The following is a 57,671-nucleotide window of genomic DNA, read 5'->3' on the forward strand; positions in this document are numbered from 1 at the left end:
TCTTATTCCTTGTCCAGGAAAATATATGTGCCAAGTGGAACAAGCCTGTACACAACTGGAATCAGACATTGGCGCAATTATCAATTATATTTAGCGAACGTTTGAAACTTAATCTTTAATCACCGTGACACACTTTATGTAATACTACCTCCCAGCGGGATCACAACAAGAATAAAACCTTTGCCCAGCGCAGGTTTTATTCATTTAGTCAAATGATTAGTCAAGTTCCCCCTTCAATCTCTTTTTTTTACTTTCCTTTACTAAGATTAACATACGTTTACAGTTATCGTATTTGAGTAGTTGAATTCCGATTCTCATAAAGAGAAAGTGTCCTTCATTGTATCAGGAAATATTCAAGTCATTACAATTCTGGGATCAAGTTGAAAACTTGGGGATAGTGTAAATTTTAAGTATAGCGTTTATAGTGCATTAAGAACACCCTTCATTACAGTTAACATTACTTAGCCTATGCTTAGCACCCGCTATGTATCTATAGAAGCAGTGCAGGAGAGGTGGACTTGATGCGGGGATGAGGTCCGGATGTATAGCCCCGATGAAATTGCATCAGAAGACGGATGTAGCTCAGAACCGGCCATAGCAGCGCAGCTTCCCTATCAGGCTGTAGTTAAGGAAAGAGATATACTATTGAAAGGATGTAGGTATAGAAAGTTTATTGATCAAAATATCTCCGGGGGCAAGATCACTTTATTCCAGTTGAATAACAGCTGGATATGCGTGTGTATAGCTAAGTTTGGGAAGCAATATCTTCCGCTTGGGGTAAGTACGTGTATGAGCATATTTGGGTACCTGTGGTGCTGCTACCGCAATAATATCAGCGGCCACATATTGTCTGTTGGCGGACGGGCCGTCTTTGTACATCGCTCTTACCTGGAAAACTACTACCAGCGAACCTTCCCCGGGTACATCGAGTGAAACATTTGTTTCCTGGAAAGTGGTATCGGGGGCTATCATTAGCGTCACCGTTTCGCTACCCGCCACCTGGCCTGATTTAAAATCAATACGTGTGGCGATCACTTTTACTTCCAGGGCAGTAATACCTTGATTCCCGGCGATGGTTTGTGCGGGAATATTCAATATTCCGTTACTAAAAAGCCGGGGAGCCACCTGGAAAAAACGATCTACTCCGGTATGCTGATTGAAGCGGAAGCCCGTGATGGCGGCGTGATGATCGCCGGCAGCAATGAGTAGTTTATTGAGCCGATTGATGTGGCCGCCATCACAATGGATGTCCAGGTGGGGATAGAAAGCATGACGGATAAAAGCACCTTTCCTGCTGGCGATACCGAAGCGCCGGGATGCGCGGCGGGTAGCAGTGGTTTGCCGTACGCTTTCGGGCATGGAGCGCAGGAAGTAGTTGCCATTGCGCTTATACCCAATGAGATTGCCGAGTTTTCCCGTAAAAGAAATGATAGACATTTGTTTTGCCATGGGAGATTATTTTGATTACTATAAATATAAGATAATCCGGGGAATCTGTTTTCGGGACAAATTGACGATTCGCTAAAGGGAGTGTATGGCGTATTGTATAATATTCAAAGCTAGTATAGTGGGATTTTGAGAATGACAAACGCGACTGTATGGGCATATTAGAAAATATTAAAAAAGATATTCCCCAACTTTTCAACTTGATCCGTTTATCATTCAAAACGAAGGTGAATGGTGACACAAAAGGTTACGCCAGCAGTACTTAAATTTAGTGCAACCTTTCTCTCTGCAATGCATCACTGATCAGGGAACGAACTCGAAGAAAAATTAGTTGCAGCCTTAGCCTGCTGCCTCAGACACACGATGTCTGGTAAATTAAATGACGGGATTGAAAATGTCGAATACCCTACATTTGATAATGATGAACGCTTTCGAAAAAGAATAAGTGGATAGTATTTTGGGATTTGCAAAGCCTGATGGAACTGAGAGATGTTGCTGAGGAAGAAAATACAGACAGACCAGAGCCGTGATCTTTTGAATGCGTAACATGATAGGTTGGGATATTTTGGTTTTACTTAAACTAGCTGCTGCTACAGTTTACTATTGAAAGATAAAATTGTCGTTTTGACACTTAAATAATTCTCACGTTGGAAATATGAATTATATACATTATTTTCACTTTGCGCTTATATTCATAACATTCTAAAATCGGAAGAAATGAATAATTCAATATTTACTAATATTAAGGGTATGTCAGCTGTTAAAGTAATCGCTTGCTTACTCGTGGTAGTAGCGATTACAATTAAAATCGGTGTATTAGGGTATGAATTTGGCCAATGGCTAAAAGTGCATTAATCGTTTAGTTTATGAAATGAATTTCTTTATGTTCGCTCATCATTACTCCTGACTATAACGGTTACGCATAATCAGGTTCGCATAATGGTTTGTAATAAACGCGCACCACTACCAAACACAGGTTCTACAACACACTATGAACATACGTGATACTCCCAGGGAGATCACTGAAGAAACAAAAAACCTGCAGAGGCGCAGGTTTTTTGTTTTGGGTCTATTTGTTAGTCTATCAAAGTGCGATTGCGCCGTTCCTATTTAATTAGTTTTATTTGGATTGACCTATCAATACGTAAATTACGTTTTTGGAGATGAATGCTATAGATTGGAATCGTAGATACTTAAAAATCAATCATGATCCTTTATAAAATAAGTAAGATGAAGCAAGTACGAGTATGGGCTTTAATTAAATGGGTCGTAATCAGTGCTAATCTTCTGGTCTGTATTTTATCTTGCGAGCCACTCCTTGCATTTCAACAGATTGACTCCTCTGCTATTAATCAAAGTACGCCTGCCGATTTTACGTTCGATGTAATTCCTGAAACCTTTGAGTTGAATATTTATTATAAGGGAATACAGGAGAAGGCAGGGAATTCTCTGTCGCAAATGCGGGTTGCCAATTTTAAAAAAGAGTCTGATTTGGTATCATGGCAGTATCCCGATCTTCTTGTTTCGGTAAGCATTGTAAAAAAAGAAAATTATCTGGATATTAATATTCAGTCAGAAGGCGCAAGTAAATTTGTATGGCCGCATGTCAATGCCGAAAGTTATATGCTGCCTTTATGGGAAGGGAAATATATTCCAGCAAAGGATAACTATTGGAAGTTATTTTTAACGCATCAAACATTAGATTTTCCGGGAAGTTTTTCAATGGGATTTTTTGCTTTAAACAAAGCTAAATATTCTATTGTGTACGTACTGAAAAATATCTTCAATAGTGACTTACATTTTGATACAAACCCGGACATTAGTTTTTCGTTCTCTCATCAGTTTACTTCCATCAATAAAGACAAAACATACGGCTTCAGAATTTATGTTACATCAGCCGACCCTTTAGCAGTAAGTGCCGTATATAAAAATTATGTTCGGGAAAAAGGCCGATTTGAAACACTCGAAGAAAAAGCAGCTAATAACCCCAATGTCCGTAAATTATATGGCGCGCCGCATATCTATTTTTGGCCACACGGACTCATTTCAGAAAAAAATATCCATTGGAAACAGCTTCAGGCCTCCTGGTCTGCGAAAGAGAAATTCTTTTCATGGCTTATACAATCGTTAAAAGATAATGAAGAGAGCGATGTCGCAAATGCACTTAGCCAGGTATGGGGAGAATGCAAAAAACAAACTACAATTAATAGTTATCAGAAAAGAATCATCCTTGACGCATTAAATAAAGCCCTCCGATCGAAAGAATTGTATAATCGGGATGTATTTGGAAGTCTCCCGGATATTACATCCACAAACTCGCTGGGCGAACAGCAATTGTATGCCCGAAATAAACGATTATTAAAAATAGGGCTGGCGGATATTATTGACAATCCCAGTGAATGGGGGAGAGAGAGTATTAACCTCCTTGCTGATATGTACCATTCAGGAATAAAGAAGGCGTGGATAGGTTTCTCTGATTGGGCAGATGGATTAAAGAACCCGCTGCTGGTTGAAGAAGCTAATAAATTAGGTTATCTTATCGGTCCATACGACAGCTATCATTCCATTCATCCAAAAGAGGACAGAGAGTGGCGCACATGTTGGTTTCCGGATTCGTCTCTATATGATAATGCTTCTGTGACCAATGCTTCCGGAAAAAAAATAAGTGGTTTTATAGGGGTTGGGAGGCAATTGAATCCTACACTGGCATTCCCTTCTGTAAAACAGCGAGTAGCAGCTATTCTGAGCGGTGGTATTCCATACAATACATGGTTTGTGGATTGTGATGCCACGGGTGAAGTATTTGATGATTATTCGCCTGATCATATCACCACAAAAGAGGAGGACTTTAAAGCCCGTCTTCATAGGATGGAATACATCGGTAATGATGTTGCAATGGTAGTCGGTTCTGAAGGTGGAAATGACTTTACGGCTAAATCACTGGCGTTCGCGCAGGGGTTGGAAATGCCTGTTTTATATTGGGGGGACCCAGATCTAAGGCAAAATAAAAGCAGCCCGTACTATGTTGGAAGCTACTGGGGGCAAGCCGGTACTATCCCTTCTATATACACTAAGGTCATACCAATAAAAGAACTCTATGAAAAAATATATGTTGATCCCACCTATTCACTTCCGTTGTTCCGTCTTGTCTATAATGATGCAGTCATAACTACAGCGCATTGGGAAAATGGCTCTCTTAAATTAAAGGATGAAGTAGGAACACGGATGCTGTCGGAACTTTTGTACAATACGCCACCTCTATATCATATTGATCAGACTGAATGGAAGCTCAACAAAGAACAGATCATAAGTCATATAAAAGTATGGAGTCCATTGCATGAAAAAGCTGTAACCTTGTCCATGACTGCTTATAATGTCCTTTCTACTGATCGTCAGGTACAACAAACTGTATTTGGCAATCAGATAAGAGTTACCGTAAATTTTTCCAGTCAAAATATACAAATCGGCACCGATTTGATCATGGCCCGGTCCGCAGTTATTGACTATGGATTTAAGAAAGTAAATTATAAGGTAAAGTGAATTAAGAAGATAAAAATCTTTGGAGCAGATTTTCGATATGAATAGATGGACCTGTTGCTGTTTTTAATATGGAAAAGCTGTTGCCATATTGGTTTTTGACTTATTTGACTCCAGTTTAAGAACAGGTGTTCAGATCCTATTCTACACATGAATCCTTTTTTTGTATATTCATGGAAAGGATTTGTGTATAGCATTTTGCCTCGCGATCACCGGCGTTGCATTAAATCCACTTTGCTTAACACGGTCAATCAATGCTTTTGTAATATGCCCCAAAAATAGAATGACAGTTAATCGTTTTAAGGTAAATACATTTTACGGTATTGACTCGGTGTTTGCTGCTTTACTTCCTTGAATTGTTTGCTGAAATGTGCCCAGCTTTTATAGCCACTTTCATAGCAGATATCCATTATTGGTTGAGTGCTGGCAGTAAGGAGTTTACACGCATGACTGATCCGCAGATCCCTCAGGAAATCGAAATACGTTTTCTTGATATTCTTCTTGAAGAAACGGCAAAAGTTAGGGATGCTCATATTAGCAATGGTGGCCACCTGCCCGAGTGTGACTTTATCCTGGTAGTGTTTAAAAGAGAAATCGATAATTTTTTCGATGATAGGATTTGCCACATTGCCGGTATCGGTGAAATCTTCTGTCAGTATTTTTGATTGCCTGGATTGCCCTATTTTGTACAGGCACTGCAACAACAGCATGAGCTTATCAAACCCTTTTTTACGGTATATCAGCTGCATGCACGCTGTTATTTCCTTCTTCAGGGTTTTCTCCAATTGTAGGCCGTTGTTTTTTTGCAACAGGGATTGTATCGCTTTCATTTCTGTCATTTGCAGCAATCCCTCGCCCCAGCAGTCGTTGGTAAAATGTATGACCATGGCCGATCCTATCATTTTAGGATGATTTTTCCTAAACCAATGCGGGAGGTTACCGGCGATGAAGAACACATCGTTGGGGGAATAATCACATACATAATCGCCTATCATAGCGGTGCCATGTCCTTTAAGTATAAGGATTAGTTCATACTCAACATGCTTATGCCAGTTGGTTTCAAATTGTGGCGTTTGATATATCCGGCAGGCAAAGCTCTGGCTGATATCATTGGCTATTTTTTGAAGAATTGTTTTCATACTCCCGATATATACCCTATTTTATCATATTAATTGATAAACATAAATAATTATTGATAAGATAGCATATTTTCTTTCAAAAATAGCGGTTGTTAACTTTTTAAATTCAGGCAATATTTGCTTAATAAAACACGAATATGAAAATAGTTACAGGAAAGAAAGAATTTTTTAGCGGTATTTCTGCTATTCAGTTTGAAGGTCCACGTACTGATAATCCTCTGGCCTACCGCTGGTATGATGAAAACAAAAAAATAGCCGGCAAAACCATGAAAGAGTGGTTACGTTTTGCTGTTGCTTACTGGCACTCTTTCAATGGAACCGGTGCTGATCCCTTTGGTGAGGCCACCCATCTGTTTGAATGGGACCAAAACGCTGACCCGATTGAGCGGGCAAAAGATAAAGCAGATGCTGCTTTTGAAATGATTACCAAACTTAACCTGCCTTATTATTGCTTCCACGATGTGGACGTGGTTGATTATACGAATAACATTGAGGACAATGAAAAGCGTCTGCAAACATTGACGCAGTATCTGAAACAAAAGCAGGAGGAAAGCGGTGTTAAGTTATTGTGGGGTACTGCCAACCTGTTCAGTCATCGCCGTTATATGAATGGAGCGGCCACTAACCCGGATTTTCACGTGCTTACCCATGCAGCAGCACAGGTGAAAGCAGCCCTTGATGCTACGATTGCACTTGGCGGCGAGAATTATGTGTTCTGGGGTGGCCGGGAAGGGTATATGAGCCTTCTGAACACCAATATGAAGCGGGAAAAGGAACACCTGGCCAGGTTCCTGCAGGCATCAAGAGATTATGCCCGCAAGAATGGGTTCACTGGTACTTTCTTTATCGAACCCAAACCATGTGAGCCTACCAAACACCAATATGATTACGATGCGGAAACAGTGATCGGCTTCCTTCGCCAGTATGATTTGCTGGAGGATTTCAAACTCAACCTGGAAGTGAACCACGCCACATTAGCGGGACATACTTTCCAGCACGAATTACAGGTAGCTATAGATGCCGGTTTGCTTGGAAGCATTGATGCCAACAGAGGCGACTACCAGAATGGCTGGGATACCGACCAATTCCCTACCAATCTCAACGAACTCACCGAAGCCATGTTGATCATCCTCGAAGGCGGCGGATTTAAAGGAGGGGGCATTAATTTCGATGCAAAGATCAGGAGAAACTCCACCGACCCGGCTGATCTTTTCTACGCACACATTGGTGGGGTAGATAGCTTTGCACGCGCTCTCATTACAGCGGATGTCATCCTGGAGAAAAGTGCTTACAGGAACATTCGCCAGGAGCGGTACGCATCTTTCGAGACGGAGGCGGCAAAAACTTTTGAAGCAGGACAGGCTACCCTTGAGAGCCTGCGTACATTTGCCGTTGCCAATGGAGAACCAGCGGTGACCAGCGGGAGACAGGAGTACCTGGAAAATATTATCAATAATTATTTGTAGAACATTCCTGTAATGTTTGTGGTCAACTCCGCCGGTGAAATGCCGGCGGAGTTTTTTTGTTCTGTGAATTCCCTGACAAAACATTTTTATCCTTCATTTCAACATTTGTGGCATCCGGCTGAGGGGGTACAGGATTATCTTGCCGTCATAAAAAATTCGTTTGCCAAATGTTTTTAAGATCAACTTTTTTTGTCTTTGTATGTGTAAGTCTGACGATACAAAACGGGTTTGCCCAACAAAGTGGTCCTACGCGGCAGCCTAATCTGCCAGGGGGAGCCGAAACACCCGCAGCGTATTTTTATTCCACCGTAAATACTTATGTGAACCCGGTTTTGCCCGGTGATCATCCTGATCCAACATTGCTGAAAGTAGGGAATGACTTCTATCATTGTGGTTCCTCTTTTCATTTCAATCCATATCTCCCTATTTATCATTCCACAGACCTGGTACATTGGAAAGTAATTGGTCGTGTGCTCCTGCCGGCAAATGCAGGTATGGTAGCGGATCGCCCTGGCAGCGGTGTTTGGCAGGGAGCCATCACTTATTTTTATGGTGCTTACCGGATCTATTTTTCTTCCGGTGGACAATGGTTTTCCACAGCCTCCTCGCCGGCAGGCCCATGGTCAGCCCCGGTGCGGGTAAAGGAAAATGATCATACCGGGTCGCTCGGCTATGATAATTCCATTTTTGTAGACGATGATGGCAAACCTTACATGGTGATTAAAAATGGGCAGAAGGTGAATCGCCTGCAGGCACTGGGACAAGATGGACAGCTCACCGACTCGGTGATCAACCTGGATTGGATCAATGCCAGTCTGCAATATAGCTGGGCGGAAGGCCCTGTGATGTGCAAGCGCAATGGGTACTATTATTATTTCCCTGCGGGAGATGTATCCGGTGGCCAGTATGTATTGCGAACAACGGCACTCACTGCCGATTCCACCAGGTGGGAACGACTGGGTGATTTTTTCAAGCCCATTACGGATCCACACAATACGTTTCCACGTCCCAATCATATTGCCGCACCTATTCAGTTGGCGGATGGTACCTGGTGGACCATCGGGCAGAGTTATGAAAAGCGTGGCGATGATGATTGGTCTGGCATGGGCAGACAAACTTCGCTTTACCAGGTAATATGGGAGGGCGACCGTCCCTGGGGAGTGGCGCCGGTGAGCGGACCTGTGGTAAAGCCTGCGCTGGATAATGACAACGCGCCCTGGCGCAGTGTTCATACGGATCATTTTGAGAGCGATAGCCTGGGGATGTGGTGGCATTTTTTAACCCGACCTGCTGCTGCAAATTATTCATTGACGCAACGAAAAGGGTGGATTCGTTTATCTCCGGATAGTGGACGCACACACCTGGTGCAGAAAGAAACGGATCATTATTATTCGGCAGTTACCCGGGTAGATCCGGGCGCTGGCAGGTCCTCCGCACTAGGTGGTATTTACCTGACCAATGGAAAACAAACGGTGTTTGCCCGTCTTTACTATGCTTCCGGTAATCAGCCGCGCATTGTATTTCAATTGGACACAGTTTTGAGAGAGCTGCCCTATCATCAAGGAAAAAATGTCTGGCTTAAAATGGAAAGGCGGGAACATTGGCTGACAGGCTTCTTCAGTGGGGACGGCAAAAATTGGCAACAGGTGGGAGCACCGGTGAGTGCAGTACCTGTCGATAAAGCCCAACCGGATTTCAACAGCTGGGTAGGTACCAGTGTAGGCCTGTTTGCAGAGAAGGGAAATGTTGATTTCGATTTTTTTGTTTGTAAAGACGGGTTCTCTGAATTGCCTGCAGTGAGTAGCAGCAATTACTTCGGCATCAGCAAAATGCAGGCAGGAGAAAACGGAATAGTCACCAATGATTCCGATCACGGTGGCTGGCTGATGATATCGGGAGTGGATTTCGGTACGCCCGGCGAAGCGAAAGGGGTGGAAATAGTGGCTGGCGCCAGCCGCAGTGGGCAACTGGAGCTACGGATAGATCACCTGTCGGCCAGCGCCCCCCTCGCAGCAGTACCCATAAAACCCGGCAAGCGAACCGTCAATGTTCAATGGCTGGATCAGGAAAGTACCCCGGTGTCTGGTCAGCACGATCTCTTTGTCCGGTTTCCGGCAGGTGCTTCACGGAACATATCTCTCTATAGTATCCGGTTGCTGAGAACAAAAAAATAGCTGTTGTTTTTAATTGTTTAAGTGACAATTAATTTAAAAAAGGATAATAAATTTTTCTATCTTTCTTTAAAAGTATCCTATATGAAAATAGCGCAGGGTTTGCCCGGCCTGATGCTGTGTGTTTTTTTGATGACTCATCAGCTCCGTGCTCAGGACAGCCTGTACAACAATACATTTCCGCTGGCAGATGTAAAATTGCAGGATGGCCCTTTTAAACATGCCGGGGATCTCAATATTCAAACCCTGCTTAAATACGATGTGGACCGTTTGTTGGCTCCCTACCGTAAAGAAGCGGGGTTGCCGGAAAAAGCAAAAGGGTATTCCAACTGGGATGGATTAAGCGGGCATATCGGTGGCCACTATTTATCGGCTCTGGCCATCAATGTTGCTTCCACGCATAATACCGAATGCAACAAAAGAATGGAGTACATGCTGAAAGAGCTGCAATCTTGCGTTGACGCCAATGCTGCCAATAATCCAGAATGGGGGATGGGATACGCAGGAGGCGTACCCAATAGTAAAATGGTGTGGTCATCATTAAAGGCGGGGGATTTTACGGCTTATCATGCTGCCTGGGTGCCCTGGTACAATGTGCATAAAATGTACGCCGGGCTGCGGGATGCCTGGTTGTACACCGGCAATCAGCAGGCTAAAGCACTATTCCTGCAGTTTTGCGATTGGGGCGTAAATATTGTAGCCGCATTAACCGACAGTCAGCTGCAATCCATGCTGGATACGGAACATGGCGGGATGAATGAGATTTTTGCAGATGCTTATCAGATCACCGGTGAGCATAAATACCTCGATGCAGCCCGGAAGTTCTCGCATAACATGCTACTACAGCCTATGTCTGCGGGAAGTGATAACCTTGATAATAAACACGCCAATACGCAGGTACCAAAAGCTATTGGTTTTGAAAGAATAGGTGAACTTTCTCACGACCCGCAATACTGCAGAGCGGGCAGCTTTTTTTGGGAAACCGTTACCACCAACCGGAGCGTGGCTTTCGGTGGAAACAGCCGGAGGGAGTTCTTTCCCGGTACTGCCGCCTGCATGGATTTTATCAATGATGTGGAAGGACCGGAATCGTGCAACTCCAATAATATGCTGAAGCTGACAGAAGATCTTTTTAGAGCCAACCCGCTGGCAAGATATATCGACTACTACGAAAGGACATTGTACAATCATATATTATCTACGCAGCATCCTGTTCACGGCGGTTATGTATATTTTACCCCGTTGCGCCCCCGCCACTACAGAGTGTATTCTGCTCCCAATGAGGCCATGTGGTGTTGTGTAGGCACCGGTATGGAAAACCATGGTCAATACAACAGGCTGATTTATACGCATAGAAATGATTCGCTGTCGCTCAATCTCTTTATAGCATCAGAACTTAACTGGAAAGCAAAAGGCATCGCCATCAGGCAGGAAACACAATTTCCTTATACGGAAAAAACCAGGTTGACAATAACCAAAGGTACTTCACTGTTTGTATTGATGGTGCGCTACCCCGCGTGGGTAAAAGAAGGCGCATTGAAGATTAGCGTGAATGGCAGGCCGGTTGAATATACAGTCAGTCCTTCTTCCTACATTTCCCTAAAAAGAACCTGGAAAAAGAATGACGTGGTAGACATCCAGTTGCCTATGCATAACAGTATAGCGCACTTGCCCAATGTACCTGCTTATGTAGCGATTATGCATGGCCCGGTGTTGCTGGCGGCGAAAACAGGTACTGAAAACCTGACCGGCCTTGTTGCCAATGATAGCCGCTGGGGGCATATTGCCGGCGGCGAAAAGTTACCGGTCGATAAGGCGCCTGTTATTGTTGAAGACAACCTGTCTGCCATGGTCGATAGTCTCGTACCTGTGAAAGACAAACCCCTGACTTTTACCTTCCCGGCATTGAAAATGATCAACCCGGCGAAGTTGGTGTTAGAGCCGTTCTATCAAATTCATGATGCCAGGTATATGGTGTACTGGATGACATTGAAGGGGACGCAATACCAACCTTACCTCGATTCACTGGCTGCCACTGAGAAAGAAAGGCTGGCATTGCAACACCGAACAATAGATTTTGTGGCACCCGGTGAACAGCAGCCCGAGGCCGATCACAACATCCAAAGCGATCAATCCCGCACCGGATCTTCTTCCAACGAATTTTGGAGAGATGCTACTGATGGAGGATACTTTAGTTACAACATGGCCACCAATGGGGAAACCAATATTGAGTTAATGGTACGCTACCAGGGAGCTGAGTGGGGCAACCGGAAATTTGATATCTATATCGACGGAGAAAAACTCACAACGGAAGAAAATACAGGTCGCTGGAATAAATCCGGTTTCTTTAACATCAACTACACTATCCCCGACACATTGATAAAGGATAAAGACCACATCAGGGTAAAATTTCAGGCCCCGCCACAAGGGCAAACCAGCGCCATTTATTATATACGCCTGGTTAGAAAACAAGCAGCAATTTCACAAAAGACCTAACAAAAAAGATATACGTTATGAAAAAGAAAGCAATTAATATTATCATTTTTCTATTGGTTACCATACCGGCTTTTGCGCAACACGTTGTAGAACACGCGCCACCTGGTTTTGACTCACTGCAAACAGCTATAGCACATGGCAGGATAGATACCATCAGCTATCCCTCTGCAACGGTGGGCAACGTGCGTAGCGCACTGATATATACGCCGCCGGGATTTTCCCCACAGCACAAATACCCGGTGTTATACCTGCTCCATGGTATTGGCGGCGACGAAAATGAATGGTTAAGAGGCGGCACGCCACAGGTCATCCTGGATAACCTGTATGCCAAAGGAAAAATCGAACCAATGATCGTTGTGATGCCTAACGGCAGGGCCATGAAAGACGATCGGGCCACGGGTAATGTAATGGCACCGGACAAAGTGCAGGCATTCGCTACGTTTGAAAAAGATCTGTTGAACGATCTTATTCCCTATATACAAAAGCATTATTCTGTTTACACCGACAAAGATCACCGCGCCATTGCGGGATTGTCCATGGGCGGTGGACAGTCCCTGAATTTTGGTCTGGGCAACCTGGATAAATTTGCCTGGATTGGAGGTTTTTCGTCTGCCCCCAATACCAAACTGCCGGAGGAACTGGTGCCGGACCCTGTGGCAGCAAAACAGCAAATAAAACTACTTTGGATCTCCTGTGGCGCCAGTGATGGATTAATTACTTTCAGCAAACGCACACATGATTACCTGCAAAAAAACAAGGTGCCGCATATCTATTACATTGAACCAGGCGTACACGATTTTAAAGTGTGGAAGAATGGGTTGTATATGTTTTCTCAGTTGCTCTTTAAGCCGGTAGATACTGCTGCATTTTCAAAATATCAGGTTGCGGGCGTACCTGCGGAAACCAATGTGCGCAATGCAAGGTATCCGCAGATATTGGCCGATCACCGTGTGATCTTCCAGGTTAAAGCGCCGGAAGCGCAGAAGGTGCAGGTTGACCTGGGCCGCAAGTATGATATGATGAAAGATACCGGCGGTATATGGACAATAACAACAGATTCCATCGGCGAAGGTTTTCATTATTATTCATTGCTGATAGATGGCGTGGCGGTTGCAGATCCCGCCAGCGAAACTTTTTATGGCATGGGCAGAATGGCAAGCGGTATTGAAATACCTTTTACCGGTGACAACTACTATGCATTGAGAGATGTGCCGCACGGAGATATCCGCATCAGGAGATATTTCTCAAAGGTTACTGGTTCATGGCGGCAGTTGTATATCTATGTCCCACCTGGCTATGATACAAATACAAACGAAAAATATCCTGTACTCTATATTTTACACGGTGGTGGTGAAGACGAAACCGGCTGGGCCACTCAAGGCAAAACCGACCTGATTATGGATAACCTGATTGCCTCAAAAAAAGCCGAACAAATGCTGATCGTGATGCCAGACGCTAATGTGGGTGGCGCTGCTTTCGATGAATCCGGGTTGAAAACATTCGAGTCGGAGTTGAAGGATGTTATTATTCCCCTGGTAGAAAAAAATTTCCATGTAGAAACCAGTGCGAAAAAAAGGGCATTGGCCGGTTTATCTATGGGAGGTATCCATACGCTTTATACCGGTATTAAAAACACGGATCTGTTTTCCTACCTGGGCGTATTCAGCTCGGGCTGGATGCAACCCAGACAGAGTAGCACTGCAGCAGCTCAGTACGATTTTATGAAAACTAATGCGGCCATGATTAATAACAATCTGAAAGTACTGTGGATTTCAATGGGTGGAAAAGAGGACATTGCTTATAAGAACTGCCAGCTGATGCTGGTAAAACTGGATGAGCTAAAGATCAAACATGCTTATAGCGAATATCCGGGTGGCCATACCTGGCCGGTATGGAGAAATAACCTGTTCAATTTTGCGCAGCAGCTTTTTAAATAATTGTTATGCAGGTTATTTTATACCTGTTGTTAAACACAGGATGATAATACGTTTACAGATTATTTATACATTATTGCTATCCTTTTGGAGATTCGTACCATTCATCTATTCGTTCCTGTTGTAGATTCGGCTGTTGTTTTTTGTTTCAGTGCTTGCTGAACCAGTTAACAGCGTAACGTTATGAAAAAATTCTCTACTTAAACGCTAAATGATTACTTATGAAGTCTCCATGCGTATGGGGCACCACGTCCCGTAACAACCATTTTCTGTTTCGTCACTTAACCAGGTAGCATCCGGTACATCTCTTAAGGATACTGCTTTTTATCGCATTGTAATTGTTCCGGCCGGCGTTCCGGCGTGATAGTCTTGTATGGGCTGTCAGGACCCTTATTGCCCTAACATTAAATATTTTGAATTCCATGTTTAAAATGATTCTTTCGCAAATGTCATGGAAACGGCTTGTTGTGGCAGCAGCCATGCTGTTTCAAACGCTGTCCTGGTTGCCTTTACAGGCCCAGGAGGCTCGTGTGGTACAGGGAATGGTACTGGATGAACAAAAGACACCTATTCCCGGTACCACGGTATTGGTAAAAGAAACAAGGATTAGTACCAGCACAGGTAGTGATGGTAAATTTGTTATGAAGGTTCCTGCAGACAAGCATGTACTTGTTTTTAGTTATATAGGAAAAGCACCGCAGGAGGTAAACATCAAAAGCCTATCGACTATATCCGTTACCTTGAAAAGCAATGTGGTGGGCCTGGAAGATGTAGTGATAGTAGGATATGGCCGGCAAAAAAAGACGAGTGTAGTAGCCGCTGTTTCGCAAACAACCGGTAAAACGTTGGAACGGGCGGGCGGTGTATCAAATATTGGTGCGGCACTTACCGGAAATGTTCCCGGTCTTATTACTGCCCAAAGTACGGGCCTGCCTGGTGAAGAAGATCCCCAGCTGATCATCCGTGGTCTTAGTACCTGGAACAATAGCAGTCCTTTGATATTGGTAGATGGCGTGGAGCGCTCCATGACGAGTGTCGATATAGGCTCTGTAGAAACCGTGACGGTTTTGAAAGATGCTTCGGCAACAGCGGTATTTGGTTCACGTGGCGCCAATGGGGTCATCCTCATTACTACCAAAAGAGGTAAAACCGGTAAAGCTTCTATCCGTGCTACGGTAAACTCTGTGGTAAAAGCACCTTCTAAATTGCCAGGAAAAGCAGATTCGTATGATGCGTTGCGCACCATCAATGAAGCCATTGAATATGAACTGGCACTAAAGCCAGAGAGCTGGAATAACTATTATCCACAGGCTATCCTGGATAAATACCGGCATCCGGCAAATCTGGCAGAAGCAGAACGTTATCCCAATGTAGACTGGGCAAAAACTTTATTTAAAGATTATGCCACTTCACAAAATGCCAACGTGAATATCAGCGGCGGTACCCGTTTCGTAAAATATTTCAACAGTGTCGATTTTTTGCATGAAGGAGATCTGTTTAAAATATATGACAACAAACGTGGGTATAAACCCGGCTTCGGTTTTACCCGGTTAAATGCCCGCTCTAATCTGGATTTTCAATTAACGCCTTCCACACTCTTTAAAGTAAACCTCGCAGGATCTTATGGTGTACGGAAAAGTCCATGGGGATTTTCGGGTAATCAATATGGTTCCTGGATAGATGCTTATACCACCGCACCAGATGTATTTCTACCGGTATATGCCGATGGTTCCTGGGGCTACTTTGCTCCCAATGAAGGGCGGGCGGAAAATTCGGCCAGAAGCCTCGCGGTAGGCGGTATTCAATACCAAACCACTACACGCATCACCACCGACTTTACGCTCGAACAAAATCTGGATATGCTCCTGGATGGATTAAAGTTCAGCGGCACTGTTTCCATGGACAATACTTTCGTTGAAAGTAACAGAGGAATCAATGACCTGTACCATGATGTACAACGCAAATGGATAGATCCTGCTACCGGAAATGTATTTTACAAAAGTGCCTTTGATGGTGTCACTAATTTCGATTTCCAGGAAGGTATCAAGTGGGCGCCGGCAGCAGGTGCGGTGACAGATAATCAACGCCGGTTGTTCTATCAGTTGCAGTTGAATTATGCTAAAACGATTGCAGATAAACACGCTGTAACAGCTATGGGACTGCTGAACCGTAATATTACCGCCAGCGGGAGCATGATTCCCTCATATCGGGAAGATTGGGTATTCCGTACTACTTATACGTACAATAATAAATACACGCTCGAATACAATGGCGCTTATAATGGTTCGGAAAAATTTGCGCCGAAGTATCGCTTTGCCTTTTTCTCTTCCGGTGGTCTGAATTGGATTTTATCCAATGAAAACTTCATGAAGAATATAAAATTCCTGGACTTGTTGAAGTTCCGGGCCTCCTACGGACAAACAGGTTTTGATAATGTGGCGGGACGGTTTCTATACCTGACCGAATGGGCGTATGGTGGACAGTCGCGCCTGGGCAGCACCGGTGAAGCAGCAGAGCAAAGTCCGTACAACTGGTACCGGGAAGCCACCGTAGGTAATCCGAACGTACAATGGGAACAGGCGGAGAAAATTAATGCAGGTACAGACTTTGAATTATTCAATGGTTTCATAAAAGGTAAGCTGGATATCTTCCAGGATAAACGTTCCAAAATATTGCTGGCCAACAGGGCTTCTGTGCCATCGTATTACGGCGCCACGCCACCCGTCGCGAATCTGGGCCGGGTAACTTCGCACGGATATGAGGCGGAGCTGCACTTCAATTACCAGGCTAACAAAAAGCTCCGGCTGTGGGCAGACCTGAATATGACCCATACCAAAAATAAAGTCATAGAAGCAGACAACCCCGAATTGTTGCCTGCCTATCAGAAATCAGAAGGCATGCAGATTGGTCAGGCTTATTCTTATGTAAGCCAGGGATACTACAATACCTGGGATGAACTGTATGGTAGTACGATACACAACACGAATGATAACCAAAAGTTACCCGGCAACTATTATCTCGTTGACTACAATGGAGATGGCGTGATCGATGCCAGGGATAACATTCCTTACGGACATAGTGGCTGGCCTACCAACACATACAATGCTACGTTTGGGGTAGACTGGAAAGGACTCAGTGTTTTTGTACAATTCTATGGCGTAAATAACGCAACGCGGCAGGTAGTATTTAACAGCCTGGCTTCTCAGGGACATACCGTGTATAACGAAGGTAGTTATTGGTCGAAAGATAATCCCAACGCAGATGTTCCCATGCCACGCTGGCTGTCCACGCCTGCCGGATATTACCGCGGTACCCAGTATATGTACGACGGTTCCTACCTGCGCTTAAAGAATGCAGAGATTGCATACACATTCGATAAAGGATTTGTAAAACGTGCAGGTATGGAATCGCTGAGAATATACCTCAATGGCAATAATCTGGCGGCCTGGAGTAAAATGCCGGATGATCGTGAATCAAATTTTGCAGGTACTGGCTGGGCATCTCAGGGAGCTTATCCTACTGTAAAGCGTTACAACCTTGGCGCCAATTTTACTTTCTAAACATTCATTGTATGAATCAGTATATAAAAATATTACTGGCAACCGCCGGAATAACCACTGTTCTTGGCCTGGCGTCCTGCAAGAAGTTCCTGGACAAGGAACCTCAATCGATCATATCCGCGGACAACGCATTTAAGAACTTTATCAGCTTTCAGGGCTTTACGGAAGAACTCTATCACTGTATCCCAGACTTTACCAATGCCTACTGGACAAATTCCTGGAACTGGGGTGAAGATGAAATCCAATCTACTGCGCAGAATTTTCACATCGCCATAAAAATAGATAATGGTGACTTCTGGGGTTGGCAGTCGGAATTTGATGGCTGGCAGGCGGGATGGATGGACCGTAACAACACAAGTACCAATGATGACCGTTTTGCAAAATCAATGTGGAAGCTGGGATGGTATGGTATCCGGAAAGCCAATATGGGACTGGAGAATATTAATAAACTAACAGATGCCACCCAGGAAGAAAAAGACCTGATTAAAGGGCAGCTATTGTTTTTCAGAGGATGGTTTCATTTCATGTTCATCCAGTATTTTGGTGGGTTGCCTTATATCGATAAAGTATTACCGGGCGATCAGAAATTAACATTGCCACGCCTCAAATACAGTGAGTGTGCCGACAAAGCCGCGGCCGATTTCAGAGAAGCGGCCAACCTGCTACCTGTAAACTGGGATAATACCACGGCAGGTAAAAGAACGTTGGGGAAAAACCAGTTGCGCATCAATAAAATCATGGCGCTGGGCTACCTGGGGAAAAACTATTTATGGGCAGGTAGTCCGCTGATGAACTATGTATCCACCGGTAACAAAGCTTATAACACGGAGTATTGCAAAAAGGCAGCAGCAGCATTTGGCGAGTTGCTGCAGTTATGTGAAAGTGGTGACGCGCCTTATAGCCTGGTAGACTTTTCCAAATACTATACTAATTTCTATAGTGCCGGTCAAAACTGGTTAATGCCCGGTAGTACGGAATCTATTTTTCGTGGTCCCTACTATGGTGCGCATGGTTCCACTTATGGTACTGCCAAACAGTATGGTCCGGCTTTCCTGACAGAAGAAGCGATCACATTTGTACCAACTGCTAACTATGTTGATTACTACGGGATGGCGAATGGTCTGCCCATTAAAGATATCACGAAGGCAGATCCGGAATCCGGATATGATCCTGCTTATCCCTGGAGAGGCAGAGATCCGCGTTTTTACAATGATATTGTTTTCGATGGTATTAAATGTGTGCAGGGCGCTACTACCGATGAAGGCAATCGTTATGCGAATCTTTATACCGGTGGAAGCTACCGCGACATCAGCAGCGCCAGTCGTTCCGGTTACCTGCTCTATAAGTTTATCCCGATGACCGCTAACAGATTTGATAATGGCTGGACCTATGATAAAGCTCTTAATATTCACCTGCCCTATATGCGTTTGGCAGATGTGTATTTAATGTATGCAGAAGCGGCTGCAGAGGGTTATGGCGGTGCTGCTGGCAAGTCCACGAACTATACAAAAACAGCAGTAGACGCCATTAATATGATCCGCGACCGGGCAGGTGCAGGACATGTAGCGCCCCGATTCACCGGTGTGCTGGAGGATTTTATGGGCGAAGTACGGCGCGAACGGGCGGTGGAGCTGTCTTTTGAAGGGCATCGTTTCAATGATTTAAGAAGGTGGATGTTGTTGATACAAAGTCCTTATACACTGAAAAAATCTGTTGAATTTGACCGGTCGCCTACCTTCAGTACAGCAGATCCAAAGAACAACCGGGTACTGAATTTACGTGAGTCGGTCATCCTGGAACGTAAGTATTCCGAAAAACATTACTGGCTGCCGTTAAAAAATTCGGATGCCAGTATGTACCTGGAATTTCCGCAAAATCCAGGCTGGTAAAAGGTGCAATCCTTACGGGTATCGTTTACTGTTAATTCAAAAATTCATGAATCAAATAAAAGTACTAATAGCATTTGTAGCACTGATGAGCCTAATACCGGTGTCACAGGCGCAAGATACTACACGGGACATCAACGGGGTGCAGGTAGCATTCCGGAAAGTCGCTAAAAACGATCTGCCGGGAGGTGTTTCGGTAGTAGAAGTACCCACACAAATGACCACCAACTACATGACCTCCAGCCTGGAAAATATGGATGGATGGGTGAATGGTTTTAATGGCAATAGTATGTGGGGAATGGGTAGTTACCTGCTCATCATAGACGGTGTAGCCCGTGATGCCAATAATGTTTTGCCTACAGAAATTGAACAGATCTCTTTCCTCAAAGGTGTAAACGCAGTAGCACTTTATGGCAGCCGCGCTGCAAAAGGAGTGGTGTATATTACTACCAAAAGAGGAAAAGCAGGCCTGCATAAAATAGATGTAAGGGCCAATGGAGGCATCCATATTCCCAAAGCTTACCCGGCCTACCTGGGATCGGCAGAGTATATGACACTTTATAATGAAGCACGCCACAACGATGGACTGCCGGACCTCTACAGTCAGGAATMGATTTATTCGTATGCTTCCGGTAAAAATCCCTACAGGTATCCTGACGTAGATTATTACTCAGATGAATACCTGAAAAAATTCTATAACCGGTACGATGTAACGGCAGAAATTTCCGGAGGAAATGATAAGGCGCGTTATTATACCAATATCGGTTACCAGAATACCGGTTCGCTGCTCAACTTCGGAGAGGCACGTAAAAATGGTCAATCGGATCGCCTCAATTTGCGGGGTAATGTAGACGTGAATCTGAACGAATACATTAGCTGTAATGTAGATGCTACTGCTATTTTTTACACCGGAAGAGGCGTCAATACTGATTACTGGGGAAGCGCCGCTAACTTACGTCCCTATCGCTTTGCACCACTTATTCCATTGGACAGGATAGAAGCAGATGATGATGCGTCCAATGTATTTGTGAAAAACAGCAATCATATTATCGATGGGAAATATCTGCTGGGTGGAACGCAACTGGATCAAACGAATCCGTTTGCTGCTATCTATGCGGGAGGCAATAACCGGTATGTTAGCCGCCAATTCCAGTTCAATACAGGCATCAATGCAGATCTGAAAAATTTACTGAAAGGGCTTTCGTTCCGCTCTACGTTTGCAGTTGACTACAACACTTCCTATAACCTGGCTTTCAATAACAACTACACGGTGTATGCACCTACCTGGAATACGTATTCCGGTGTGGATTTAATCAGCAGTCTCACACAATATGGACAGGATGCTACTTCAGGCGTACAGAATGTTAGTAATAGCTGGTACCGTCAAACCATCTCGGTTACGGGTCAGTTTAATTATGTGAATTCGATCCGCGACAAGCATCATCTTTCTGCTGTTTTGCTGGTGAATGGTTTCCAGCAATCCGAATCGGCCCTGTATCATCGCACCAGCAATGCCAATCTTGGTTTGCAGTTGGGATATGATTTCAGGCATACTTACTACATCGATTTCAGCAGTGCCATGATCCATAGCGCGAAACTACCCGAAGGAAACCGGAATGCATTTTCCCCCACCGTGTCATTGGGTTGGCGACTCAGCAACGCCCGTTTCCTGCGTGGCCTCTCCGCTGTTGATGATCTCCGCCTGACCGTTTCAGGTGGTGTATTGCATACGGACCTGGATATTGCTGATTACTATTTGTACCAGGGTATTTATACCGCGCAGGGGAGCTGGTTTGGGTGGAAAGATGGTACAGGCGTCCAGGCTACAGAGTCCAGACGGGGGGCTAATCCTGACATGCGTTTCCCAAAAAGAGAAGAGATCAGCATTGGGTTGAACGGATCTTTCTTTCATCAGCTCATAAAAGTGGATGGTAATTTCTTTGTCAACAAAATTACCGGCAACATCATCCAACCCAATGTACTGTATCCTTCTTATTTCACCACCGGATTTCCGTCTTCTTCTTTCATCCCTTATGTAAATTATAATGACGACAAACGGGTGGGGTTTGATTTCAGCGTGAGCTTTAACAAGAAGCTGCGGGAAGGGAGTTATTCAATAGGATTGGTAGGTACGTATTATAAAACCACCGCTACAAAGCGCGCCGAAGTATTTGAAGATAATTACCAGTATAGACAAGGGAAGCCATTGGATGCGATATGGGGGCTGCAAAGTCAGGGGTTCTTCCGCGATGCGGATGACATTAAAAATTCACCGGCTCCAACTTTCGGCCAGGTTAAACCAGGTGATATCAAATACAAGGATCAAAATGGCGATGGGGTGATAGACGCGCGGGATGAAGTGTATCTGGGCCGTGGCGGCTGGTTCGGTTCTCCGCTTACACTAGGCATAAATCTGACTGCCAAATGGAGGAACTTCTCCTTCTTTGCGCTGGGCGTTGGCAGATATGGGGCGTATGGCATGAAGAACAATTCCTGGTTTTGGGTAGATGGAGAGGATAAATATTCTGCCGTGGTAAGAGATCGCTGGACGCCTGAAACAGCACAGACAGCGAAGTATCCGCGCCTGACTACTTTCAACAGCGATAACAATTTTCGCAGTTCGGATTTCTGGTTGTACAAGGCCAACCGCTTCGACCTGGCGAAGGTGCAGCTCTCCTATGACATGAGCAGTCTGCTGGGCAGGAAAAAAATCGTGAAAGAAATGGGGGTATATGTGAGTGGTTTCAATTTGCTGACGCTTTCTGCGGAGCGCAAAACGATGGAAATGAATGTTGGCAGTACTCCTCAAACACGCTTATATAACCTGGGTATAAAAGGATTGTTTTAATCTTTTCTTTTTGCCTGATTAAGTTTCCATTTTATGAAAAGAAATATGATCCTTTTGCTGGCAATCGTTTTTTTGCTGGCTGGTTGCAAAGATTTGCTGGTACCGGAAATTGAAAATAACCGGGACCTTAATGGAACAAAATATCCACCTAATGATGCATCACTGCCTTTTGGCATATTGCTCAATGGTTACAATCGTATACCCACCAATTCATGGTCCTTTAATGATGTAGCTACCGATGATGCGGTGACGAATGATCAGAGTAATGGGTTCCTGAAAATGGCGAACGGACAATGGACCGCTAATAATAATCCGCTTAATCAGTGGAGCAATGCGTATGCGGCTATCCAATATCTAAACATCACGTTACGTGACGTGGATACGGTACAATGGGCCACAGACCCGGTGGTAAGCAAATTGTTTCGCATGCGGATCAAGGGGGAAGCATATGGCTTGCGCGCTCTTTTCTACTATCACCTGTTGCAGGCACATGCCGGTCCGTCTGAAGGTGGCGCTATACTGGGCGTGCCTGTTAACCTCGAAGTACAGGGGCCTACGGCTAATTTCAACAAGCCCAGGGCCACTTTTGAAGTGTGTATGAAGCAAATTTATAGTGATTTGACAAAGGCAGAAGAATTGCTGCCGCTGGATTACGAAAATATTGCAGGGGCGGCATTTATCCCGGAAAAGTATGGCACCATTACGAAGGAACAATATGACCGCGTTTTTGGTGCGGCGTTCCGTGGATTTCTTACCGGTCGCGTGGTGAAGGCAATCCGGTCCAAAGCGGCTTTACTGGCGGCCAGTCCTGCTTTCAGTACCGGCACCACCACTACCTGGGCAGAGGCCGCAGATTATGCTGGTGAAGTGATGGCATTGAAGGGAGGTATGAATGCATTGTCAGCCAACGGGCTTACCTGGTATGCCAATGCAGGTGAGATTGCCGGATTAGCTGATGGCGCCAATCCTTCTGAAATACTTTGGAGGAATAATTATGGCGACAATCGCGATTTGGAGCAAGCTAATTTTCCACCCAGTTTGTTTGGTAATGGCCGCATTAATCCAACACAAAACCTGGTAGATGCTTTTCCCATGGCGACCGGCATTCCCATTAGCAATGCAGGCAGTGGTTATGATGCGGCTAATCCGTACACCGGCAGAGACCCGCGACTGAGGATGTTTATTTTAGTGAATGGCGGCACCGCCGGCCCGAATAATACATTGATTAATACGGCAGCCGATGGACTTACCAATGATGCACTCAATAGCGTAGGTACTTCCACCAGGACCGGCTACTACCTCCGCAAATTGTTACGACAGGATGTAAACCTGAATCCTAACTCTGCGAATAATCAACGGCATTATAAACCACATATCCGGTATACAGAAATTTTTCTCAACTGCGCAGAAGCTGCCAATGAAGCCTGGGGGCCGCTGGGAGGCGGTAAGTATGGATTCTCCGCTTATGATATTATCAAAGCTATTCGTAAAAGAGCAGGCGTAGGCACTACAAATGGTGATCCTTATCTGGAAGAAGCGAAAGGAAGTAAAGAGCAGATGCGGGCGCTGATCCGAAATGAACGGAGAATTGAATTGTGCTTTGAAGGATTTCGCTTTTGGGATCTTCGCCGCTGGAAAGTAAATCTCAGCGAAACAGCTAAAGGAGTGAGTATCAAGAATAACACGCCCACTATTATTGACGTAGAAAGCCGGCAGTTCCAGCCGTTTATGACCTACGGACCCATTCCTTACGGAGAGATACTCAAGTTTGGCGCTTTAGAGCAGAACAAAGGCTGGCGTTAATAAAAATGCCCGACACGGAATAATTTTTATTTGACTTTTTTGAAAATAACAAAAGATGAAAAAATGCTTAATGCCTATCCTGCTGCTGTTGTTGGCAGCATGTAACAAAAGCGTAACATTTCCGGATTATGAGTACCAGACGGTATATTTCGCCTATCAATATCCTGTACGTACCATTACTTTCGGGGAAGATGTGTTCAGCACGGAATTGGATAATCAGCGCAAGTGTAAAATCATGGCCACAACCGGCGGTGTTTATTACAGCAAAAAGGATCTGAGTATCGGCATCTCTGTAGATAACTCTTTATTGGGAAGCGGTCTGTTGTTTGGCGCCGGCAAAGATGAGATTTTACCAATGCCCGCTAAGTATTATTCACTGGCGGCCAATAAGATCATTATTCCGAAAGGCAGCCTGGCGGGTGGGGTAGAGGTACAACTGACGGATGCATTTTTTGATGATCCGAAGGCCATCAAAAATACCTATGTCATCCCATTGCGTATCACCAATAAATCAGGGGCAGATTCCATTTTGAGTGGAAAGGATTTTATACTCTATGCAGTTAAATATGTAAATACCTGGCATGGCAACTATTTGCGTCGGGGAAAAGATGTGGTGACCGGAAGTGTAAATCAGACGATCCTGCGGCATCAACCCTATGTGGAACAGGATGAGGTAAATAAGCTGACGACAAGATCTGTGAAGGAACTGGAATTCCCGGTAGTATATAAAGACAAAGACGGTGTTAATATCAATGGCACATTGCTGCTCACTTTCGACAATAATGGTAAATGCACTGTTTCTGCTGCCACCGCAAATTTCACGGCAACAGGAACCGGGGCGTTTGTAAAAAGAGGTGAGAAGAACAGTTGGGGGAGCAAAGACCGGGATGCACTTTATCTCAATTACGAGGTGACGCTGCCTGGTATACAGGTAGCTACCTCAGATACACTGGTAATGCGGGATCGGACGGTGACGATGGAAACTTTTACACCGGTAGGTAAGTAATTATTCTGTACGATACTAAAGTAATTTATATGATTCGACTTCATAAAATAGCAGGCAGCTTGCTGGCGTTATTGGTCATCACTTCCTGCAATAAGTATAAAGGGCTCGACTTCAACGTAGATAAGCCGGAGAGTGTGGCGGTGCAGGAGGACATAGATGCTTACCCGGCGCTGAAAAGCTACATTAACCGCGTGGCACAGCCAGGGTTTAAACTGGGGGTGGCGCTTGGTTTACAGGAGTACCTGGATAAGGGCGTGAAGTACCGGTTAGCCAATAGAAATTTCGATGAAATTGTTTTAGGCTACGAAATGAAACATGGCGCCGTAGTGCAGGCCGATGGTAGTTTAGCATTAACGAAAGTGCAGTCATTATTGCAAACGGCTACCGCTGCAGGGATGCAGGTATATGGTCATGCCCTGATGTGGCATGCCAACCAAAATGCCGGCTATCTGAAGGGGTTACTTACACCGCTATCGGTTACCTCGCCTGCCTATGCCAATGACCTGAATCTGGCAGGATTGAAGGATAAGAGCTTCGCTAACTGGACCCAGGTGAGTGCAGGAGCAGGGATTTCAGTAACGGACGGTGATGGGATGGGAACCGGTAATAAAGCCGTTAAGTGGATGACAAATGGTGGGGCAACCAATCTGCAACTCATCAGCCCGGGAATCGCCGTCAACAAAACACATAAATATGAAGTGGTCATGTATATCCGGTCAGACGGAGACGGTGAAGGAAGGATTGCTTTTGAAGGGTTAAATAATAATACGCCTTTGATAGACTGGACAAAATCCGGAACAGCTACTGCCACCTTCTCCACGGGGATTTCGTGGAAAGAGATCCGCTTTACCATCAATGATTTTGCCGCGGATAATATTAAGCTGCATTTTGATTTGCAAAATAAAACGGGCGTCACTTATTATATCGACGTAAACAATTTATATGTATACGATACGCAAGGTGTGCCAGTGGTGAACAACCTGGTGGCTGATGGTGGTTTCGAATCAGGTAGCGGCTGGGGAGGCTGGGGAGGCAGCTCCACCCGTGGTGTGACGGCAGATGGTATGGGTACCGGGAATAAAGGCAAGGCTTTTTATGTAACCAATCCAACGAAGGCTGCCAATTATTGGGATGTGCAAACCAGCTATAGTTTTGCAGCCCCGCTGGAGAATGGCGCTACTTATGAATTGAGTTTTTGGGTAAAAGGAACGGCGCCGGGCGTGATTCGTCCGGAATTGCAAAGTGCCGACTATTCGTCTAATGGATATGGACAGGTGCAGGTGACCACAGAATGGAAATTTGTCACCATCGCTACCTCTGCCACCGCTGCAGACAGGACCCGGCTGGTTTTTAGCTACGGCGAATTTGCAGGCACCGTTTACATCGATGAGGTAGTGCTGAAAAACTCGAAGGCCACCGGCGGCACCACTACGGTCGTTGAAAAAACAGCCGCAGAGAAAAAGTACCTCCTCACCGCCGCATTGGATAAGTGGATAAGTGGCATGGTGGGTGCCGGGAAATCCGTTGTTAAAGCATGGGATGTGGTAAACGAACCGATGGATGATGGTAAACCTGATGGGTTAAAAACAGGTGCAGGCAGAACGAATATGGCAGCAGATGAGTTTTACTGGCAGGATTATCTGGGGAAAGATTATGCAGTCACCGCGTTTAAAATGGCCAGGCAATACGGTAACCCCGGAGATATCCATTTTATCAACGACTACAACCTGGAGTACAGTCTTGATAAATGCCGTGGCCTCATTGCCTACGTTAAGTACATAGAAAGCAAGGGCGGTAAAGTGGATGGAATAGGCACACAAATGCATATCGACATTAATAGCAACAAGGAGAAAATTGTGGAAATGTTTAAGCTGCTGGCCGCCACCGGGAAAATGATCAAAGTATCTGAACTGGATATGGGGGTGGGCGTAAAAACAACCGCCGCCACCGCTGAACATTATAAAGCCCAGGCCGATATGTATAAGTATGTTATTGATAAATATTTTGAACTCATTCCCGCTAAACAGCGCTATGGCATTACCATCTGGAGTCCACTCGATAGCCCGGTTAATTCCTCCTGGCGGGCAGATGAACCAGTAGGTCTTTGGACAACAGCGTATGTACGAAAGCTGGCGTATGCAGCAGTAGCAAAGGCGCTGGAGGCGAATGCAAAATAACTAAAAGGTTTAGTGATAGTAGGTGAAAGTCCCCGGATGTACCGTCCGGGGACTTTCGGGTTAAAGAACATCCTCCTTCCCCGCGTTCTCTTTTTTAACCTGCGCTATAAATTCAGAGGGTAACATACTGTATTTAAGCTTGAACGACTTGGCGAAATAGTTAGGGGTGGAGAACCCAACCTGGTAAGCAATTTCAGCAATCGTCAGGTCACTTTTTTTCATGAGCGCTGCCGCCTTTTCCAGTCTGTACGAGCGGATGTATTCCACCGGCGTCTGCCCTGTTAATTCCAGTAATTTATTATACAGGGAGCTTCGGCTCATCCCCACTTCTTTACTAAGGCTCTCCACAGAAAGTTGGGAGTCTGTCAGGTTTTCTTCCAGATGGTGAACGATTTTGGTCAATAATTTTTCTTCTGCGGACTCTTTCTTTATTTCCGGAGAAAGTAATTTTATCTGTTTGGTATAGGTATTTTTCAGTGTATCGTTAAGATGCAACAGGTTCCTGATCTTTGCGTGAAGGATTTCGAAATTAAAGGGCTTGGTGATATAGTCGTTGGCTCCCGTTTCCAATCCTGAGATCTGTTGTTCTTCATTAGTGAGCGCGGTGAGCAATATAACGGGTATGTGACTGGTTCTTTTGTCTGCCTTTAGTTTCTGCAGCAAACTGATGCCATCCATTTGTGGCATGGTAATATCGCTGACAATCAGCTGCGGATGTAGTGCAAGGGCTTTTTGCCAGCCTTCTTTCCCGTTAACAGCTTCTATTACTTTGTAACTATTGCGGAGGTTATCTTTCAGGTAGAATCTAAAATCTTCGTTGTCTTCCACCAGTAATATGGTGGACATTTCTGAAGCACTTTGTGTGCCGGCTACTTCGGGTAGTGCTGGTATTTCCCTTTTGGGTGGCGTTTCTTCCGGTTCGGAGCGCAACGCTGTTGGTGGGATTACTTTTAATGGAAGCCGGATAAAAAATGTGGTGCCGTGCCCGGATTCACTTTCGACTTCTATAGTCCCATTGTGCATTTTCACAAATTCCCTCGTAATGGATAGCCCGATACCTGTACCCTGGTTAAGTAAGACAGCAGCGGTGTTGGTTTGGAAGAAGTGTTCGAATACTTTCTCCTGTTTGTCTTTGGGGATACCAATGCCGGTGTCGCGTACCAGTATTAATATCCACTGTTCTCCGGCAGCAGCGTTTTTTTCCAGCAGTTGTAATTCAACAGTAATGGTGTCTTCTTCCAAAGTAAACTTAAATGCGTTCGATAATAAATTGAAAAGAATACGTTCCATTTTATCATGATCGAATAAAACATGTAAGGTTGTAGGACCGCTGCTAAAGATGAAGGGAATATTTTTCCGTTCTGCAAAGTCACGGAAAGAATCCGTTACTTCTTTGATAAAGGATACCAGGTCTCCTTCAGATAGCTGTAGCTTTAGTTCATGTTCTTCCATTTTCCTGAAGTCCAGCAACTGATTGACAAGGTTGAGCAGTCGCCTGGAGTTTCGTTTGATCATGTTCAGTTTGTCGAGCCGGTTCCCGGTTTTTTCTTCGGTAATGAGCTGTTCCACCGGTCCCATGATCAACGAAATGGGGGTTCGGAAATCATGACTGAGATTAGTAAGAAATTTAATTTTCAGCCGGTCTATTTCCTGCACACGCTTCACCTCTTGTCTTTCCTGCTCCAGCAGAAACTTTTTCCGTATCCTGGTGATCCCCACATACCGGCTATACAGCAACAGGAGGCCGATAGCAGACAGGTAAAACAGGTACGCATAAGTGGTTCGCCAGAAAGGTGGCCGCACATAGATTTTTATCCTGGTATCGGTGGTGCTCCATATCCCGTCGTTGTTGCCGGCCTTTACATGAAAGGTATATTCTCCCGGGTCGAGGTTCGTATAGGCGGCGGTGTTAGCTGTGCCGGTATAGTTCCAGTCTTTGTCGAACCCCTCTAGTTTATAAGCGTAGTAGTTTTTCCGTGGTATGGTATAATTAAGTGCTACAAAGCTGAGGACAAAATTTTGTTTATAGGCCAGGCTGATATGATCGGCTACAGAAATGTGATCTTTGATGGGGCCGTCTTCGTCGGGGATAATGGATTTATTGGATACTTTTAAGTCTGTCAGCAGTACCACCGGCACATTTTTGTTGACCGTTAAATTAGCTGGTGTAAAATAATTGAAGCCTTCCAGTCCGCCGAACATGACATCTCCATCCGTCAGTCTTATACCGGAGGCATGAACAAAATTATTGTTTTGAACGCCGTTATAATGGGTATAGTTCCGGAATTTTTTAGAGATGAAATCAAAACTGCTGATGCCCATATTGGTACTGAGCCAGATGGTACCGGCTTTGTCTTCCACAATCTGGTAGATGGTGGTATTTTGCAGGCCATCTTTTTCACAGAAATTAATGAACCGCTGCCGGGACTTGTCAAAAAGGCCCAGGCCTCCGCCGTAAGTACCTACCCACATACGGCCACCACTGTCGCGTAACAGCGCCTGTATTTTATCCGCCGGTAGCTGGCTGTTGCTTTGGGTGTAGATGTCCCATTGCCCGGTGGCGGGATGATATACACCCACTCCGCCTCCATGAGAACCCACCCAGATATTGCCTTCGGCATCTTCTTCAATGGCTCTGATGTATCCATTAAACGGAAGCGTTTTTTCGTTGGGCCCGGCGTGAGGACGGTATTGGGCAATGACCTGCTCATTTTTTAAGACGGTGAGTCCTTCTCCATTGGTGCCTATCCAGATATTGCCCTTGCTATCTTCTTTTATACAAAAAATATCATTGGAGTAGAGGTGGTCCGCGCCGGTACCTTTCGCCAGGTATTTGTAGCTGCCGGTAGCGTCATTTCTGATCAGCAAGCCAAGCGCATAGGTGCCGATGTAAAGTTTTTTATCCCTGGCATAGTGGAGCGTCATGATGGAAATTTTGTTGGGCTTCGCTGGGAGCGGGATATCGATGGGTCGGACTTTCTCCGTTTTGCGGTTGAATTCGAACAGTCCTCCGCCATCAGTTCCTACTAATACATTTCCTTCACTGTTTTCTGCAAAAGCACTGACGATGGATGATTGGTGGCCATTTTCATGGAAGATATCCCCTGGTTTGAAGTGGAAGAGATTCAGGTTTTTATCATATTTATTGATCCCACCACGAAAGGTGCCTAGCCAATAGACGCCCTGCTGGTCGATATAAACGCATTTAATAGATTCACTGGTAAGGCTATAGATGTTGTCGTCATCAGGAAGATAGTGGTCTGCCGTGTTGGCGTTGGTATTAAGAATGATCAATCCTTCTTCCGTGCCAATCCATAATTGGTGATCCTTGTCCGGCTCTATACAGTTAACCTGCTTATTATCCAGCAATGGCATGCCGGTTGCCGGATGATAAGGGATAATGCCGGCGCCATCCGGTTGCAGGGTATACAGCCCGGTTAGGGTACCCACCCAAATTTGCCCGTTGCTATCGCCGGTAATTGACTTGATTTCGTTATCCCGCTGACTGAATCCCGGTTTGTTGTTGGCGATATGCTTTACCTTACCCGTTGAAGAGGAATACCGGTACAGACCCTGTGAGGTGCCTACCCAGATTTGTTGCTGACGATCCACAAAAATGCAATTGGGTGTTCGCTTTGCAGGCATGTCGCCATTTCCCGTATCCAGGTTGATTTTGGAAATATGCCGGGTGCCGGGGTCCAGCATAAATAAATTTTCGAACTGCGCTATCCATACTCTCCCGGACGTATCGCTGGAAATGTCCATGATAACCGCATTCGAAGGTAGTTGAGGGGCGTTGGCGCCGAGGGGGAAGTGAATAAAAGTGTCTTTTTTGCGATCGTATAAACTAAGACCGCCGCCACTGGTGCCTATCCATAAGTTGCCGCTTTTGTCTTCATGTAACGTCAATACCTCATTGGCCCGCAGGCTGGAGCTATCCCCGGGACGGTGCCGGTATGCCGTAAAATTAGTACCATCAAACTTGTTTAAACCATCATCAGTAGCAAACCACATCAGGCTATAGCGGTCTTTCAGAATGGAATTCACCGCATTGGACACCAATCCGTCTTTGGCGGCAAGGGAAGTGAAATTGAGATGCCTGCTTTGCGCCCAACCTGATGGCGCCAGGTATAGCAGGAAGTATAATAACGTGTATTTATATTTAAACATAGTTAAGGATGGTTAAAGACAAGATGTTGGTTGATCTGTACAAACGTGGTATTTTCTGTAGCCGAATTTAAGTATTGTAATGTTATTCAAAATACTAAATAGAATGTTAACGAAGGAATTATTGTCTGTAAGACATTTGTGCTATCAATTTCAACAAATGAGCGATTCGGTGACTGGCGGCCCGGGTATTTTTGTTTCACAGTGAAGCTGKAATTTATAAGATTTTAATGATGTATAGAAAATCCACAAAAGGTTTAAAAGCATTCCTCGTTATAGCACTCCTGGTCCTTAGTTCACCACTCTATGCGCAACAGTCTGACAATGAAGATGGCACCTATACCAATCCCGTGATATGGGCGGATTTTCCGGATAATGATGTCATCCGGTTGGGAGATACCTATTATATGGTCGCCACCAGCATGTATTTTTTTCCCGGGGTACCCGTGCTAAAATCAACGGACCTGGTCAACTGGGAGTATGCTGCCAATGTTGTTCCTCAGTTTAAACAACATCCTTTCTATGATTTAAATGGGGGCAACAGGTATGGGAAAGGCCAATGGGCCAGTAGTATCCGTTACCACAATGGAAAATTCTATATCCTTTTTCTGACACTGGATGAAGGCGGTTTTCTATGTACTGCCACAAAGGCGGAAGGCCCCTGGGAAATACGGAAGCTGGTAAGACCTTACTACGACGCAGGGCTGTTTTTTGATGATGATGGCCGCATTTACATCGCCCACGGATATGGCAAAATATCCATGACTGAAGTAGATGCACAGCTTGCGCCCATCAGCAAAGACAGTGTTGTATTTGACAAAGTACAAAGACCCGGGCTGGAAGGGTCGCATGTTTACAAGATAAACGGATACTATTACATTTATGCAACCTATGGCGGTGGGGATGGTTACCAGGTTTGCCTCCGGTCAAAAAATATCTTTGGTCCCTACGAAGAAAAAACTGTGTTGAAGGATGATATGAATCTCCATGGCATGGGCGTTCACCAGGGAGCCCTGATTGAAACGCCGCAAGGTGAATGGTGGAGTGTTATTTTTCAGGACAGGAGAGGAGTAGGAAGAGTCCCCACCTTGCAGCCGGTGCAATGGGTAGATGGATGGCCAATAGTTGGGGAAAATGGGCGTGCAGTAGTTACCCACACTAAACCCGGGACCCGCGCAATTTCACCGGTGCGCGTGCTTCCTGCCAGCGATGAATTTAGTACTGATCAATTAGGCATGCAGTGGGCCTGGAACCACAATCCAAATGACAGCGCGTGGTCTTTAACCAGGCGGAAAGGGTACCTGCGGCTCACTACCGGCCGTATTGCAGCAGACCTCCTCCATGCGCCAAATTCGCTCACACAAAGAATATTCGGTCCTTTCTCAGACGGGACCACGGAGTTGGATGTAAGCAACATGAAAACCGGCGATATCGCCGGACTCGCCGTATTGCAGTTGCCCTATGCCTTCATCGGCGTAAAGGCGGCCACCCGCGGAAAGTTCATTGTAATGGAGCATGCCGGCCACACCATCGATAGCATAGCGTTGGGGAAAAGGAATATTGTCTACTTCAAAGCAGCTGTCAGTACCACTAAAGATCAGGCTCATTTCTATTATAGTTTTGATAATAAGACATTTATTCCGCTGGGAGACACGTTGAACATGCAATTTAACCTGAAGATGTTTACAGGTAACCGGTTTGCCCTGTTTAATTATGCCACTGTTCAAACAGGTGGTGCGGTCGACTTCAACTGGTTCAGGATGAATACCCGGCAGGGGCCTCCCAATCTCTTCAAAGCTTCCTCCTGCATTCCTGCAGAGAGGTATGACGAAATTTATCTGGCACGGGTGAAGACCAGTAATGATGGGAATAGTCCAAAAGAACAGGATGTTGCCAATTTAACCGATGGTGCATGGCTCAGATTTAACCAGGTAGATTTTGAAAGCGGATATAAACAGCTCTTGCTGCGGGTGGCTCCCGGAAAGGGGCGTATCGTAATATATGCTGACAAAGATTCACTGCACCCATATGCCACAGTAATTGTTCGGGCCCAACCGGATAAGAAGGCATATACAACGATTCGTATACCCGTTAAGCCACTTCAGGGAAAGCATCAACTGACATTTAAATTTGCAGGAGAGGCGGCATCGGCGTTAAGCTTGCACTGGTTCTCTTTTACGAATAGCCAGCAGTAACAATGAGCTGATATTTTTATAGTTAAACCAACACTTTCACAGATGAAAGCAGTAAATACATCAACGACCAGGTTGTCCGGGAAAATATTGTCTGAGTGCCTCCTGCCCGCATTGGCGGTGGCTTTTGTAGCCACTCTTGCCTGTCATCCGCCAAACGTGGAGCAAAAAACGGTAACAGCAGATACCGGCAAATATTTATCCCAACCCCTGGTGTCACACATCTATACCGCCGATCCGTCGGCACATCTCTTCAATGGGAAAATATATATTTATCCTTCCCATGATACGGCCACACAAACTAAGGAGAACGACAATGGCGATCACTTTCAGATGTCGGATTATCATGTCTTTTCCATGGATTCGATGAACGGACCGGTCACAGATCATGGCGTTGCTTTGCGGGTGCAGGATGTTCCCTGGGCTTCGCAACAACTATGGGCGCCGGATGCGGCGTTTTCACAGGGCACTTATTATTTGTATTTCCCCGCAAAGGATAAACAAGGGGTATTTAAAATCGGTGTAGCTACATCAACGCAGCCCGCTGGTCCGTTTGTGGCGGAGAAAGAGCCGATTGCAGGAAGTTACAGCATTGATCCTGCAGTATTCCGGGATGATGATGGTTCGTTTTATTTATACTTTGGAGGAATATGGGGAGGACAATTACAAAGCTGGAACAACAATCAATATGATACTGCGGCAAAACTGCGTCATAAAGACGAACTGGCTATCCTTCCCCGTGTGGCGAAACTTTCTCCGGGGATGAAAAGCCTGGCGCAGGCACCGGCTGAAATAAAAATAGTCGATAGCAGCGGGCATCTGTTCAAAGAAAAAGACAATGACAAACGTTTCTTTGAAGCAGCCTGGATGCATAAGTACAAAGGCAAATATTATTTCTCCTATTCAACGGGCGATACTCATAATATTGTTTACGCAATTGGCGATAATCCCTATGGGCCTTTTAAATACCAGGGTATTATCCTGAAACCTGTTGATGGATGGACAAATCATCATTCTATTGTTCAAATTGGCGATAAGTGGTATCTGTTTTATCACGATACGCAGTTGTCAGGTAAAACACATTTGAGAAATGTGAAGGTGATGGAGATGAAATACAATAGTGATGGCAGTATTCAACCTTTGAGTGCTTTTTCCGGAATCAATTAATGAATACTTTATGAAAAATATCCGATACGGTATTATTGCTTTGATCATCGCTTTGGTGAACTTTTGTTGCGCAGCCTATGTTCCCAAATCCGGTGTTGTTGCCGCAACAGCGGGACTAAAGGATTATTACAAAGATTATTTTCCTATAGGCGTGGCCGTTTCTGCGCGTGCACTGCGAACAGATGAAGCTGGGTTGCTGCTGGGGCAGTTTAACAGTCTCACGCCTGAAAACGCCATGAAAATGGGCGTTATCCATCCGGATGAACAACAGTATAACTGGAGAGATGCCGATTCCATCGCGGCTTTTGCCCGTAGAAATGGAATGAAGCTAAGGGGTCATACCCTGGTATGGCATAACCAGACGCCAAAATGGATTTTTAAAGATGCCAATGATCAGCAGGTAACAAAGGAGGTATTGTTGCAGCGATTGAGGGAACATATTACTACTGTTGTAAAAAGATATAAAGGGATGGTTTATGCCTGGGATGTAGCCAATGAAGTGATCAGTGACCGAAAGGGTGAATTTTACAGGAACTCTTTATGGTACCAGATCTGCGGCGAGGAGTATATTGAAAAGGCGTTTCAGTGGGCGCATGAAGCCGATCCGGCCGCGTTGTTGTTTTACAATGATTATAATGAGATCAATCCTGAAAAACGGAAAAAGATTATCCAGCTGCTGAATGGACTGATCAACAAAGGTATACCGGTTCATGGTGTTGGTTTGCAGGCGCACTGGGCAATAAATGAACCTTCAAAAACGCAGTTGGAAAAAACGATTGCCGATTTTGCAGCAACGGGCTTAAAATTACAGATCACCGAATTTGATATCTCGGTTTATCCAAAAGAGCATGAGATGAGAGCAAGACAACCGGAAGACAGCCTCGTTGCTTTTACCACTGCAAAGGAGCAGCAGCAGCTCGAACAATTCCGCTTATGCTTTGAGGTTTTCCGGCAGTACCGTCATGCTTTGACAGGTGTAACATTCTGGAATATTTCTGACAGGTATAGCTGGCTGGATAATTTCCCGGTGCGGGGGAGAAAGGATTATCCCCTGTTGTTCGACAAAGAGCTGCAACCCAAAAAGGCGTTTTGGGCGGTTGTTAAATTTTAGGAATGGGTTGTCAAAGAGAGGATATTTGAAAATTGATTTTACAAACCCCGTGCTGATATCAAAACGCAATGTGACAGGATTTAAGCTTAAAACACCCGGGCCTGACATTATTTGTTGGCCCCGGTGTTTTGTTTATGTGTCGTTTCGGAATAGCCGGGGACCAGCAGCCGTTTCCGATTCACCCGAAGGACCGTTTCGTCTCACTAAAGGATCTGATACTTTTATAAAACCCTATTCAACCAATACTTTACTGACGTTCCGGCCACCCAATGCACCGGTTGGAATAGATGCGGAAGTTTTTACAGACATGATGTTTTTTTTATGAGTACGGCAACAAATCCTGCGGGGTCGTGGACACCGCCTCACCAGGTATGGAAGGTGTCTGGATGATTGTTGTTCTTTCTGTGATAACGATGGACAACTATATTTCGTTGCTACCAACTTCGGAAATGATCCGGAGAATAACAAGAAATATAATATACACCTTTTCAGTCGATGGTTCCCGTTGAACAATCATTCTTCCTTCTCCAGTAGTTAACAGGGTTTTATAAAAATTGAAAAAATAATGCAAAAAAAAGTTGCAGGACATCCTGCAACTTTTTTAAGACGGATATTATCACTCAGTATCCGGGGTTTTGCACAATCTTCGGATTCCTGTCTATCACATCCTGTGGTACCGGATTGAGATACATTTTCGGGGTGAACACATGCGGATGGTTTAGCGGTACAATTTCGTATTTCCATACTCCTGCGTTGTTATCGGGCATTGTATTGGTGATCTTCATCGCATGCCTGTCCACATTCATCACGGTGCTGGCGGTTTTCCAGCGGATGATATCATAAAAGCGTTTGTTCTCAAAGCAGAGTTCCACCCGTCTTTCATGATAAATAGCGTTGCGCATCTCTGCCTGGGATAATCCGGGTGCGAGATCGGGGATACCGGCTCTTTTACGGATCTGGTTAATAGCGTTATATACGGTGCCATCGGGTCCTACTGCTTCATTTTGCGCTTCTGCATATCCCAGTAGTACTTCCGCGTAGCGGTAATAAATAAAGTTGGCGCCGCTTACTGCGCCACCACCCGGCCGTACCAGTGGGTTGAGCCGCTTTTTAAAATAATAGGCAGTATTGCTTACATCATCGGTACCAAAATCAATCTGGTTTTTGGATGGATGTACTTTATCGATGCGGGTGTATATGACGTCGGCTTTATCCATCCAGGTCATTTTATATGGGGCGCCGTCATATACGATCCAGTCGTAGAAGCGTCTCTCGCKGCCTACATAAGGGTGCTGCGGATCATAGCCGGAAGTGGGATCGGTGATAGGTTTGCCATTGGCCATATTAAACTGGTCTACCAGTTCCTGGGTGGGGTTGTAATTGCCCCAGGTATAATAAGCGCCATTGATCCACACCGGGCCGCCATATTGTTCAAAGGAAGATCCCATCGTGTTGGCTACCACCTGCCGGTCCCACACCACTTCTGAATGGTATTCATTGGCTTCATACCAGATGGCGGAAGGATCGGGAAACAGTTCGTATACTTTGCCGTTGCCATAAAGATCAATGAACTGTTTGAAAGTAGCGGCGGCCTTTACCCAGCGTTGGGCGTCGTAGTTATTGTAACCGGCTATTTTGTGCGGGTCGTTGCCGGCAGCGGGTTGTGCGGCGTTGAAGGCGGGGCTGGCGGCATATAGTTCTGTCCATCCTTTTAAGGCTAATGCAGCGCCCAGGGTAGCACGACCGGCATCAGCATCGCCTTTATTGTATTTAGCCGGCAGGTAACCATCTTTGGCGATGGAATCCAGTTGCGTGGTGATGAAGTCTGCTGTTTCCGCAAAGGTATTCCTGGGCATATAGATGGCCGCGCTGTCCATTGTGCGCCTGTCTGCAGGGATGGTGATAATAGGCAGTCCACCGATGTGCATCCACAACTCGCTGTAAAAAAAGGCGCGGATAAACCGGGCCTCATCGAGCCGTTTGTTCAGCCACTCCGGCGAAAAGTTAGCTGCGTTCTTACGCACTTCTGTAATGAAGGTGTTGCATTTGCGGATATTGGTGAAGGTAGCTGTCCAGTTGGTGAGATCCCCGGAACCGGTGATACCGCCCCAAACGGTATAGTCGTTGGAAGACGGTTCCACAATGCCTTGTTTCCAGTTATAGGAAGTGTAATAAAAACCTGCATCGTTGTCGTCGGTGAAGTTATCCAGGTTTTCCGGCTGGTTCCAGTAATTGGGTAATGCGCTGTAGATATCGTTGAGGAAAAGATCGGCATTCCCTTCTGTACTCCACTGGGTTACATCAGTGAGTTTTGCCTTATTGGTATTTTCCAGGAACTCCTTTTTGCACGACAGGATACTGAACAACAGTATAGCGGCGGATAACAGATGTATGAATCGGGTCATAATTTTTTTGTTTAACAGGATGAATCTAAAAAGTGATATTTAGTCCAAACACAAATACCTTCTGATTAGGATAGGCTGTTTCCAGGTCGGTGTAGCCTACTTCCGGGTCCATGAATTTCATTTTGCTGATGGTGAGCAGGTTTTGCCCGGAGAAATAAGCACGGACGCTCTGCATCTTCATCGCTTTGGAAATATTGGCCGGAAGCGTGTATCCCAGCACGGCAGTTTTTAGACGGAGATAACCTGTTTTCATCATCCAGAAATCGGAATTCTGGGTGTTATTGGCGTAGGGCGACTGGTTCGCACGGGGGTACCTGGCATTGGGTGTGTTGGGTGTCCAGTGGTTGTCATAGTATTCGTAGGCAGAATTACTATTGTTGTTGTTAAAAGGTACCGTTTGAAAACCGCGGATGTTCAAACCGGCCAGTGCTGATCCCTGGAAAAACAGGCTGAGGTCAAATCCTTTCCAGGAGGCGCCGGGTGTGAAGCCATACGTGATGAAAGGATACACGGGGTTACCGATCACTGTTTCATCATAGGAGTCTATTTTGCCATCGGGTTTACCATTAGGGCCGCCTATATCAGCATAGCGGATATCACCGGGATGCAGCACGCCGAACTGGGTAACGTTGTATCCATCTTCGGTGTTGATGATACCATCTTTGTTTTTATCATCTTCCAGTGAAAACAATCCCAGTGCATGATAGCCGAACTGTGTGCCGGTGGGCCGGCCTGTTCTGCTTCGATTAGGGTTATCGCGTGTGGCAGGAGTTTCAAATACCTGGATCATTTTATTTTTGGCGTAGCTGAAATTGCCATTCAGGTGTAGTTGTAAGCCATTGGAGAAACGGTAGTTGGTACCGGCAGAAATGTCAATACCCCGGTTTTCCATGATGCCCTGGTTTTCATCGGAGAGGTTCAAACCATATTCTACCGGCACTGTTACGGCCGGAGGCAGTAGCATACCTGTTCTTCTTTCATGAAAATAATCTACTTCCAGCGTGAGCAAACCTTTCCATAAAGTGGCGTCTATCCCTATATCTGTTTTGGTGGATATTTCCCAGGTGATATTGGGGTTGGCTTCGCGGGTGATGTTGGAACCCTGTACCATATTGCCGTTGCCATAAGCATAGGCGTTGCCGTATAGGTTATAGCCGTTCAGGTACTGGAATGCCGACCCTGCCAGGTTACCGGATTTCCCCCAGGATCCTCTTAGTTTAAGATAGTYCAGCGCGGAGGGATGATCTTTCATAAAGTTTTCTTCGGAGATAATCCATCCTGCGGAGAAGGCGGGGAAATAGCCCCAGCGTTTGCCTGGAGCAAAGTAATAGTGACCATCGTACCGGCCGGCCGCTTCAAAAAGATATTTATGATCATAGATGTAGCCTATACGGTATACAAATCCAAGTTGACTGCCGGTAACGGTGGAGCCATTGTTGTCAAAATCATTTTTGTTGGAGCTGCCCATACCCAGCTCGTCGATATTTACCGCAAAATTATTGCGGCGGGCAGAGAAGCCGGTGGAGTCATTCTTGCGGGCTTCTGCTACCAGTAGTCCGGTGAAGTCGTGTTTACCAAAGGTGTTATGATAGTTGAGAAATCCCTGGTAGGTATAGTACTGGTTTTTGGAATACTCCTGGTTTAGCCAGGTGTATGGCGCAGCGTTTCCTTCCGAAGTGGATATCTGTTTCGTATAGGAGTAAGGGGTAGTGGATGTATTCTGTGAATAAAAATAAAATGGCGTATGCCATCCTTTAACGGTAAAGTCATTCGGGTCGTAGCTGAAGGTTCCTTTAATGCTGAGTCCTTTAATGAAAGGCAGTTGTTGTTCCACGGCAAGGGTGGTAAGCAGGGACGTGGCATTACGGTGGGAGTAGCCTGCTTTCAGGATACCTACCGGCGTGTTGCCTGCAAACTCACCCCAGAGGCCATTACTGTAATACATGTTGGTAATAGGAATCAGTTTGTATGCGCTGCGGAACAGCTGGCCCGGTGTGGTAGCCGCATCCACGCTGTTGGTTTTTTCGATGGCGCCAATGAGCGACAGCGATACCGTAGTGGTGGGTGTGGCGCTTATCTGCATGTTTACGTTGTAATCGTAGCGTTTGTAATTTACCGGGTCAAACATACCATCCTGCTGGAGGTAACCAAGACCTGCATAGTATCGCACTACCTGGTTGCCGCCACTGAGCTGCAGGTTATAGTTTTGAATGGGTGCATGCATACGTACCAGGTCTTTGGTATTGCTGATGGGATATTTGTCGGGATCTTTGGCGTTCAGGTCTGCATACGTATTGATGAGATCATTGGAAAAAGGTTGTTGTGTGCCCCCCGGATTTTCATTCATATAGGCTTCATTGCGCAGGCGCATATAGTCCTGTGCGTTCAGCATTTTAGGGTAATAGGTGGGTGTTTGCCAACCGTAGTAGGTGTTAAGTGACAGCGAAGGAATACCTGTTTGTCCGCGTTTGGTGGTGATGAGGATGACGCCATTGGCGCCTCCTAATCCATAGGGAGCTACTGCAGCGGCATCTTTCAATACAGTAACCGAGGCGATGGTACTGGGAGCAATTTCGTTGATATTATTACGGATAATACCATCCACTACTATCAGCGGTGAGTTGTTACCGGTAGTGGCAATTCCCCTGATATGTATATCAGGATTATCTCTACCGGGTTGACCGCCATTCGGGCGCATGCTGATCCCGGAAACATTTCCTGCCAGTGAATTAGATATGTTGGTAACCGGTGATTTTGCCAGCTCCTTTCCCTGTACACTTGCTACAGCAGCAGTAGAGGAAGTTTTCTTCTGCGTACCGTAACCAACCACTACTACTTCATTTAAGCCGCTGGCGCTTTCTTTCAGGATAATATTGATAGGAGCTATGGTGCTGATTATTTCGGTTTGTTCATAGCCCACATAACTGAATACCAGTGTAACGCCGGTAGTGGCCTGCAGTTCAAAATGCCCATTTTCATTGGTCATAGTGCCAATATTGGTACCTTTTATTTTTACGGATACACCAATGAGCGGATCACCATGTTCATTTTTTACAATACCGCTTATTTTAGCGGCGCTTACCTGTCCGGATGCAATTACGATAGCATTGTTATCCATTATAGCGTAGCGAAGTGTAGTACCAGTAAATGTTTGGGTCAACACTTGTTCTACGGTGGCATTTTCTGCATGAATGGATACCGGAGGTTTTTCCGGCAGGATGTCATCGTTGTAGATAAGCCTGTAGCGGCTTTTCTGCTGAATGGTTTTTAGTACAGTTTTAATGCTGACTTTTTCCAGGGAGATGCTGATCTTTTCCTGGGTGGCAGACGTGGCGTATACAGGTATGACGCCATTGAACAGCAAAGCCAGGATGAGTGTACCTGGCAGTCCGCCATGCAGACTTTTACGAAAAGCCCATAGGAACATTATTTTCATAACATGGAATGTAAGAGGGTGAAGGAAAGTAAAATGAGTGGATGTGTAATGTCTTTATGTCATAACATTTATTTTTGAGATGAAGAATGCGGGATCAGTTACTGATGCGGACTTCTTTCCCGTTGATCTGAAAATTAAAGGGACGTGATAGCTGTAGCATTTTCAAGGCCTCGTCTATTGATTCTGTATCAATGATACCGGAAAACCGCAGTTGCTGCAGGCCGGCAGATTCGAAATGAAAGGTGACACCGTACCACTGGCTCATTTTAGCTGCCAGTTGGCCAAAAGTATCATTGTCAAATGCCAGCTTATTATTCAGCCAGGATATTTCAAAGAGTTGACCGCTGCTGTCCTTTTCCAGGTGCTTTTGCTGAAAAGCAGTTGCCTGGCGGGTTATGGGCACCGTTAGTTTTTCTTCAGGCCGGAGTACCACGGTTTTCTCCAGGAATGACACGGCAATTTTCCCGCGGACCAGTGTAGTGAATATGGCGCTGTCGCCCGCATAGGCTTTCACGTTAAAAGCAGTGCCGAGCACAAGGATCTTTATTTTTCCTGCATGGATAACAAAAGGAATGCCTTCACTCTTTGCGATATCAAAAAAGGCTTCACCGGTGAGCGTAATTTCGCGGTGTTGCTTACCAAAGCTGTTCTTTTCGTAATGGAGTTGTGTATTGCGATTGAGCCATACTATAGAGCCATCGGGAAGTACTACCCTGGATTTACCCCCGATACTGGAGCTGAGTTGTTGCAATACCGGGGCGGGGTGTGTAGTTTGCCATCCGACCCATGCTGCAGCCAATAGGGCCGCGGCAGCAGCAGTTGCCAGCAGCCTGCGCACTACAGGACGATAGAGGCCCGGGTTAAGCCGCGGACTCAGGGAGGCCCATACGCGGTCTTTATTGTTGTGAGCGGCGGCTATTTCCTGTATAGGTGTCTGCCAGATGGAGGCGGCAAGTTCCGGGGAAGCAGCTGCCTCCGGATCATCTTTCAACAGTGATTCCAGTTCAAACAGCTCTGCGGATGAGATTTCGCCGCTGAACTGTTTTCCGAGTAATATCCATATACGGTCGTTGCTCATAGTATTATTGAAAATGGTTGAATAAATGGCACTCCGGGGTATAAGACAACCCGAAGAAGGTAATACCCCCAAAAGGGCAGGGATTTTTTTTTTGAGGGAAGATTATTGATTGCCATGCGGCGGAGTGACCAGCAATGCTTTCATTTTGGTTAGTTTCTTTAGGGCGATACCTACCTGGTTTTCCACCGTTTTTATGGAGATATCCAGCAGAGCGGCTACCTCCCGGTATTTGAGTCCATCTTCTTTCACAAGTTTAAAGATGAGGCGGCACTGCGGCGGTAGCTCGCTGATAGCCATGTTAATATGCCGCATCATTTCATTGCTGATGAGCTGCGCCTCGGGGTTTACTTCATATTCCGGTAAATATGCTTCATCGAGATGCAACGTTTTTTTATGCGCGTATTTACGGAGATAGTTAAGTGCAATGTTGCGGGTGGCGGAATAGAGATACCATTTCAGGTTGCTTACCTGGGGGAGATTTTTCTTTTTTTTCCATACGGCGATAAACACATCTGCTACTATTTCTTCCGCCATTTCCCTGTTATGAACGATGGCAAGGGCTAACTGCAGTAATGGAGCATAGAAATAATCGTATAATTCTTTAAATGCCTGTGTGTCACCACCGTATATTCTTTTTTGCAATTCGGGAATATCGTCGTGCATGAAAGTAAAAATACCCAAATTATGCAAAAACGCAAATGGATAAATATTAAGTGTCTTATAGACAAAGATGTTATTGAATAAGGTGTGATGGAGGGAAAACAATTATTGTGCAAATGATCAACGTTGTGCATGATGGAGAAGCGTATTGGTGATTTTCTGACCATTGACAAAATAACCAGCGGACAAAAACAGCGTAGTTACAGTCATCTTGGATAAACTCACTCTTGGACTGACCGGGATAGATTCCTTTATGCTGAATGCACAACACCAATTCAAATTATAAGTACTTCAGTACATCGTACACCAGCCTGAATTATGCAAAGAATTGCTATTTAACTATAAAATATCCTACTCAAGCATATTGTGCTTTTTCATTCCCAATACCTCTTTCCTGTATTCATTAGGTGTTTTTCTCGTTATAAGTTTGAAGAATTTGAAGAAATTGACAGGTGTATTATACCCACATTCATAACAGATATTATCAACTGTTGCTGCTTCATTTTGTAGCAGTTTACACGCATGCCCTATTCGTAATTCATTTAAAAATCGACTCAATGTTTTTTGGGTTTTTGATTTAAAATAGCGGCAAAAGGCGTTAGGCGTCAGATTACAGATTTCTGCTACTTCTTCCAGCATGATATCTCTCTGAAAGTTGTTTAATAGAAATTGATATACCTCAGTAAAGCGATTGAGGTCAAATTCGGTTTTAGAACTTTTATAGCTAACGCTGGCCAGGTAATCATATTCTTTTGAATGATTTAAAGTGTGAACTATAGACAGAAAGTGGGAAAGGCGCTCAAACTCAATAGAATGTTCCAGTGCTGCCATATGCTCCAGGATTATTTTCCTGGTATTTCCTTTAATTCGTAGGCCGCGTTGGGCTTTAGTCAGTAGTTTTTTAGATGCAGCCGAAATAGTAGCATCGTCAGAGATGTTCAAAATGAACTGTGACGAAAAATAAAGCGTCAGCGCCTTGGTCTGTAATTTCGTTTGGTTGTAATAAACTTTATCGCATTGCCATAAGTGTGGAAGCCCTGTTCCATGGAGAATAAGCTCTCCATCAGAAAAATTGCCAATATAATCCCCGATAATCATCTTCCCATAACCCTGCTGTACCCAAACCAGTTCACACACCTGGTGAAAATGAAAGGGATGATCAAAATGAGGTTTATGAATTTTTTTGACCCATATATCTTTTCTTTCTACGATGGGTGCATCTATGATAAGTTCTGCTTTCATATAGCCTGTATCACATATAATACAAGGTATTTAAAAGTTTTTATACAAGAATGATAAAAGTTAAAAGATGGTAAAAAAGTTTAGTCTTTGGCATTTTGTGGTAAGAGGAAATCGCCTTTTAAAGGGGACATTTGAGAAAACCAAAATTATCGTTTATGCTGCAGCTAAAGAAGTCCGTCTTTACCTATATCTTCCTGATTTTGGGCCTGGGAGCAACAGCACAGAATCACGTAATAAAAGGAATTGTGCTGGATAGTGCCACAAATGCTCCCTTGTCCGCCGTAACGGTGTTAGAGAAAGGGCAGAAAATATCCACTTCCACAAATGAAAAAGGAGAGTTTACAATAAGCATCAACCATGAGTTTCCGACAGGTATTCAATTTAGCTTTATTGGGTATAATAGTAAAATCGTAACCGTTACGGGAAGTCAGTTGTCCAATGTTTTACTTTCGCCGGCGGTAACCAGTTTGGATGAAGTAGTAACAGTAGGTTACGGCACGCAGAAAAAAATAAACCTGACGGGGTCAGTCGGAAGTGTATCGGGAGCTGTGATGACCCGGCGTCCCGCGCCTAATTCGGCTACCTTATTGCAAGGCCTGGTGACCGGTTTACAGGTAACGCAGTCCACGGGACAGCCTGGCCGCGATGGAGTGTCTATATTGATCCGTGGCCGCGGTTCTTTCGGTGCATCTTCAGCTCCGCTTATACTGGTTGATGGAGTGCCGGGATCTATCTCTTATCTATCCCCCGATGACATTGAGAATGTAACGGTATTAAAAGATGCTGCGTCCGCAGCTATTTATGGCGCCCGTGCTGCCAATGGTGTGATACTGGTTACTACCAGGAAAGGAAAGAAGGGACCTTCCATATTTGAATATAAGCTGGATGTAAACCGACAGGTGGCTACCAGGTTGCCGGATTTTATCTACAACTCGGCGGAATACATGCAGATGTGGAATGATGCACGGAAAAGAAGAGGTGCTGCACCCGTTTATACACAAGCTCAGATAGACGCATATAAAAACGCAACTGATCAATTGGAATACCCCAATTTCAATTGGGTCGATGCATTCTTTAAACCGGCTACAGCAACCAGTCATCACTTAGGTATGTCTGGTGGAAATGAAAAAACCACCTATAATGTATCAATGAGCTACCTGAACCAGGATGGCATCATTGCTTCCCATTCTCTGAAGCGCTATAATGCGTTATTGAATCTGACTTCACAGGTAAATAAATTTATTACCATGGGAACCAATGTGAATATGACCTATCGTAATATTAGTGAACCATGGCAAACAAACGACGCACTGGTGTTGGTTATTTATCACGGCAGTCCTACCTATGGCCCATATCTTCCTGATGGCAGCGGCCGACCGGCATCCAGGGCATATTCCAATGAACCAATAGGACAGCGAAACCCTGCAGTGGTTTTAAACGATGGGGGACAGTATACAAAGCAATATGGCATCAATGCCCAGGCTTACATAGACGTAAATCTTTATAAAGGACTAACCTGGCAGATAAAAGGGGCTGCCAATTATAACGACGAAACCTACAAGAGCCACCAATACCAGGTACCTGCCTATATTTATCATAAGGCAGCCAATGCAACGGATTATACCTATGATAACGATGGTTATCCTACCAGTTTAGGCGTAACGGATTCCTATTCCAAGAATATTACCCAAACCTTATTTTCCACTTTAACCTATGATACCCGGATCGGGGTAGGACATAACCTGAAAGGAATGCTGGGTTATGAGCAGCAATCCTACGTTACTCAGGGCCTAAACGGAAGGAGAATTCAGTTTCCCGTGAACAACCTGATGGAGTTGGATGCAGGTGCGGCAGACGGGCAATCCACAGGAGGGAACTCTTCTGAATGGGGACTTCAGTCTTTATTTGGTAGGGTAAACTACGACTACAAGGGTAAATATATGTTGGAAGCTAATGCACGATATGACGGCACCTCACGCGTAGCAGCCGATCACCGCTGGGGATTTTTTCCCGCTGTATCCGCAGGCTGGAGAATTTCCGAGGAGCATTTTTTGCGTAATAATGTATCGTGGATTGACAACGCAAAGTTGCGCGCATCAATTGGGACATTAGGCAACCAGGAAATTGGCCTGTATCCTTACCAGGATATTCTCAGTCTGACAGGATATCCCTTCGGCGCCACCGTAGACCAGGGAGTGTTGTTGACAAGACTCACCGATAAAAATCTTCGTTGGGAAACCACGAAAGTTACAGATATAGGAATGGACTTTGACATTTATAAGGACCTGTTAGGTGTTACGGTTGACTGGTTCAATAAAAAAACAACGGGCATCCTTACTACCCAGCCGGTCCCCGGCAGCCTGGGTTTGTCCGGTCCGGTAACCAATGATGGTGAATTAGAAAACAAAGGATGGGAAGTAGAGCTGAGGCACCGGAACAGGATAGGTGACTTTACTTATGGTGCATCTGCACTGTTTTCGACTTATAGGAATAAGTTGCTTAAAATACGTACCCCAACTAAAGGAGTGAATGAAGTTGGACTCCCTTATGGCTCTTACTATATGTATGAATGGGATGGCATTTTTCAAAGCCAGGAGGAAATAGACAAATCACCTAAACAGGTATTTTTTCCTCCAAAGCCGGGAGATCTTAAAATTAAAGATCAGAATGGAGATGGAGTAGTAAATGCTGATGATCGTATTACCGTAAAAGGTGCCTATCCTGAATTTATGTATTCCTTCAGATTGGATGTGGGCTGGAAAGGATTTAATCTTTCTGCTTTCTTTCAGGGAGTACAGGGGCGTAAATTGAATGTAACAGGTTGGGGAGTAGATCCATTTATACAGGGTACTCCTCCAACAACAAAGTTCAGAGATGCCTGGACGCCTGAAAATCACAGTACCACGGTGCCAGCCATCTACGAATCAGGATATGGTGGCGTAAGCGCCTATGCCTCTACCTACTATTTACAGAATGCCTCCTACCTGCGATTGAAAAACCTGTATTTGTCTTATGCTTTCTCCAAACAGGTACTCGACAGGATCAGGTTAAAAGGCTTAATGCTTTATATATCGGGAGACAACCTGCTCACATTTACAAAGTATGAAGGAGCGGATCCGGAACGTACGGATGGGGGCCGGTTTGCACAATATCCGCAGCTCAGGATCATGAACGCCGGGTTAGATGTGAAATTCTAAATTGTAAAAAAGAAAAACATGAAAAGTAGAAATAAGGTTTACCTGTCAGTATTATTAAGCGTGGCTGCTATGCTTTTTCAGGGCTGCCGAAAGGACTTGCTGGATAAAAATCCGCTGGCCCAGATATCCAGCGGGAGTTTCTGGAAAACGGAAGCTGATGCGAAAATGGGCCTTGCCGGTGTTTACGCAAGATTAACAGCCGGCTACAATGGTTATTACAGAATATTCCTGGACGGGCTCACAGATAATGCCTATGCGCAATATGCCTGGGATGGAAATATACAGCCAATAACGTTAGGGGATGTTTCACCGGTTACCGGGGGAGTACTTAATTCTATCTATTATGATGCCTATAAAGGTATCTCTTCGTGCAATTATTTTCTGGAAAATATTGATAAAGTTGCCATATCTGACCAGCGCAAAAACAGCTATAAGGGTGAAGTACGTTTTCTGCGCGCCTACTTCTATTTTGAACTGGTTACCCATTATGGAGGGGTGCCGCTATATAAAGAATCCCCTGCATCTGCGGATGCTGCAAAGGTAAAACAGCAGCCAGCAGCAGACGTGCTGAGTTTCATCCGGGAAGATCTTAACTTCAGTATAGCTAATCTTCCTGATACAAAATACGAAGGCAGTGCGGTAAGAGGGAGTGCCCAGGGATTGCTGCTTCGCGTACTTTTATTTGAACAAAAATGGGGAGAGGCTGCAACCCTTGGGCAGCAGGTTATCAACGGAGGCAAATTCAGCCTGGCTCCCAGTTACAAAGGTTTATTTCTCAATAGTTCCCAGGAAGGTAATCCGGAGATTATGTTTTCCACCCGTTATCTTGGACCCAACGAACCTCAGGCAGATGGTGGAGGTACAGACATAGAACAAGGTTGGTGGTCCGCGCTTGCCCCATTGGATGATCTGATCAATGACTATGAATGTACTGACGGAAAGGCGATCCTGGAATCTCCTTTATATAATCCTGCTTCTCCTTATTTAAACAGGGATCCCCGCCTGGATATGACTGTTAAGTGTCCCGGAGAAAAATGGATTTATGGTAATGGCAGCGAATGGGTACCGGATCCTTCACCTACAGGATTTTCGATGGAAAAGTATGTAGATCTGTCGCATCTGCCATTTGGCTATGATATGTCTCAGAAAACAGACCAGGACTATGTACATATCAGGTTTGCAGACGTATTACTGATGTATGCGGAAGCGAAGAATGAAGTCAGTGGACCTGATGCTACTGTTTATAAGGCATTGAATCTGGTAAGGGCACGCGCTGATGTGAAAATGCCACCTGTTGATGAAGCAAAGTATAATACCCAGTCGAAGCTGCGCGAATATATCCGCCATGAACGACGTATTGAGTTTGCGATGGAAGGATTGCGTGATTTTGATCTGAAACGATGGAAGATTGCTCATATAAAACTTCCGGCCATCAAAACACCTGGTGGCACCCCACTGAAATTTGAACAAAAGAATTACTTGTGGCCTTTTCCTCAGAGCGAGCGTGATAATAATCCGCAACTGGATCAAAACACCGGGTACTGATGATATTTGCGGCACCGAAAGAAATTATTAACCCCAGGTGAAGCCAGCGGGAAGGAATTCCCGCGGTTTCATTTGTAAAATTGAAGACCTAAAATTTAATACATGTTTACCAAGCGTTACTACGAAGATTATGAAACAGCTCAATGCAGGGAAACAAAAGGTCGTACGATAACAGAAACAGATATCGTACTGCATGCCGGGCAAACAGGAGATTTTTTTCCGCATCATATGGATGCCGAATGGTGTAAAACGCAACCATTTAAACAACGTATGGCGCATGGAACGCTTGTTTTCAGCATAGCTATTGGCATGACCGCAACACTTATAAATGAGATGGCAATGACCTATGGTTACGAAAAGATCCGGTTTATTCTGCCTGTTTTTATTGGAGACACGATTTATGTAAAGGTTAGTGTAAAAGGAAAAGTAGCACATAAAAAACCGGAATACGGTTTAGTTACCGAAGTAGTAGAGGTATTTAACCAGCAGCAGAAATGTGTAATGTATTGTGAGCACCTGTTATTAGTAAATAAAAAGTAGCAGCATTGAAACCAATCACTTTAAACGGCATAACATGGTCGCACAGCAGGGGATATACGCCCCTGGTGGCAGGAGCACAACGTTTTCAGGAGCTTCATCCACATGTTGCAATCAACTGGAAGAAAAGGTCACTGCAGGAGTTTGCAGATTTTCCTTTGGAAGATCTTGCTGCACAATATGATCTGTTGATTATAGATCACCCGTGGGTTGGCTGTGCTGCTAAAACAGGAGCCGTATTGGCACTGGATCAATATCTTTCAAAGGAATACCTGGATGATCAACGGACAAATTCGGTTGGATTGTCCCACATAAGTTATGCTTATGGTGATCATCAATGGGCATTGGCCATCGATGCGGCGGCGCCTGTAGCCAGTTACCGGAAGGATTTGTTGGATACTGTACCGCATACATGGATAGAGGTGCTGGCACTTGCAGAAAAAGGGAAAGTAGCTGTTCCTGGTATTGCGATAGATCTTCTGATGAACTTTTATATGTTCTGCCAGGCCCATGGAGAAACGCCATTTGTCAATAAAGAAATAGTTGTTGGGAAACCTATAGGGCTGAAGGCATTGGAGACAATGAAATTTTTGTGGAGCCTTATGCCAGGTAAAATGTTTGATTGCAATCCCATTGATATCGCAGAGATGATGACAACCACTAATAATTATGCCTATTGTCCCTTTGCCTATGGATATTCCAATTATGCAAGACCTGGTTATGCTGATGCCGTGCTTAATTACACAGCGCTTGTAACATTTGAAGCATCGCATAAGCTGGTGAGTACTTTGGGAGGTACAGGGTTAGCGGTATCTGCAAGCTGTCCGGATGATAAATGCGAATGGGCCATCCGTTACGCCGCCTGGCAGTCTTCGCCCGTAATTCAGAGTGGACTGTATGCGGATAATGGAGGTCAGCCCGGATACCGGCAGGCATGGCTTAGTGAAACGCTTAATCAACGTTGTAATAATTATTTCGCCGCTACACTCCCGGTGTTAGATAGCGCATATATGCGGCCAAGATATAATGGGTATCTCTATTTTCAGGATAATGCCGGCCATCCCATCAGGCAGTATCTTAAAAATGGCGGTAATCCGGAGCAGGTGCTGCTTTCTTTAAACAAAATTTACCGGGAGAGCCAGACGCGTTGATGTGGTTGGCAACTAGTCAATAATTATGTAAATTATCTTATGCAATTACCCTTAAAAGGATTAACAGTACTGGAATTTAGCCAATATCTTTCCGGGCCTTTGGTGGGACTGCGGCTAGCAGACCTCGGTGCGCGTGTAATCAAAATTGAGCGACCAGATACCGGTGATGCCTGTAGAAAATTGTCAATTAAAGATCTCTGGGTTGGTGATGATTCTTTATTGTTTCATACTATCAACAGGCATAAAGAAAGTTATACCGCAAACCTTAAAGATGCGGCCGATCTGGCAATGGTAAAGGAGCTGGTAGCGGGAGCGGATGTAATTACGCACAATTTCAGACCAGGTATCATGGATAAACTGGGACTGGACTATAGCTCGGTACGAGCCATCAAAGCCGATATTATTTATACTGAAATAACCGGTTATGGTAATAAAGGACCGTGGAAAGATAAACCCGGACAGGATTTACTGCTGCAATCTGTTTCAGGTCTGGTATATGCTACCGGTAATAGTACCGATGCTCCCACGCCCTTCGGCCTCTCTATAGCGGATTATCTTTGTGGTAATCATGCGGTTCAGGGTATACTGGCAGCATTGGTCAAAAGAAAACGTAACGGGAAGGGAACCTTGCTGCAATTAAGTATGCTGGAATCAATGATTGATTTCCAATTTGAATTTTTTACCACCTATCATGCAACCAAAGTGCAACATCAGCGGTCGGAAGTAAATAATGGACATCCATTGTTAAGCGCGCCTTATGGCATTTACCACACAACGGATGGCTACATCGCTGTTGCCATGTGCCCGCTGTATAAGCTGGCGGATGCCATAGGATGTCATTTGCTCTATAACTACAGTGATGAAGACGCCTTTAGTCGCAGAGACGAAATTAAGCAGGTATTAAAAGAACATTTTACAGGAAACAGCAGTGGATATTGGTTGGAAAAAATGCACGTAGCGGATATTTGGGCGATGCCGGTGTTGAATTGGCATGAGCTCCGCCAGACAGATGCTTACCGGCACCTGGAAATGGAGCAATCTATTCCTTCATCCAGGGGAAGCCTTATTACAACAAGATGCCCTGTAAGGATTAATGGTGAGAAGCTGTTTTCCGGTGTTCCGGCGCCTCTGCTGGGAGAGCATACCCGTATTATAAGAAATGTAGAAACCAGGAATGTATGAAACTATTAGATGATTTGCTGGTGTTGGATTTTAGCCAGTTTTTATCCGGCCCGTCTGCGGGATTACGGCTTGCTGATTTTGGATGCCGGGTAATTAAGATTGAAAAGCCGGAGCTGGGCGATATCTGCAGAACCTTGTATGTATCTGATGCGAAAATTGATGGAGAATCAACGATTTTTCATGCCATTAACCGACGCAAAGAGAGCCTGGCAGCAGATTTGAAGAAGCCGGAAGACCTGGAAAGCATTAAGAAACTGATCAAAGAAGCGGATATTATGATACATAATTTTCGCCCGGGTGTAATGGAGCGTATTGGTTTATCTTATGAGGTGGTGAAAGCACTCAATCCCCGCATTATCTACGCTGAAATTTCGGGATATGGAGATATAGGAGAATGGAAGCATCTACCGGGACAGGACTTGCTAATCCAGGCTGTTTCAGGTATCACCTATCTGAATGGTAACCAGGACGACAATCCCATGCCAATGGGAGTGGCCGTTGCTGATATCCTGACAGGTGTTCACCTGGTGCAGGGAATATTGTCTGTGCTGTATGCCAGGGAAGAGAAAGGTGTGGGCGCACTTATACAGGTGAGTATGATGGAAAGCATACTGGACTTTCAGTTTGAAGGACTGACCTGTTTTTACAACGATGGGAACGAGCTACCGGTAAGAGGTGCCGTGAATAGCGCCCATGCTTACATTGGCGCTCCTTACGGTATTTATAAAACAGCTGACAGCGCCATCACCTTTGCCATGAATGCTGTTGACAGAGTAGGGTACCTGATCGGTTGCAGTGAATTGACTACTTTCACAGATCCTGCCACCTGGTTTTCAAAAAGGGATGAAATAAAAGCAATACTTCGCCAATATCTGTTGCAACGTACAACACAGGAATGGCTGGATATATTGGAGCCGGCTGATATCTGGTGCGCCCCGGTTTTTAATTACGATGAACTGGTACAACAGGAAGGATATAAGGTATTGGAAATGGAGCAGGAGGTGATTATTAAAAACGGGTCGCTGGTAACTACGCGCTGTCCCATCCGGGTAGACGGACAGATGCTCTTATCATCGCGCGGAGCACCGGCTATAGGTGAGCACACCGCTGCCATCAGGAGGGAATTCAATCTTTAACTTTGATATATGCCCGTGAATATTATAGACACACATATACATATCTGGGATTTGCAGCGGGTGAGGTATAGCTGGTTGGAAGGTAATACCAGTATACTTAACCGTACTTATCAGCTGGACGAACTCATACCTCAGATTGCGGATGCAGAGGTAATAGAAGGAATACTGGTACAGGCAGCCAATAATGAGGACGACACAAACTGGATGTTGCATAACGCAAGAGAACATAGCTGGATCACAGGAGTAGTGGGCTGGTTGCCACTTACAGATCCCGGTAAAACGGCAAAAGCGCTGGAGCAAAAGTACATGCATGATCCATATTTTAAAGGGGTGCGTCACCTGATACATAACGAACCTGACAGCAAGTGGCTGATGCAACCGGCTGTATTGGAGAGTCTCGAAATATTGGCCGCTTCCGGTATTGCATACGATGTAGTTGGAACAACTATGGAGCATCTGGAAGCAGCGATTGCTGTTGCCGCAAAAATACCAGGTCTAAGAATGGTACTGGATCATCTTAATCAGCCTCCGGTTGCAAGTGGTGAGCGTTATGGTAAATGGGGCGCATTAATGAAAGAGGCAGCTGCTTGTCCGGCAATGCATTGTAAAATATCAGGTTTGGGTACTGCTGCAGGTAAAGGTATGAACTGGGTTGTGGAAGATATAAAGCCTTATATATTGTACGCGGTAGAAACATTTGGACCTGACAGGTGTTTTTGTGGAGGCGACTGGCCGGTTTCATTGCTGGCAGGCTCTTATCAGAAGATATGGGATGCATACAGGAAGATACTTTCGTCTACCTTGTCACCAAATATATGCGAAGATATTTTCAGGCAAAATGCATTGAAGTTTTACAGATGCTAAACCGTATTTGAGTATTGTTTTTTTTACGTAATGAAATAGTTATGAGTCTGGCTCTTGGTATTATATTTCATGCTGCCGGTGCGTCCTGTGCTGCTGTGTGTTATACTCCTCAAAAGAAGATACTGTATTGGTCGTGGCAAACATTTTGGCTGATGCAGGCATTTGTATGCTGGTTATTACTACCGGTACTGATTGGATTCATCACAGTACCACATCTGCTACAGGTATTGAAGGCTGCGCCGGTTGCGGCCATGTGGAAATCTTTTGCATTGGGAGCAGTTTACGGGATAGGTGGAACTGCCTTTGGCGTGGCGATCCGTTATGTTGGTTTTTCATTTACCTATGCTATTTCAATTGGCGTGTCTTGTGTATTGGGCACATTGTTACCGCCTATGCTGAAAGGTAACCTGGGTATAATATTGAACCAGCCGGGCGGCGGGTGGTTGATAGCGGGCATTAGCGCAGGTGTAATCGGTATTGCATTGTGCGGCATTGCAGGAAGGTATAAAGAACAGGATCTCCGGAATAACGAACAGGAAACTACCTTTTTGCCTGCCATCGGTATCCCGCTTTGCCTGCTCGCCGGTATCCTTTCTGCTGTATATGGTATAGCGCTCGACCAGGGACAGCCTATAGCTGATGTCGCGGCAAAATTTGGTGCCGGTAACTTTCAAAGTAATGTAGTATACATTTTCACGAATGCCGGTGCTTTTTTTACTACCATGGTTTACTGTATTCATCTTCATAGAAAACAAGGCACATTCACTGAATATATCCGGACAGGATTTAGTTCAAATGCTGGTGCCCTGGCCATGAACTACCAGATGGCGATCATAACGGGCATCCTTTGGTACTCGCAGTTTTTCCTTTACGGGTTAGGGCATATCAGAATGGGCCAATTTAAATTTTCCAGCTGGGGAATACATATGATTATGCTGGTACTGTTTAGTGCACTTGCAGGGCTTATCCTGAAGGAATGGCTGAATTGCAGGCCACTGACCATCCGGATGCTGGTATATGCATTACTGATGCTCATCAGTGCTGTATTGTTACTGGCTTATGGAAATTACGCCGGGAGTATTGTTGCCGGACATCTACAATGAGTAAACGATTTTAGCATATAACATTGAAATAAAATGGAAGATAAACAATCATCTATATCTATCATTATTATAGGGGCAGGTGGAATTGTGCAAACGGCACACCTGCCTGCTTACCGCCTTGCCGGTTTTCAGGTAAAGGGCTTATATGATATGGACCAGAAAAAGGCACATGATACTGCCGGCAGATTTGGTATTCCCAATGTGTATGCCAGTATGCACGATCTGGTTCAGGTAATCGATAAAAATACGATTGTGGATATTGCGGTGCCAGCGAACCGGTTTTTAGAAATTTTAGATCAGTTGCCGGATGGCGCAACCGTTTTAATGCAGAAGCCGATGGGAGAGTCACTGGAAGAAGCTATCGCGATCCGCAGCTTATGTCATGCAAAGCAGATAACTGCCGGTGTAAATTTTCAGTTACGTTATGCTCCATTTATAAATGCTGCCAGAAACCTAATCACCAAAGAAGCACTGGGTGAGATCTGCGATATAGAAATTAACGTAAACGTATATACACCCTGGCATTTATGGGAGTTCCTTTATGATGCGCCGAGGGTAGAAATACTTTATCACAGCATTCACTATATTGATCTTGTTCGTTCTTTCCTGGGAAATCCTTCCGGTGTATTTGCACAGACAAGTAAACATCCTGATATGATGAAGCTGGCATCCGTAAAGAGTAATATTATGATGGATTATGGACCCACCGTCAGAGCAAGTATCCTCACTAATCATGCACATAAATTTGGATCCCGTCACCAACAGTCTTATATAAAATTTGAAGGTACAAAAGGCGCCATATTTATTAAAATGGGTGCGCTGATAGACTATCCATCGGGTGGGTACGATAGTTTTGAGTTTATACTTCATAATGATGAAATGGAGGCCGAATGGCAAGCGGTTCAGCTTGAGGGGAACTGGTTTCCTCACGCGTTTATTGGCGCTATGCAGGAAATGATTAATAGCATGAATAAAGTAGTATTACCCAATAACTCTATTGAAGATTGTATAGATACCATGGCGGTTGTCGAGGCGGCTTATGCCTCCTGCAGCGCAGGAATTCAGGCAATTAATTATAATTACTGATGCTGTGTGGTATAAATACCGGCTTAAACATAATTGTATGAACCTCGGAAAATATATATGCCTGGTACTACTGGTCTCATGGCAACAATTATCAATGGCTCAATATAAACTTAGTGACTATAATATCGGGTGGACTTCGCCTTCTACGGATGAAAGTGGCAATATGCCACTGGGTAATGGTAGCCTTGGTAGCAATATCTGGATGGATGGTAATGGTGATCTCCTTATGTATTTGTCACGTAACGATTCTCACTCGGAGCTGCAACGTTTGTTAAAACTAGGCCGCGTAAGAATATCATTTTCCCCTAATCCTTTTAAAGACAGCACGGCCTTTCTTCAAAAGTTAGATCTCGCATCAGGCAGCATCCTGTTAGAAGCCGGCAAACCCGGGCGAAAAATATCACTCCGTATTTTCATTCATAGTGCTTCTCCTGTAATGTACATCGCAGGAGCCAGTGAGCAGGCGGTAAATATTACCATCACACAGGAGGGTTGGAGAAAAGAGAAACATGAGTTAAACGAGGAGGAATTGGCTTCTACCTGGGTATACCGCGAAGGTGTGCCTGCAGGGATAGCTACCTGGGAATCTGCCGATACCATTTTACACAGAAAAAATGCTATTGGTTGGTTTCACAGGAATGCCTATTCCTGTGTGCCCGTTCATATCAGGGAACAACATATGACGGGGTATACCTCCCTTATTAAAGACCCTATCCTAAATAATACCTTTGGCTGTATCATACAGGGAAAAAACTTTGTGACCGAAAATGACACAACGCTACAAACTACGAGGCCGCTTAAGCAGTTGGATATTCGCATGGCTGGGTATTGTGACCAGACAGCATCACGTGGAGAATGGGAAGATGCCCTGAACAAGACAATGGAACAATCGCCTGCCCCTGTGCTGGCTGCGCAGCAAACAAAAAGCTGGTGGAAAGCTTTC

General features: G+C 45.0%; 32 protein-coding genes (1 of these 32 running past the window's edge). 24 read left to right on the forward strand and 8 right to left on the reverse strand.

The features are described from left to right. Positions 1-705 precede the first annotated feature (705 nt). Positions 706-1,449 (reverse strand): hypothetical protein, encoded by a 744-nt coding sequence (locus AC1DCV_RS32870; protein ID WP_477027135.1) that lies wholly within the window; start codon positions 1,447-1,449, stop codon positions 706-708. Positions 1,450-2,676: 1,227 nt separating this feature from the next. Between AC1DCV_RS32870 and AC1DCV_RS32875 the strand changes: the two genes are divergently transcribed. After that, complete coding sequence (locus AC1DCV_RS32875; RefSeq protein WP_477027136.1) at positions 2,677-4,986, forward strand: glycoside hydrolase; 2,310 nt, start codon at positions 2,677-2,679, stop codon at positions 4,984-4,986. Positions 4,987-5,282: 296 nt separating this feature from the next. Here AC1DCV_RS32875 and AC1DCV_RS32880 read toward each other — a convergent pair whose 3' ends face one another. Next, the gene (locus tag AC1DCV_RS32880) at positions 5,283-6,122 is read right to left on the reverse strand and encodes an AraC family transcriptional regulator (RefSeq protein WP_477027137.1); all 840 of its coding nucleotides are present in this window, start codon (positions 6,120-6,122) and stop codon (positions 5,283-5,285) included. A 137-nt stretch (positions 6,123-6,259) separates the two neighbouring features. On the opposite strand from AC1DCV_RS32880, the gene xylA reads away from it, so the two are divergent. The 10 genes from xylA to AC1DCV_RS32930 all read left to right on the forward strand — a co-directional run bounded on the left by xylA (position 6,260) and on the right by AC1DCV_RS32930 (position 27,469). Continuing rightward, a complete protein-coding gene (gene xylA, locus AC1DCV_RS32885) occupies positions 6,260-7,588 on the forward strand; it encodes a xylose isomerase (protein WP_477027138.1) in 1,329 nt (442 codons plus the stop codon). A 167-nt stretch (positions 7,589-7,755) separates the two neighbouring features. After that, positions 7,756-9,762 carry a family 43 glycosylhydrolase gene (locus tag AC1DCV_RS32890; RefSeq protein WP_477027139.1) on the forward strand — a complete coding sequence of 669 codons (2,007 nt, stop codon included), beginning with the start codon at positions 7,756-7,758 and terminating at the stop codon, positions 9,760-9,762. Between the two features lie 81 nt (positions 9,763-9,843). Then, a complete protein-coding gene (locus AC1DCV_RS32895; protein ID WP_477027140.1) occupies positions 9,844-12,255 on the forward strand; it encodes a glycoside hydrolase family 127 protein in 2,412 nt (803 codons plus the stop codon). 17 nt (positions 12,256-12,272) lie between these two features. Beyond that, the gene (locus AC1DCV_RS32900) at positions 12,273-14,192 is read left to right on the forward strand and encodes an alpha/beta hydrolase-fold protein (protein WP_477027141.1); all 1,920 of its coding nucleotides are present in this window, start codon (positions 12,273-12,275) and stop codon (positions 14,190-14,192) included. A 443-nt stretch (positions 14,193-14,635) separates the two neighbouring features. Continuing rightward, positions 14,636-17,749 (forward strand): SusC/RagA family TonB-linked outer membrane protein, encoded by a 3,114-nt coding sequence (locus tag AC1DCV_RS32905; protein WP_477027142.1) that lies wholly within the window; start codon positions 14,636-14,638, stop codon positions 17,747-17,749. A gap of 11 nt (positions 17,750-17,760) precedes the next feature. Continuing rightward, a complete protein-coding gene (locus AC1DCV_RS32910; protein ID WP_477027143.1) occupies positions 17,761-19,638 on the forward strand; it encodes a RagB/SusD family nutrient uptake outer membrane protein in 1,878 nt (625 codons plus the stop codon). 46 nt (positions 19,639-19,684) lie between these two features. Continuing rightward, the gene (locus AC1DCV_RS32915) at positions 19,685-22,483 is read left to right on the forward strand and encodes a SusC/RagA family TonB-linked outer membrane protein (protein WP_477027144.1); all 2,799 of its coding nucleotides are present in this window, start codon (positions 19,685-19,687) and stop codon (positions 22,481-22,483) included. A gap of 33 nt (positions 22,484-22,516) precedes the next feature. Continuing rightward, positions 22,517-24,286, forward strand: a complete 1,770-nt coding sequence (locus tag AC1DCV_RS32920; protein WP_477027145.1) for a RagB/SusD family nutrient uptake outer membrane protein — start codon at positions 22,517-22,519, stop codon at positions 24,284-24,286. A 55-nt stretch (positions 24,287-24,341) separates the two neighbouring features. Beyond that, positions 24,342-25,292 carry a DUF5627 domain-containing protein gene (locus AC1DCV_RS32925; protein WP_477027146.1) on the forward strand — a complete coding sequence of 317 codons (951 nt, stop codon included), beginning with the start codon at positions 24,342-24,344 and terminating at the stop codon, positions 25,290-25,292. Between the two features lie 29 nt (positions 25,293-25,321). Continuing rightward, on the forward strand, positions 25,322-27,469 hold the full coding sequence (locus AC1DCV_RS32930) for an endo-1,4-beta-xylanase (RefSeq protein WP_477027147.1): 2,148 nt from the start codon (positions 25,322-25,324) through the stop codon (positions 27,467-27,469). A 60-nt stretch (positions 27,470-27,529) separates the two neighbouring features. Here the strand turns inward: AC1DCV_RS32930 and AC1DCV_RS32935 are convergent, their stop codons facing one another. Continuing rightward, on the reverse strand, positions 27,530-31,639 hold the full coding sequence (locus AC1DCV_RS32935; protein WP_477027148.1) for a hybrid sensor histidine kinase/response regulator transcription factor: 4,110 nt from the start codon (positions 31,637-31,639) through the stop codon (positions 27,530-27,532). A 227-nt stretch (positions 31,640-31,866) separates the two neighbouring features. On the opposite strand from AC1DCV_RS32935, the gene AC1DCV_RS32940 reads away from it, so the two are divergent. The 3 genes from AC1DCV_RS32940 to AC1DCV_RS32950 are packed head-to-tail and all read left to right on the forward strand — an operon-like array spanning position 31,867 to position 36,106. After that, positions 31,867-33,831: a family 43 glycosylhydrolase gene (locus AC1DCV_RS32940; protein WP_477027149.1), complete on the forward strand. Its 1,965-nt coding sequence runs from the start codon at positions 31,867-31,869 to the stop codon at positions 33,829-33,831. A 42-nt stretch (positions 33,832-33,873) separates the two neighbouring features. Continuing rightward, positions 33,874-34,995, forward strand: coding sequence for a glycoside hydrolase family 43 protein (locus AC1DCV_RS32945; protein WP_477027150.1), 1,122 nt, complete (start codon positions 33,874-33,876; stop codon positions 34,993-34,995). 10 nt (positions 34,996-35,005) lie between these two features. Beyond that, on the forward strand, positions 35,006-36,106 hold the full coding sequence (locus AC1DCV_RS32950) for an endo-1,4-beta-xylanase (RefSeq protein WP_477027151.1): 1,101 nt from the start codon (positions 35,006-35,008) through the stop codon (positions 36,104-36,106). A gap of 620 nt (positions 36,107-36,726) precedes the next feature. Here AC1DCV_RS32950 and AC1DCV_RS32955 read toward each other — a convergent pair. The 5 genes from AC1DCV_RS32955 to AC1DCV_RS32975 form a co-directional block, all read right to left on the reverse strand. After that, the gene (locus tag AC1DCV_RS32955; protein ID WP_477027152.1) at positions 36,727-38,511 is read right to left on the reverse strand and encodes a RagB/SusD family nutrient uptake outer membrane protein; all 1,785 of its coding nucleotides are present in this window, start codon (positions 38,509-38,511) and stop codon (positions 36,727-36,729) included. 25 nt (positions 38,512-38,536) lie between these two features. After that, on the reverse strand, positions 38,537-41,947 hold the full coding sequence (locus tag AC1DCV_RS32960) for a SusC/RagA family TonB-linked outer membrane protein (protein ID WP_477027153.1): 3,411 nt from the start codon (positions 41,945-41,947) through the stop codon (positions 38,537-38,539). Positions 41,948-42,041: 94 nt separating this feature from the next. Next, positions 42,042-43,025, reverse strand: coding sequence for a FecR family protein (locus AC1DCV_RS32965; RefSeq protein WP_477027154.1), 984 nt, complete (start codon positions 43,023-43,025; stop codon positions 42,042-42,044). Positions 43,026-43,127: 102 nt separating this feature from the next. Continuing rightward, positions 43,128-43,688: an RNA polymerase sigma-70 factor gene (locus AC1DCV_RS32970; protein WP_477027155.1), complete on the reverse strand. Its 561-nt coding sequence runs from the start codon at positions 43,686-43,688 to the stop codon at positions 43,128-43,130. Between the two features lie 348 nt (positions 43,689-44,036). Then, entirely contained in the window at positions 44,037-44,927 is an 891-nt protein-coding gene (locus tag AC1DCV_RS32975) for an AraC family transcriptional regulator (RefSeq protein WP_477027156.1), read from the reverse strand. 131 nt (positions 44,928-45,058) lie between these two features. On the opposite strand from AC1DCV_RS32975, the gene AC1DCV_RS32980 reads away from it, so the two are divergent. The 10 genes from AC1DCV_RS32980 to AC1DCV_RS33025 all read left to right on the forward strand — a co-directional run. Continuing rightward, positions 45,059-48,124: a SusC/RagA family TonB-linked outer membrane protein gene (locus AC1DCV_RS32980; RefSeq protein ID WP_477027157.1), complete on the forward strand. Its 3,066-nt coding sequence runs from the start codon at positions 45,059-45,061 to the stop codon at positions 48,122-48,124. 18 nt (positions 48,125-48,142) lie between these two features. Then, complete coding sequence (locus tag AC1DCV_RS32985; protein ID WP_477027158.1) at positions 48,143-49,669, forward strand: RagB/SusD family nutrient uptake outer membrane protein; 1,527 nt, start codon at positions 48,143-48,145, stop codon at positions 49,667-49,669. A gap of 102 nt (positions 49,670-49,771) precedes the next feature. Beyond that, positions 49,772-50,209 (forward strand): MaoC family dehydratase, encoded by a 438-nt coding sequence (locus tag AC1DCV_RS32990; RefSeq protein ID WP_477027159.1) that lies wholly within the window; start codon positions 49,772-49,774, stop codon positions 50,207-50,209. A 5-nt stretch (positions 50,210-50,214) separates the two neighbouring features. Continuing rightward, positions 50,215-51,357 (forward strand): ABC transporter substrate-binding protein, encoded by a 1,143-nt coding sequence (locus AC1DCV_RS32995; RefSeq protein ID WP_477027160.1) that lies wholly within the window; start codon positions 50,215-50,217, stop codon positions 51,355-51,357. A gap of 39 nt (positions 51,358-51,396) precedes the next feature. After that, entirely contained in the window at positions 51,397-52,539 is a 1,143-nt protein-coding gene (locus tag AC1DCV_RS33000) for a CaiB/BaiF CoA transferase family protein (protein ID WP_477027161.1), read from the forward strand. After that, positions 52,536-53,675, forward strand: a complete 1,140-nt coding sequence (locus tag AC1DCV_RS33005; protein WP_477027162.1) for a CaiB/BaiF CoA transferase family protein — start codon at positions 52,536-52,538, stop codon at positions 53,673-53,675. The genes AC1DCV_RS33000 and AC1DCV_RS33005 overlap by 4 nt, the downstream gene beginning before the upstream one ends. A 9-nt stretch (positions 53,676-53,684) precedes the next feature. Next, a complete protein-coding gene (locus tag AC1DCV_RS33010; RefSeq protein WP_477027163.1) occupies positions 53,685-54,539 on the forward strand; it encodes an amidohydrolase family protein in 855 nt (284 codons plus the stop codon). 41 nt (positions 54,540-54,580) lie between these two features. Continuing rightward, the gene (locus AC1DCV_RS33015) at positions 54,581-55,642 is read left to right on the forward strand and encodes an L-rhamnose/proton symporter RhaT (protein ID WP_477027164.1); all 1,062 of its coding nucleotides are present in this window, start codon (positions 54,581-54,583) and stop codon (positions 55,640-55,642) included. Between the two features lie 33 nt (positions 55,643-55,675). Next, a complete protein-coding gene (locus AC1DCV_RS33020) occupies positions 55,676-56,728 on the forward strand; it encodes a Gfo/Idh/MocA family protein (RefSeq protein ID WP_477027165.1) in 1,053 nt (350 codons plus the stop codon). A gap of 37 nt (positions 56,729-56,765) precedes the next feature. Continuing rightward, positions 56,766-57,671 carry the beginning of a DUF5703 domain-containing protein gene (locus tag AC1DCV_RS33025; protein ID WP_477027166.1) on the forward strand. It continues 1,374 nt past the right edge of the window, so the window shows 906 of its 2,280 coding nt (coding positions 1-906); its start codon is at positions 56,766-56,768; its stop codon lies beyond the right edge, outside the window.

The organism is Chitinophaga sp. 10T418, from assembly GCF_056394125.1.

Coding starts and splice junctions, on each gene's coding strand:
- AC1DCV_RS32890 (WP_477027139.1), top strand. CDS start 7,756: ATGTTTTTAAGATCAACTTTTTTTGTCTTTGTATGTGTAAGTCTGACG.
- AC1DCV_RS33015 (WP_477027164.1), top strand. CDS start 54,581: ATGAGTCTGGCTCTTGGTATTATATTTCATGCTGCCGGTGCGTCCTGT.
- AC1DCV_RS32920 (WP_477027145.1), top strand. CDS start 22,517: ATGAAAAGAAATATGATCCTTTTGCTGGCAATCGTTTTTTTGCTGGCT.
- AC1DCV_RS32880 (WP_477027137.1), bottom strand. CDS start 6,122: ATGAAAACAATTCTTCAAAAAATAGCCAATGATATCAGCCAGAGCTTT.
- AC1DCV_RS32900 (WP_477027141.1), top strand. CDS start 12,273: ATGAAAAAGAAAGCAATTAATATTATCATTTTTCTATTGGTTACCATA.
- AC1DCV_RS33005 (WP_477027162.1), top strand. CDS start 52,536: ATGAAACTATTAGATGATTTGCTGGTGTTGGATTTTAGCCAGTTTTTA.
- AC1DCV_RS33000 (WP_477027161.1), top strand. CDS start 51,397: ATGCAATTACCCTTAAAAGGATTAACAGTACTGGAATTTAGCCAATAT.
- AC1DCV_RS32965 (WP_477027154.1), bottom strand. CDS start 43,025: ATGAGCAACGACCGTATATGGATATTACTCGGAAAACAGTTCAGCGGC.
- AC1DCV_RS33020 (WP_477027165.1), top strand. CDS start 55,676: ATGGAAGATAAACAATCATCTATATCTATCATTATTATAGGGGCAGGT.
- AC1DCV_RS32910 (WP_477027143.1), top strand. CDS start 17,761: ATGAATCAGTATATAAAAATATTACTGGCAACCGCCGGAATAACCACT.
- AC1DCV_RS32905 (WP_477027142.1), top strand. CDS start 14,636: ATGTCATGGAAACGGCTTGTTGTGGCAGCAGCCATGCTGTTTCAAACG.
- AC1DCV_RS32925 (WP_477027146.1), top strand. CDS start 24,342: ATGAAAAAATGCTTAATGCCTATCCTGCTGCTGTTGTTGGCAGCATGT.
- AC1DCV_RS32950 (WP_477027151.1), top strand. CDS start 35,006: ATGAAAAATATCCGATACGGTATTATTGCTTTGATCATCGCTTTGGTG.
- AC1DCV_RS32935 (WP_477027148.1), bottom strand. CDS start 31,639: ATGTTTAAATATAAATACACGTTATTATACTTCCTGCTATACCTGGCG.
- xylA (WP_477027138.1), top strand. CDS start 6,260: ATGAAAATAGTTACAGGAAAGAAAGAATTTTTTAGCGGTATTTCTGCT.
- AC1DCV_RS32985 (WP_477027158.1), top strand. CDS start 48,143: ATGAAAAGTAGAAATAAGGTTTACCTGTCAGTATTATTAAGCGTGGCT.
- AC1DCV_RS32975 (WP_477027156.1), bottom strand. CDS start 44,927: ATGAAAGCAGAACTTATCATAGATGCACCCATCGTAGAAAGAAAAGAT.
- AC1DCV_RS32895 (WP_477027140.1), top strand. CDS start 9,844: ATGAAAATAGCGCAGGGTTTGCCCGGCCTGATGCTGTGTGTTTTTTTG.
- AC1DCV_RS32990 (WP_477027159.1), top strand. CDS start 49,772: ATGTTTACCAAGCGTTACTACGAAGATTATGAAACAGCTCAATGCAGG.
- AC1DCV_RS32940 (WP_477027149.1), top strand. CDS start 31,867: ATGATGTATAGAAAATCCACAAAAGGTTTAAAAGCATTCCTCGTTATA.
- AC1DCV_RS33010 (WP_477027163.1), top strand. CDS start 53,685: ATGCCCGTGAATATTATAGACACACATATACATATCTGGGATTTGCAG.
- AC1DCV_RS32870 (WP_477027135.1), bottom strand. CDS start 1,449: ATGGCAAAACAAATGTCTATCATTTCTTTTACGGGAAAACTCGGCAAT.
- AC1DCV_RS32930 (WP_477027147.1), top strand. CDS start 25,322: ATGATTCGACTTCATAAAATAGCAGGCAGCTTGCTGGCGTTATTGGTC.
- AC1DCV_RS32875 (WP_477027136.1), top strand. CDS start 2,677: ATGAAGCAAGTACGAGTATGGGCTTTAATTAAATGGGTCGTAATCAGT.
- AC1DCV_RS32945 (WP_477027150.1), top strand. CDS start 33,874: ATGAAAGCAGTAAATACATCAACGACCAGGTTGTCCGGGAAAATATTG.
- AC1DCV_RS32970 (WP_477027155.1), bottom strand. CDS start 43,688: ATGCACGACGATATTCCCGAATTGCAAAAAAGAATATACGGTGGTGAC.